We start from the raw sequence: 54,847 nt of genomic DNA, 5'->3' as shown, positions 1-54,847 counted from the left end.
GTCCTCACGAGAGCCTTTGGAAAGCCGTCGCTTTGCTCTCGTGGACCGTGCTTCTGATGCAGTGCCTCCATGTACCCCGAGATCGGCTCTAAGAGAGAAGACGGCGCGCGGCTTACGTCATACCCGTAATAAGTTTTGCGAGACGCCACATGGTCGAGCTGAACAAGCGTCAGCGTCATCGCACGATCGAGCTGAAGGGCTGGTACGGCATAATGCTCTGCGACCCAGTCCCGGAGGGTGTAAGCCGCAATGCGCGCACGGATGAAATCAGGCATAAGGCTAAAAATTACAGAATCAGTCATGGTCTGCCGAAGGTCTTGAGAAGGCTGGAGATCTGGGGTGTCGTCAGAGGGCGTCCGGCAAGGCACTCTGCTTTCCAGTGTGCCAGCGCTGCTGCCGCTTCCGGGCAGGAGGAAATCGCCATGACATAAGGTGGGAGTCCGTCACGCGGATAGGACGCTGCGGAGAGAACGAGCCAGAGGTCGCGGTCCAGAAACTGGATGGCCGCGAAAAGCCCTGGGTTGACGACGCCGGCTTTGAGGCGTGCCTCCTGGAGAAGCGACAGGAGTGCTGGTCGCGTAAAGGCATGTTGCTCAGCGATCTTCAGCGTCGAGCGGAAGCTCTCCTTCTTCAGCTGCTTATCAAGGGTAGCCACAAAGGATTTCGACACTTTCGCGAAGTTTGATGGCGCTCCGTCTTTCAAAGTGCCTTTCATCTGCACAGAGAGGTTCTCCAGGACACTCTGTGCCTCATCTTTTCGGCGTTGGATGAAGAACGAGAAAGCGACGAACAGGCATTTTTCAGCGACCGACGCCTCCAGGGGCCCGCGCCAGGGACGACCAAGTTGCGCCTCCAGCGCCTGAAGAGTGGCCTCGCGCAGCTCGGCGGGTGAGTCGCCTCGCACATATCGTGCGCGCCACTCATCGAGATTAAGCGCCGGATCGAGAGGCGCTAAGGGCACTTCGGGAGGCGAGGGTCGCACCAGCTTTAACCCCTTGCCAAGCCACGCTGCGCCCAATGGATGGATCTCCGCGAGTGCTTTCTGCAGTCCTTCAAGGCCGAACCGCTTGCGATGACGCTCCAAAGGCGCGCGGGTCAGGCACAGACCCGCAAGAATGACGAGCAGGACAAGAGCCGGCCACCGGAGAACCGACCCCGTCAGCGTGCAAAGCGCCCAGAGGGTCGATGCAGAGACACGCTCAGGGATGGCCTCCCCAAGATTGACGAGGACCGCGTCATAACGGTGCGTGAAGAGTCCAATCAGCCGCAGCTCGTAGCCCTGCACGAACAGGACGACTTCGACGATCTGGGTGTGGAACTTCAACCAGAGCAGGAACGAAAACAGAGCAATTCCAACGCAGACGCCGATCAGCAGACTGGCAATGCGCTCGGGATCGTGGGATCGCGTGTTGGGAGCCGGGTTAACTGGCATTACTGGCCTCCCTCTGAAACGTGCCAATGGGCGCGGTTCGCATCGAGACCGGGTTGACTGCGGATGCGAAGTTCCCGGTCATCGAGACGCATCAGATCGGCGCCACCCTGAACGTCGCGGTGCAGCTGAGAGACCTCCGGGGCTGCCACTTTTCCGGCTCTTAACAGAACCCTGTAACGGCCCATGCCCATGACATCGCGTTCCATGCGCGACAGGTCATCGAGAAAGATCTCGACCGCCTGCCGTTGTCCGGCTGCCCAGCCATAAGCCACCCCGGTTCTCCAGACCTCAACTTCATGTGGCGTGCGTGGGCGGACCGCGTCGGCTGGTGGGGAAGGGGGTGAAACAGTGCGTACAAGCCATGTGCGCCATTGCGGCACGGCCGTTACAAGCTGAGCGCGTCGTGTAATCTGGTAGATCGTACCTGTCTCCCGGGCAGTCTGGCCACTTGGATCGAGAGCGACTGCCATTTGCGCTTCTGTGACCACGGGTGGTCGGATAAGGGTCTGACCGTTCCCGGCTGGGAGCACCAGAGTGCGGAAATCCACTTTCTGGTCCAGAACATGGGAATATCGGCGCAGGAGCTCATTGATTGCGTAGGATTCTGCGGCCCGCCCGCCTTGGGCGCCATAGGCCCAAGCCGCACTGCGGACAGCACTGTCGCGCCCGTTCCCGCTTTCCTGTTTCGGGGAATAGCCGGGGCGCACGGCCATCATCGCTTCGAGCGACGACGGCCTGTCCACGTCAGGAATATCCGGGGCTTCCGCTGCCCCGGTGATAGGCGTGTCGATTGCATTGCCTGCTTCCGGGTTGCCGTCGGGTATCTCCGGGACAGGAAGATCCTGAGGGGGTTCTGCGCGTGCATGGGCGGTGAACCCACAGAGCGATGCCGCAAGAAGGGCCGTCCGAAAGGTAGAATGCCGAGGCTTACGCATTCCAGGTAATCCTTATGACGTGGTGGGGGATATCAACCCAGATGTCGGCATGACCCGCTGACGCGGCCGCCATTTCGTCCAGCAGGCGCCCGAACGTGGTCGTCTTCTGATCCACTTCTATGATCGGCGGCGCGGCGCGCGGCGGGATGTCGGTCTGATAGCCGATCCGTGTGGCGATCAGCCGGACACCCTCATCGAGAGGTCCTTGCCAATTCCAGCTGACAGGTCGGTTCATCTCGGCCGGAAGAACAGAGCCCGCCCGTACCAGAGGAAAACGGACGGCACCAATCTGGTCGAGTGCGGACAGAATATGATTCATGTCCTGATCGTAGGGATGCACAGGCGGCGGGGTCTGTTCGCTGCAGGCACAGAGGCCTGACAGCAGCAGAAAGGGAAGGCCGAAGGGTCGGCGAAGAGGGACGTGCCACATGTCGTCTATGATGGAGGAGACGTTTGTGAGTGCGCAGCAAGCTGCACGTTTTTCCAGACCTTACGTTGATAAGCCACGTTGTACTTGGGCGTACTGGAGTTGTAATTGCCGACCCGCCTCCAGAATTCTGCGGCGTTGTCAGGGGTGTGCCCCCCAAGTGCGCCGGCCAGAACCCAGGCACCGATGTGGATGTTCAGGCAGCCATCATTAATGATCTGGTCTCGTGTGATCCCCATGCGGGCGAGTTCTGGCAGGTGCATCGAGTTCACCTGGGCAGGCCCCATGTCATAACTTCCGTTCAGGTTCCGGCTGATATGTCCGACCCGACCACCCTCAGTGAGTAAAATAGCCCGGTAGAGGAGTTCGGGCAGATGATACTGTCTGGCTGCATGGGTGATGCAGGCCCCGAGAGACCCCGTAAAACCCGTGGCAGGAGGTGACGCCGGCTGGTCCCGTTCTCGAACTTCAGGCAACGAACGGGCTGTGCCGGCCCATGCAAGGATCCATGCTCCGGCCGCAATATTCATGCAGGCGTCGGATCGGACCTCTTCAGGATCAAATCCGGCGCGCTGGAGGATTGGCAACCAGCGAGGGTCAATTTTCATGACACCAAGGCCGGGTCCCGACGCATGATCTACGACCCGCTCAATGGAGGCGATAGGCACGCTATAGGCGTGGGCGGCCAGTGCGGCACAGGGCGGAAGCGCTGTCATGGGAGAGCGACCGGATGCAGGTGATACTGGTAAATCAGCCGCAGGATCATGAGTTCGTCGAGAACGTCAGGGAAATAGCCAAGAGCGCTCTCGTCGGACACGGGCCTGAAGTCATACAGGCGTGATCCATTCTGTTCCTGAGACAGTTCAAGTCCCACGCTTTCACCATTATCGCGCTGCGGGAGAAGCTGAATTGCCAGAAGCTCGGCGTTGGGCGTGAGGCGGCTGATCAGGTCAACCAGCTCCCTGAAATGCCAGCCAATGGGATTGGAAGGCCGGGAGACCATGACAAAGAGCTTGCCGCTCCTGGATTTCATCAAACGCCGGTGCCGGTCAATGCACCGCGTATAGTATCTGCGATCTTCAGGGGTCTGCGGATCCTTATGCGGGAACATGTCCTTCACCCCGAAGCGATCACGGAAGGCAGCATGACCGTTTTCGCCCGGTTTTGGGAGAAAGTCCGCAAAATCGGTTTCAAGACAGTGCCGGATCATTCCGGGGGTTGCATGGACCCAGTCGAAGGGCAGTGCGCCCGTGCGCAGGTCGGCGTTCCGGAGAATGGTTGCTGGCAGACAGTGTGTTCCAAGAGGAATCACATGCTTGACTCGATGCCCCCCAATCGTTCTGACGCCATAATTAGGCATCTTGGAGGAACGTCGATGCTTGTATCGACGCAGGGTTGTGCGCAAGGACATGAAGAGTTCCGGCGTAAAGTCATACGTTCCGCTCTTCACGCCCGAAACGTCGGGCGTGATCACGGTCTTGGGCAGCGTGAGGGCGTCGCTCATTGGGCGCTGCACAGATGAAGGGTTGAGTATCCATAATTGCCGTACCAGATGGTCTCGATCCCGAGGTCTTCTGTGCCGGCAGGGCAGCTGTAACCGCCCGTGATGCTGTTCGTCCGGTTGTAGCCGGCAAAACCATTTGTTGTGGTCGGCACATAACCTGAGATCTGGGCCTGTGGTGCACGCCAGACACCGCTTTGACACACCAGAAGCAGTCCAGAGTTATCATTTTTGGTCGCTAACGCGCCGTTCGGACTGCACCCGTTTCCTGGCCACGCATTGCCATTATCGGTTCCCAGCCGAACAGTGGTGGCTGAAACATTCCCCGCTCCAAGATCGGCCGCGCTGCCGTCGGCATGCTGCACATAGGCTGCTCCAGGTGCCCGGATGGCCAGATTGTCATTGTCGCCATAGAAACACGCATTGCCGACGTTGAAGGCACAGCCGTTCTGCATCACACGCACCGAGTTCTGAACTTCGAGGCGGTCGCCGATGCTGACATATCCCTGATTGTTCACATAGGTGCTGACATTTCCGCCTGTCCCAACGCCGAGGCCACCTTCACCCCGCCATAGCCGCCGTTCGGATTGCCTCCTGCGAACACGCCGCGCGTTGCGTTGACATCATTGGCGTTATTGATGCTGTTGCCGCCCATATCCAGCGGGGTTCGCATCGTGTTGAGCTCTGGGTGCCCAGCCACGGCGGTGCGATACAGGTAGTCGTTCGTCGTCACGCCAGCGTCCGATGACCCCGCACCGGCAGAGACCAGACCGACAAGATGCCCGGGGCCAGGGTTGGGGAGGCCCGCCATATTGAAACGCCAGGTTCCGCTTGCGCCGTAAGCCGTGTCGGCCGTCAGTCCACCAAGCATGCCATCATAGGGAACAAAGCCACCCTGATGCCCCGTCATAGACGCGACAGAGACTTCGTCCTTTGGAATATAGGACGTACCGCCACTGCTTTCGATGACGGCACTCAGCACACCAGAGGTCGGCTGCTGGATGTAAACACTCCAGATCTGTCCGTCCGGGTTTGTCGCCGTGAACGCAGGCGGAAGGTCGTGTTCGCTGATGAGCGTTGACAGTGCAATCTGCGTGGTTCCGCCAACCGGAACAGCAGCCGTCAGCTCGCTGGTGTGCGCGTTTTCATATTGTCCGGCTGCCCGGATGAGATCCTGAAACTGTCCGGCGGTCACGGCAAGACTACCCTGACGCGTGCCATTCTCGACCATGGCGTAATAGCGCGGCAGGATCATGATACCGATCACCGTAGCGATCATCAGTGCGACGATTGTGTTCATTGATATCCCGTGCCGCTCAGGCTGATGTAGGAAACGGCGTCGCCATCTGGCACTGCGACCGGAAGGGCTCCCATGTCACCCGAGGCTGGGGTGAACCAGTGCCCGCTTCGCGCTGTTCCAAGGGAAAGATCGCCATTCGCGAGCAGGATTGCCCGCGATATATCTGCGGCTTCCATCGGCATCCACGCGATGACCGATACTGACTGGCCCGTCCCCATAATGCTGTTCTGTGCGGCTGCAACCAGGGCGGCGTTACTGCCAAGCGTCAAGGCGCTCAGAGGCACGGAGGATCGGGTTGCCGGATGGTTTTCGAGGTAGAGAAGCAGGGCCGCTTTGTAGGCAAGCCAGGCCTGCGCAGTCTCGGTCGTTGACACCAGGGGGGACGGCAGATTCTGTCGTTGGATGACCCGAAGGCCATCCATTGAACTTGCGGCCATGATCACCAGAGCCAATGCCAGAAAGACGTAGGCCATACGGGCTCAGTTCGAGTATTCGAAGGTGACAGTGACCTGCGAGACCCCAGACGTTGCATTGCAGTTGTTTGCGATATTCACTGCGGCCTGGGGATCGGACATTGCGACTTCGGAGCCGTTAATGGCTACGCGATCAGCGTTCTGGCTTCGCGCAAAGGTCGCACACGCATCACCATCGACATTGGTCCAAGTTTCGGAATGACCCTGATCCCAGGGCGCAATGGTCACCTTCGAACTGCCCCACGGACCCAGAATTGTGTCGCCATCGCCGTTCTGCATCGATTTGGGCACAAGTCCCGCCTTGATGGCTACGGAGTTATTGAGACCGGTATAACTACGGGTCGTCATGCCGCCATTGATGTAGCTGCTGATGTTGGTCGCAAGCTGGCTCTGTTGTGACGCGGCGGTACTGCCGTTGTTTTTCGCAAACACGGAGTAGCCCCCGACAAGGACGGCAATCAGTGCAAGAAGCACCGCTCCGGCCTTGATAAGGAGTGAGACAATCTGATCCATGATAATTCTCCCTGATGTGGTCCTGGAAGCATTATCGAACGGGTCTTTGTGAGTGCGGACACAGCCGGGATATCAGTTACATCGGCCCGATATCGCTCATGCCGGAACCGATGTTGTTCGAGGCGACGATCAACGCACCGGCAATCAGCATCATCATTGCGTTCGCGAAGCCTTTCGCCGCGGCCGCCTGCTCCAGCGTCGTGAACTCGATCTCATCAGCCCAGGCCCGACTTGACTGCAGAAGACGGTCATAAGCTCCTGTGCCGCCCCAGCTTGCCTCGATGTCGTCAATGACTTCGGGGGACGGGAAGGCGAACCCGGAATCTTCCATGGCTTCGGGCAGGGACATGCCCCGTGGACCCAGACGGTCAAGAATGGCTTCGAGGCGTTCACGAAGCCAGGGTGTGGCAACCTGCATCTGATGGGTGAGGGCTTCGGTATCTGTCATCCCGGCCCGAACCAGCGCAATAAAACTCGAGATCCAGATGTAACCCTGAATATTGCGATAGATGGACCAGGGTGCTGCGCGCTCGAGGAAAACCCGAAGAGGCCCTGTCAGCTTTGTGAGACTGAGCCAGAGCAGTATCAATGCCCCAACCAGGCCACTGAGGATCAGGACACCATTCAGGCCGGTCGCGAGACTACTGGCGAAAACAAGCATATCCTGTGACGTACTCGCTTTCATCTTCATGCCGCCGTTCATGAGTAACGAGGGAATGACCATTTTCGCGATCGTATAAAGGAACGCGAAGATGATCCCGACATACATCAGGGGCTGGCCAATCGCACTCCTCGCCGCCCGCATGATGCGACCTACGCGGGTTTTGATATCGCACAACAGATCCATCGCGGAGGCGATGTCGTCTCCTTTCTCGCCGGAGAGGATCATCATGTATTCGTCATGCGGGATGAAAGGCCTCAGCGCCTCGGCAAAGCTCATGCCCTGGGCGGCCATCCGATGCAGCACCTTGTTCAGAATCCTCGGCACGGAGGTCTTTTTTCTGCGCTCCTGCTGACGGATATACAGGAGCATGATGCGTTCCAGCTCTGACTTCTGCCTGAGCCTGATGGCTATCATCCGATACAGCCGTGCCCGTGTCCGCCATGTAAAAGCGACGTGGATATCCATCCACTGTGCAAGGTCCTGCGTAAGCCGCGGTTTTTCAGCCGCCGCAGAGGTGTAGACAATTCGAAGGCTCATGACAGTTTTGCCCCTGACAGTCGTTCGCTCATGACGGCGTCACGTGTTCGGATCCGATCAACGGTTGCCGTCACGGCAAATGGATCGACAAGCCCCTGGAAGACACGGCCCATTGCTGTCTCGACCATCGACGGATCGGCATCGGGCCGTGCTCTGAACCGATGCCGGGCGATGGCTACGCCATGATTGACGAAGTCAGACATCAACTGTTCGTCCGTTTCGACAACCTCTGCAACCGTGGTTCGACCGGAGATGCCAGTACCGAAGCAATGAGGGCATCCTGGCCCTTTTCTGCGGACCGCGCTGAGATCCTCGCCCCATGTCGGGACAGCTTCGCAGGTCCTGCGTGGCAGTCTTTCGTCAGCGACGGTCCATGGAAGCGAACAGTGTTTGCAGAGGACAGGAAGCAGACGTTGTGCGACGACGCCCCGGACGATGGAGGCATTGCAGGTCGTGCGGAAACTCAGGCGTTCGAAATCCATGTTCTGAAACCGCAGAGGGTAATCGAACGGATCGTCCACATGGAGCGTACTCATCACGAAATGGCCTGTCTGCGCGGAATCAAACGTGGTCAGCGCGACTTCGCTATCGCGCATTTCTGCGATGGACAGGTCATCCGGATCCATACGTAGCGCGGTCCGTAGGCGTGCACGGAACTCACGACCCGCTTCTTCGGACGTCAGGGCATTCGAAATATCAAGCTGGATACCCCAGTGCATGGGATACTCAGCAGGCTGGGCGATCTCGACCAGGCGCCGCTCCGGCTGGGTCCGGGCTTTGTGCAATGCGATCTCGTAGAGCAGGGTCGTCTTCCCGGATCCGGTGGGGCCGGTACAAATGAGGACGCCTGAAGGCGAGACGGCGATGTTCAGGATGCGGTCGACCTGGCTTTGCGTGAAGCCGTATTCGAGCAGTTTGAGCTTACCTTCAGGTCTGCGCGGAGTTCGGAAGGTAGTCTGCTGCTGCGGCTGACTACGGCGATTGCCTCCGGATTTCACGTACTGAAGGCGGATGACCATGAACTTTCCACCTTCCGAAACCGGAAGGCACGGGCCTTTGACAATACGGACGTTGGCGAGCCCTGTTCCCTTGAGAATATCGCCAGCAATGGCTGCGTCCTGAAACGACAGGTCGCTGTATGCGCTGTCACGGGAGGTCGCCATCGTGTACATCGCCCGCAAAAGACGATCCGCATGCTCGTTCGTCAGCTCATGGGCAACCACGAGTGAACCGTTGATTCGAAACTGGACTTCGGTGTGGCGCTCTTTGCGGTGGAGGTGGATATCAGACACACCGCTTTCGGCTCCTTCGCGAAGAAGAGCCAGCGCTTCATCCCGGACTTCGGCGTCTTCACCTTCTTCTGTGTCCGAAAGGCTTCCTGTTTCATGGGCGTTCTGAATGCGGGCCGTGACGTCACTGATCGGCTCCCAGATAACCTTCAGGCAATCCAGCTGGGGATGCCTGCGCGTATTGGCAATCCAGTCGAGAGCGTCGGCTGAACGCTGCAATCTCTGGTTGACATAGACAGCCTGATTCACCGGATCGAGATGGATCTGGCTTCGCAACCCTGTTGGAATTGTCAGAACATTCGACGATGTCCCGACTTTCTTTGGCTTTGTCTTTTTCAGAAAAGCGAGCATTTCAATGGTCTTTCAGGTCTGGCGCTGCGCTAGGTGCGGGCCGGGCGATAGTCGGCCCCGCTCCTGTGACCTAGTTCGAGGTCCGAAGGGATGGCTTTGGCGTGGCAGTGACAGGCGCAAGCGTGTGCGTAAAAGAAACCTGCATCTGCCAGGAACCCGTCTGCGACCCCGACTGGGCGGGCAAGACAGTCCGTGAAAGTGATGTGACCCTAAGGTTCTCAAAGGCGTCCCAAGGAATGTCCCGCGGATCAGTCTGAAGGCTGAAGGACATTCGGGTGGTCTCTGTTGGCACCTGTCTTCCGTTCACCAGAAGATTGAGCTTTGACGAGTTAAGCGCCGGAATGACCCCGCTGCGCTGCAGGATGCCGATAAGCGTTCGTTCATTATAGCCCGCTATCGTGTCCTGCCGTTTTTTGAAGCTGTAGGACAGGGGACGGTGCGTCACGATGGCGTTTCCGTTGTCCATAAGCTCACCCTCTGGGGCATCAGCCATACTGCCGCCAGTTCGGTACCAGTGCAGATCGATCACGTCGCCTTTGCAGGACGCATGGTCCAGGGTCCAGCCGGACGCATACGGAGAGGCGGGGATCATCGACACGCATCCGTCGATCCATTCCGATGGAGGGGGCTCACGCTTCGCGACGACTTTGGGAAGCCGTTTCGCGCTCTCTATCAAAGCCTTGCGGGCGAGTTCCCGACGTTGGTCCAGAACGTGCAGATGGTAGAAATACGATGCTACGCCGGTAAGAAAGAGAAGGCCGATGACAACGGCCGCAGACGTATAAATGGGGGCGAGCGAGGTTGGCCGGACCTTGAGAGGAGCGTCTGGTAGATCTTCTAAAAGCGCTTCAAATTCGCGGGACGAGAGAAGATCTCTCTGGTCGAACGGATAGCCCGAGAAGGTCGAGCGAACAGCTTCGATCGCCTCTTCACGATAGACGCCGTCTGACCCCGGCAGAGGTAGCCCTTCTTCGTCGGTGGCAATGATCCAGAACTGGTCAATCCCGACCTCGTATTCGCCGTAGTATCTCCCCCCGAATTTCTCGCTGATGGCCAGCGCGAGGCTGTGAAATGGCTCTTTGGTATCGACGGTCTCAGCGGACAGGAACCCAACGTGCTGAGGGTAAGTCCGGCTTTGCACATAGTAATTGCTGCTGAATTCGGCAGCCACCTTGTGGACAGTCAGCAGGGACGGGGCGCGCTCGAAGCTGCGCCATCTCAGATCGCCGACCCAGACCCGTCTCTCGTTGCGGATGAAGAATGCCATCGGACCCTCAGCGCGAGTAGGTCGGTGGAGGGAGCGTGTTCGACCCGCCCGGAATGGCAATGATCTGCGTGCCGCTCGGCTGACTTCCGGTTGCGTTCAGGCGGCTTCTGGACCCGTTGGAAGAGATCTGGACGCCCGAAGATGTCACCGCGAGCACGACGCTTCCGTCCGGAAGTGTAACCCCCTTTGACACCTCGGAGGTGCTTCCGTCTGCAAACCTGAGAATGGCAGACGCCGTGTGATTGTAAGGATCAACCAGCAGGGCGTCATAGGTGGGAGGCTTGGGCAGGCTCTTTGGGAGAGGATGGTCGTCGTTCGATCCTTCACGCGGAGGTGGCGAGAGGGGCGGTGCCAGCTGCGTATCAGGCGCCGCCCGGGGTGCTTGTCCCTGCACCTGTTTCTCATTCTGCTTGCGCTCGTTCGCAGCGATAGCCGTTGTCAGGTCAGAGGCTGCCTTTGCCTGTTGAAGATACGTCAGACAGGCATTGTTCTGATCAATCTGAGCCATGCTCAGAACCTCACCAGCGGCCGGCTCATTGAGGTGCTTTGCGCAATCCAGTGTCGCCGCCTGCGCTAGGCCGGGCAGAGTAAAAGCGACCGCTGCTGCGATGAGGTGTTTCATAGGGTGCGAGCCTCGACTGTTACGACAACATGTGTTTTGGAAACCTGGGCGTCGCCTCCGCCACCTGTGACCCAGTTCAGGGCTGAACCGACACCGTTGCGTGTTCGGGACGTTGCATCGTCGACATAACCGCTCAGGACGAGGGTTGAGCCGTTCTGTAGAGCCACTGTGTCATCAAGCGACGTGTTCGAGCTCTTGGGCGCCTGAAGGCTGGAACCATTGGACGTAATGGTCTGAATCGACAGAAGCGTCTGGAGGAGGAAATTCACCCTCAGAAGAATGCGGTTATCGACGATCTTTGGCGTCACCGACCCCATGAAGCCGGACATGATGACCCCAGGAGACAGCGAGTTGGCAGATCCGGCATTAGTCGCGAGTGTCGTCGTCGTATTCGCAAGATATGTCGTGTTGATACCGTTCTGGAACGGAGCTGTAACGCCGTTGGTCGTCACCACGCCCCGATCATACTGTTCGGTGACGTTTCCGAGCTGCTGAAGCGCCTGGACGACAAACTTGGTCCCTGAGAACTGTCCTGTTGCTCCCGTCGCCGTATCGAGAATGGACGCACCAAAGCTGAACGGTGTGTCCGCACTCTGCAGGGCCGGAATTGCGGCAGGCATCGCCGCCATTCCGAACGCCTTGCCGTAATTCTTGAGGGCAAGCTGCGGACTCCAGCCGTAGTTGCTCTCATGCGACACTTTGACAGTGTAGACATGGACCTCTACGGCGACCTGCTTCATCAGGCCATCGTTCAGGTTCTTCATCCAGTCGTCGACACGCGCGATCTGGTCGGGCGTGCCAGTGGCGGACAGCGTGCCCAGGCCTTCATCCGCGACGACGCTTGCCCCTCCTGACACGATCTGCGCGGTGTGTTCGATGGTCTTCCAGCGGTTGGTCTTACTGGTACTCGATACCGAGGCGATACCAGAAGACTGTCCTGAAGACTGACCCGACGAGCTTCCAGAGCCGGTAGATGCCCCGCCGCCACCCGAGCTTCCCGACGATGACCCTGACGATCCCGAGCCACCACCCGTGTAAGCTATGATGGACGTGTTCGCCTGTGTGTCGCCCGCAAAGGCAGGCACGGTGAAGGTCTTGGTAAGCGTGCGGTAAAACTCGACATGACCGTCGACGAAGCGCTGCCACACCCCAAAGCGCGTGGCGAGAGCCTGGAATACGCCTTCCCGTGTGCCGTCATACTTCAGCCAGTCGCCGCTACCGTTCCAGCTCTGCCTGGCACTCTTTCCCTTGTTTCCCAAAGCGGCTGACATGGCAGACATCACCGGGGGAGGGGGAAGATTGGTTCCATTGAAACTGACGGATTGTGGTGTCGCCGTACCGATCTCGCTACCATCGTCGGCATCCTCCGCATCCGGCATGATTCTGACAGGAACGCTTGTCAGGCGGCTGGCCAGAATGGCCGCGTCCCGAAGCGACGTGGGGCGCGCGATCGTTATGGCGGCGGGATGTTTCAGGAGGTCTGGAATGGGATCGACATCCTTAATCGCGTCACCAAGAAGCCAGGGCTTGTCGCTCTCTGAAATGACCGGGATGTTCGGGACGTGCTGACGCTCGGCCGTGTTCATGACATCGGCTTCGCGATGCTGGGCGTCCTGGAAGTCCTGGCATCCGGAGAGAAGTGTGCCGGCTGCCAGTGTTGCCAGGAATGTGGTGCGTAGTTTCATCGGCCGCCTCCTGGCGAGGTTACAACGAGGTATCTGTTAGGGGTGTGGAACTCTGCCCGAATGGACTTCCCTTCGTCCGATACTGTCTGGATGACGGACGACATGACGGTTTTGAAATCACCGTTGAAGGTCGTCATGGCCGGCACCATCCAGTTCAGGGAGGCTGGCCAGCTGATCTTCCAGCCAGCGCGGTCAGCCCAGGCCATCATCTGGTCCCGGATGGGTTGCCCTTCCACAAGCGTCCAGACTTCCGCAGGGGGCTGAAGCTTCACCAGCGCCGGATGCTCCGGATCCACGGGTGCCTGGACAGGGAGTGGCTTGGCTTCGACCGCATCCGGATGGGGTTGAATGACGGGGTTTTGTGGGGCCAGCTGGACTGGACCGGGTGGTGGTGTCTGCTGAGGTTTTTCAGGGGCAGGCAGCCCCGAAACCAGAACGTCCTGTTCAGGGATCTGGAGCGTCAGGGACGCACCGCTCCGAAGGCTGCAGCTGCCCTTGCGCCTCAAAGCTCCGGCGTTGTCATGTCCGTAAAGACAGGTGGCAACAGCATCTTCGACATCCAGTTCCACCAGAAGATCCGCCCCCAGGGGAGAGACGGCATAGCGCACGGTCTGCGCCCCCGGATATGGCATGCCCTGTGGTGAGAGAGCGAAGCCCCGCTCGCGCAGGGTGTCCGTCAGCAGGGTCTGGGCGTGAGCGTCATCCGGGCCGATATAGGGCGCGAGGCGCAGGACTGTTCGCCCTGCATCCAGACTATGTGCAAGGATGTCCGCAATGAAGACGGTAAGGGCGGACGTGTCTCGAAAGCCCGCTCCGCTGATGTGGGACGTTTGTGACGGCGGAACTTCGGTGCAAGCGCTCAGGAAAGCGAGCAGCGACGCCACTGTGAGAGCATAAGGACGGCGCGTCATGCCTTTCCTCCATGAGAGATGCGAATTGTAGGAGAGCCGGGGTCGTTACCGATCAACAGGGCATCAGTGACGGGTAGATCGACGACGTAAGAGTCACCGACCGTTCGATACGGCTGGGTTGCGGTGGTGGAGGGTGACAGCACAACCAGACGAGGGGCACTGTTGATCCCACCGGGCGGAAACTGAATGTAGGTATGATCGCCCTCGCGGTAGATCCGCAGAGGCTTCCATGCCGGGCTGTTGCCCGTCATGTGAAAGTCAAAATCTGGCGTATTCCGCCTGGCCAGCGCCTCTGGCGACGGCGGCGGCTCGGGCTGCGTCTGCGGATCGCCCGAAGCATAGCTGTAGGCAATGCTTCGCATTGAAGGGCCGACGGGATCAAGAATGACGATATAAGAGCGTCGACTGGTCGAGAAGCGCAGGATGGACTGCCTGGCGGCCGGGTCAGGCGTGAGTGCGACGGCCCATGCAGCGTGAATGCCGCGCGTTCCACGCACAAGATCTGTCCGCCATCCGGCTTTTGGCTCTACAGCAAGGGCCTCACTCGCGACCGTCTCACCCGGCTGAAGACGAAGAATGCAGAGGGTGCCTGGCGCGCAGCGCACCCGGGCATAGCCATCGCCGTAAGCGAACCACGTCAGGCCCGCCTTGCCAGCAAGCGGGCTGGCTTCATGCGATGCAGCCGGTGGGGATGTCACCGGCAGTGGAGATGCCTGGGCTTGTGGCGCAAGATTGATCGGGTGGGAGGGCGTGACAGCAAGCGCGGTTGTTTGTCGAACCGGCGTATCGATCCTCTGATTCAGGCTCCCCAAAAAGCCGTTAATGCGATCAAGGCTTTTTTGCAGGGCCAGCTCGGGTGACGGCATCCCCGGAACATCGACTGTCACCGGGATCTCGGTATTCTCACCCGCACACCCGCTGAGCGCTGCAAGGCCGACGAGGGGAAGCATGAAAAGAGCGTTCTTCATGCTGTTAGTGTGGCGGACTCCTTTGTGAGTGCGGACAGTTCGTCTTCAGAGGGCATCCGGATGACCGTACCCAGCCCGACGCCATCCCGGAGTTCTCTGGCAATATCCTCGATCACGCCGCCGAGGGCGGTGCTTGAATCCTGACCGGCTTTCATCCGGACGTCTTCGCGACGCTCGATTTCCTGCTCGGCCGACCCCCGTGGGAAAACCCTTGCGAGGCGTCGACGTGCTTCCGTCGTTCCTAACGCGTCATAAAGGCGGCGGCGCAGCGCCGTGTCCTTTGGACTGGTGGAGAGAGCCCAGAGTTCAATCGGCCCCATGAGATTGAGAACGAACAGCTCGTAGAGCTCGTGATTTACGCGCGTCTGCCAGATGAGTGGGGCACCGCTTCCATCGGCGCGAGGGCCGTTCAGTCCATTGCGTACGATGGCCTGCGCAGCTGAACTCAGGCGGAACCGTTTGCAGATCTCATTGGCTTCGTCTTCGTCGCCTGCCCCCAGGATGAAGCGACCGGTCGAGTGAGAGATGAGATAGTCCCCGAAGTCGGCGAGCTTCTGGCTGGCAAGGCCGATTTTTACGTTGAGCTTCGCGCCGCGCCGTGCCGCTTCTTCGAACTGCTTTTGCACGAACGGGGCACCTGCGGTTCTCTGGAACTCGTCGCACTCAATCCGCTTGAAGCTTTCCCGAAACTCCTCGAAACGCTTGCGATGATACGGACGCACATGGAGAGGGACGTATTGGGCATCCTCTGGATGCAGGAAGAAGTTGCGCGAAGCGATCTGAAACCCCAAAAGATACATAAGATCAGTCTGACGTTGCGCCTCTCCCTGACCTTCCGGCGCGACCCGGTCAATGTCGATGACCACAATCCGCGCCTCTCCAAGATCCAGACGTGTGGGTTTTGTCAGACTTGGAAATTTTGCGACGAAGTGATTGAGGTATCGTCGGAAGACATCGATGGAGGACTCTGCGCCGCCTGTCGGGTTCGTCTTGTCGAACTCCATGCGGATGCGCTCTTCACGCACGACCTCGACGAGATCGCTGATAACCGGCACGGCAAACTGTGTTGCGCGGTGCGCCATACGCATGTCGCCAGCGCTTGCCAGCAGGTCTGCAACTTCCCACCAGGACGTATTCCGCGTCGCCACAAGACGATGATGCGCAAGAGCCGCGTCGATGCCCGAGCGATCAACGCCCTCACGGTACATCTTTGGCCGCACGGAGGGCCCCGTGTCCGAGAAGTATTCATACGCGGCCGTAATGAGGGCGTCGATCAGCTGGTTCATGCCTTCGAAGTCAGAACCATCGAGCGGCTTACAGATCTGCGCGATGAAATTGGTCAGAAACGTGCGATGATAGGGCAGCGGTGCCCGGCAGCACGTTTCGGTATCGAAAATATTGTAAGCGTGTTCGTCAATCAGCTGAAATGGAATATGGATTGCAAGGTGCCGGTCTTCCTGTCGCAAGCCGGCCTTGACCATATCGATAAACCCTGAAGACGAATCCCCAACATCCATTTTCCCGATCAGGGGCAGTTTGGCGCCTTGAGCTGTCATTGCAGCAGGGCTTAAAACCGTTGCGAGAAGCAGGGCGTTGGCAAGCATGGACTTACCGCGACGGGAAGGCGCTACGAACAGGTCAAGTACCGCCTCGCGCCCTGAACCAGCGGGGTCATAAGGAACCACGGTGCCGTCGTTCGCACGAAACAGCATTGCGCCGTCGGCCCAGGGCATCCCTGGCCTGGCCCATGGCATCATCGTCAGAATCTGGGACATCGGGCCAGGGGTCGGGGGTGCGGTCGAGGCAAGGGCGATCCCGGGGACGGAAGACAGCACACCCGCAAGCGGATCTCCACACACGCGGCTGGCCTGAGCACTGTCCCAGGACTGGATGGCCTGCTCCAGCCTTGAGGCGCGGGTGCGGAGTGCCTCGGTGTCACCGGCGTTCGAGCGGGTGGCGAAGGCCATGCGCAGCTTGACGATGCTGTCACTCTGGCTGTTACGCATGGCCTTCAGCTCTTCGAACCCCGAATTAATGGGGGTGTTGGAGCCAAACTTCAGGAACTGTGCGATCGTATCCTTCCACACCATGTAACCCGGCCGCACGCCTTCTATCAAAGCTGTCGCACGCCAGGGCATGCGACGACCCGACAGACGCGCTGCAAGCTCGGTAAATGTGGGAACAGGTTTGTTGCTCACGCCTGGTACCGGCATTTCGGGAACCCGCGTCAGTTCAATCGGGCTCCAGTCGAAGACACCCATGCGGGCCGTGGAGAAGTCAGGCGTACTGGCATCGTCCCGGAAGAGTTGTTCACGCAACGGGGCCCAGAGGGCAGCCGACGCATCAGGAGGAGCGTCGGTCTCAGGAATGGTTCCGCCTGGTTTGCGAAGCGGCGTTGAGGGGGTCCACGAAGACCCTATCGTATCGGGATAGAGTTCGTGACGAATGGCCTGAAGACCCTCCTCGGGGCTGAGAATGTCCACCTGTACAGCTTCTGCGCTCAGAGCATCGCAGGTGCCCTGCACGAAGGTCTGATGGATGGTCCCGAGTTCGAGACTTCCCAGAAGTGGGTTCTGTGCGTCACCAAGTGGCGGCAGACCCTTGAGGCGGTTGGCCCGTTCGCGCTTTGCCTGTGACACCTCCTGCGATGACAGGCATGCAGGTCTCGTCCAAAGCACGAGGTACGTGCGTTCCTGACGCATGAAGGGCGGAAGCACCTTCTGTCGTTCCGTGAAGATGTCTTCGAAATCGGCGTTCAGCGCACCTGCAACGGTCCGGCGTTCATCGAGGTTTCGCCGGATGCTCTCACCGACACCCTCAGGATCGGCGACATAGCAGAACTGCAACGCATGCCCGGGTCGGCTGAACTGACTTCCTAAAGCCAGACGAAGTCGCGAGGATGCCGCAGCGATTTCAGCCCCGTTGGCAATCCGCCGCATCCCCCGCAGGCGGATGACGGTGGCGTAATCGCCCTGGAACGTGATCAGGCCGCGCTCATCGCAGGTTGCCAGATCGCAGAACGATGTCAGGTCTCGGTGCAGTAAGGTGGAAGTCGCGGCAATCCACCGCAGGACACCATCGAGGAGGGAAGCTTTGGATCGGGGAAGACGCGGATTTTCCTGCTCATCTGAGGGCGCAGATTTTTTACGTAACATCAGCGTGCCACTGCCCATTCTTGAGCCGCGTCGAGATAGCGGCGCGGATTATCTGGAAACCACGTGCCCCTCATGAGGACCCGCAGTCCTGTTTCATGGGCTTCCGGAAGAGGATTACGAGAGAGGCTCTTCAGAGCGGATCGGTACAGAGACGGGCGGTCCGTACCGATTTTCTCTATTGCCCCGAGGCGGCAGGAGAGAAGCGCCTCGAAGGCGCGCTTTGCGTTGAGCGCCTGGCCTGAAAGTGCCTGATCATAAACGGTGTGTCCCGCTGCTCTTGCAGCCACATGAAGTGCTGTAACACAACGACCCAGAGCGCCTTGATCCAGATGCGGGAGCCAGATCAGCGTCGCGACATCGTCTATACCGGGCTCGTCAAGCGCGTATGCGGGCGCACAGGTCAGGCAGAGGGGTCTGCCCGCCACGCTGACTGCTGCGAGCATGTGCTCGCAGCAGGTGCAGTGCCCGCTAGATGGCGCCTTCAGGTCCTGGACCGTCAACCTTTCAGGGGCTGCCGAAGCTGATGGGCGTGACGACGGCATCTTACTTGTCGAACTTCATCTGCTGCTGTTCGCCTGTGACGCTAGGCGCTGTGCCGAAAACCGTGAAGGAAGCGGTCTTGGCAAGGAACGGAAACGCCAGAAGAATGCCGCCGCAAATGAAGCCTGCGATGATCATGCCAGGCTTTGATCCTGCATTGGGATTCCGCTGATGCTGCCACCAGCCGAAGATTGCCATAGCGAGAAAGGCGCCACCGACGATGTAGCAGAACGCGTTCAGTCCTGTGCCGAAGCCGGTCATGATCTTCTGAGTGGAATCCCGCATGATATCATCGACAGCCTGGGCGTGAGCAGCCGGGGCTAGAAGAACCGTCGAAATTGCTGAGACACCAAGAGCCGCAACCATAAGGGTGGGCTTCGGATAACGACGCGAAATATCTGTCATAATGACTCCGGAACGGGCTTTTTGGCGCCCGCACTTGGGTTGAGGTTTCGGGTCACTGCACGAGCTTCAGTTCTTTAAGGAGTGCAGGACCGAGGACGTCTGCGTTCATCACGAGGAATCCCGCTATTCCCATGACCATGTTCAGGCCGGTGGAACTGTTGTTCGTGCCTTTCGCCCGGCCCATCTGACGCACGATCGCGAAATAGACGATCAGCGCGCCATAAGCTGCGAAATAGACATGAAAGACATTGAGGATGGCTGTCAGGGCAGCCAGCGGACCACGTTGTGCCGCTGTCATCAGGGCATCTGACGAAAAGCTCATCTTGGCCGGCGTGCCGATGCCGGCATTGCCTTCGAAACCGAGGGTTCGGTTTCCCATATTGAGGAACTCGGGAAACGACAGGAAAGTCGCACCGACAAGGATCATCATCTCCGGAACCATGCCTTTGGAGAGTAATCCGTTACTGATGGATGAGCGCTGAAAGATGCCCATAACGCCGCTCAGGAGAAAGCAGCCTCCGCCGACGTAACAGAGTAACGGAAGCAGCCAGGACAGTGCGGCACCAAGATCCTGAGCGAAGTCGAAAAGCCCTTCCATCTTAGTGGATCAGGCCTTTTGGGGTGCGCACGACCCATCGCGATCCTGAGGAGGTAATCGTGATGACCGGCCCCCATCCGGGAATTACGGACCCGGCTTCGACGCGGCTTGCATTGCCCTGCTCGTCCTGAAGAATCGCAATTCCGGGCGCTCCGGCCTGTACTGTGTACTGGGGCAGATGGACGGGAGCGGCCTTCGGCGTGACGGGTTCCACGGCCGGGTGAGACTGCGCGACACTTACGGCCCGGGGGGCGACAGGTGCGGCGTTGCTGTGGTCACGAGCAAAATGGGCGGGTGCGGACTGACTCGCCTGGAGGGCACGATCTGTCTGGTCTTCGTGATGCTGAAGTTCGTCAAGACGCCCCTTGAACTCGCCAAGACCGCGGTTCAGCGTCGCCGTCAGGTTGTCCTGCATGGCGTCGACGTTTTTCTGCAAGGCCGCCACATGATCATCCAGCGCTTTCAGTTGTTTGGCCATCTCCAGTTCGAGAGCTGCGTCCGGGGACGGGGATGCGACGGAAGGCACGGGGGCCGCAGCCGGAGCGGCAGACACAGCCGACTGAGCCTGAGGCGCGGAGATCGCCTGGCTCGTCGGGACCGCTGCGGCGTTCGGCACACCCTCTGCGATAGCGGGCGGCGCAGGGATGGCTGGAGCCGATTTGGCCTCAGCCGGCTTCGTGGCGGCCGGGGGTACGACGGGGGCTGTGATACCCTCACCACTGAAAGGGTCGTCGTTCTGAGCGACAGAGGGTTCCTGGACCCGTTTCTCCGCCTCGGGCGTGCCAAGTGCTGGGGGTGCCAGCGCAAAGGCCGCTTTCTGAGCCGCAGGGGCCGCGGGAGTATTTGGTGTGCCGGTGACCAGTACGCGGGGCCTGTCATTTACAAACGGGATCGGCACGCCAAAATGTGCACCGACTGCCACAGCGCCGCCAAGCAGACCACCTGTTCCAAGCAGCGCTAAAGCGGTACCGACCAAAAGTCTGCTTCTTGGCGCGCGAGTAGCACCGGCTTCGTTGCCATTGTGTGCATTCAGAGGCTTGCGGCCGTTCTCTGCCGTATCCTCTGGCGCATCCGCCCGGTTGCCCGGCAGATCTGCCTCCGTTGGCGTCCGGCCGTTCTCGTCCTGTTTGCCGTGCCGTTCTGTGGAGCGCTTCTGGGGTCGCAGCATCTCCACAACCTCCCCTGTATCCTCACGGCGCATTGCGTTTCCTCGCATGCTGATGGTCCCTCCTGTGTCGTAATTGCAGGATGCCAGAAGCCGTTGTGAGTGCAGTTAGGGGACGTCGACGGGATCTGTGAAAATCACCCCGATCGGGTCATCCTTATGAAGCAGGACCGTTGGGTTCTGAGGCGTTTGCTTTTGCAGGATCTGGCCCATTTCCTGTCCAGCCCGTCCGGCGGCAACACCAAGCTGTTGGGGCAAGGTCAGATGCGTGAACGAACTCACGCCCAGCCCGCTGGTCACACTGTTTGTGTTTGAGTTCTGCATCGCGTTACCGAGACCCTCGACAAAAGCCGCGGCGGCCGGAAGAAAGACGCGTGTCGGGAGGTGTTCATGCACTTCGGAGGCGAGGCCGGTTTCCATGGTGTCGGGTGCTACCGCATAAGCCGAGACCGGCTGCGGATCGCTGTCACCGATCATGAGTTTATCGAACTTGATGACCAGCCGTTCGTCTTTGCGCTCGAAGGAGCCTGACAGCCTGTCGTGGGCCAGTGGTCCTGAATCAATCTCGACGAGAACCGGGGTGCCGGGATAGTCGCTGTTAATACCAAGAAGGGAATGGCCATAGACGCCTCTCCCTGCAGCAAGGAGCCTGTGGGTCGCCGGCTTCACGGTTGCCACATTCTGCTGTGCTGCACTCGCGCCTGATGGAGCCGCCTGAGGTTCCTGCGTGAAAGACGCCCTGTCCTGTCTACCACCACCTGCCGCTGTGGTTTCCGCTGGAAGTTCCATGTCCAGCGAGGCCGGCCTGCCGCTCCATGCAGCCAGTAGCTCCACTTCCTGTGCCTCGGAAAGTTCCCCTGGGCGCCGCTCCCGGCTCGCGGGCGGTTCGGAGGCTGCCTTTGTTCCTTCCGGAACGCGCGTAAACTGATTCACAGCAGGAGGCGGCGGTGTCCGAGGCGTCCCCGGGGGTGTCACGCCAGCATTTGTTGCAGAACCAGTGCCGGGCATCCGACCCAGCAGGGGGGCTTTATCATCCCCAAGCGGCCTGTCTGTCGTCAGCGCGCTTGCAAAAGATCGTCCATTGGCCTTGGCGGCGTCGGCGTCAGCCTTTTCCTTCATAACGGTTGCGCTGTCGAGCTTGTCGGAGTGATTGTTTCCTCCGGCTGGCGGCGCAAGGGTTGGGGTTTGCAGGGCCGCTGACTTCGGTTTTGGCGCTGAGCCGTGGCTCATCATGTACCACCCACCTGCAGCCACCACGAGAAGGCCTGCGGCCGCGAAGGCCGGGCGACGAGACGCCTTGAGACTGGTGGCTAGGCCGCTGGCAGATGCGGCCGGTCCTGGATGCGCCTCGCTCACGGGCCGTCCTCCGATAATGTCGCAGAGATGATCCGGGCACCTGAAGACAGGAGCACGTTCGATGTCTCGGGGATTTCAAAAATGCCAATGCCGTATTCAGTCTCATGGGCGCTTGGAGCAGGAGAAATCGGCGTGTAATCCGTGCGAAGGTACATCTTGTCGCCCAACTTCCACGCTCTGATCCGATCCGGGCTGACCCCAGAAACAACGAGGGGAACGGCATCGGCGGGTGGCGCGCCATCGAGCATGGCTTCGAGATTTCGGTCACCCGTAGCCGGCGCGTCAGGCTCGGAATTGGGTGCGTCTTTCGCGTTTGGACCGCGTGCGGCAACGCGTACGGTCAGATCCGCATCATAGGCGCCCGTGCCACTGATGATCATGAAGGAGATCGGCTTTGGCGCGCCCTTGAGATTGACCAGGACACCACCATGAGCATACCGGGAGACGGGCGTCAGCTGCAGGACGTTCGAGCCGGCCTCCGGAACGCAGGCATTGATTCCGACACTGCGCACGGCCGAGTTCTGACCCTGACCATGAGCGTCGCAGCCGCCGCTTTTATTGGTGGCGATATCCCAGGCAATCGGCCATGCCTGACCCGTTTCATCGAGAAACGTGATCGCTGCGGGATAATCCTGCGCAATCCTGATGATATTGGTCTGAGCACCCGGGGCAAGGGTGATGCGCACTGACCGCGACACAGGAGTGGCCAGGCGGTGAGGATCTTCCGCTGCGTCGAGGTTTTTCTGTCCCTGATCGACCCGGTCATAAAAGTGTTGCATCACGCTGGGAGGTGGCGGCAAGCCTTCGTAAATCGGATCGACCCGTGGCTCCCCATTGCTGTCACGCGTGGTCTGGGCGCAAACCACCGCTTCGGGAACTGCTAGCAGCAGAAGCCCGATGGCCGCTCTAACTGCGATGTGCATTCAGCCTCCGTTATCGGCGGCGCGAGGCGCATTGAGTTCTGTGATGACAAGTCCGTCAGGATGCTCGGGACTATTGGTGCGCCTGATCGTCACGTCTACCGCCAACAAATTGGTGGTCGATCCTGAGGCGTTCTCCCACTTGAGCAACATTGGAAATGACACATGCCACTCGTAGTCACCGCTTCTCGTTTTTCCTTCGGAACGTATCGATGGTGCACTTTTCGGTGTGGCGGTCAGAAAGACACGTTTGGCCTTGATGAAATCAATATTACCCGGCCCCGAGAAAGACTGGCCCCAGGCGTTCCATGCGGCAAGATCGAAATCTTTCGCAGAGGCGTCCAAGTGCTTGGCGTAAGTTACGAAATCCATCGTATAGAGATTGGTGACCTTCTTCGCGGCCCAGTTGTTCACCTCGGAGTCAGAAAAATACGGTTGATCCGTGACGATCAGCTCCCGCGGTTTTCCAAGCGAGTCATGATAAATGTATCGGACGTGCGGTGTCTTCATCACCGATACGGTGAGCGCCAGTGCCAGAATAACGTTGAGGATCAGACTGCTCGAAAAGGCAATGAGTCCACGCTTGATGACGCGTTGAAGGAACTCCGGATCAAGAAGTCTCCGGCTGATAGCAGCGGACGCATTACGCATCGAAGGGCATCTCTAGCGCGTAGTCCGACATGCACCGCGCGCGGTTTTCCAAAAGTCGTCTTCCAAGAGAGCTGTAGTGCTGAGTGCGGCGATCTTTGAAGCTTACAAAAAAAACTGTGTTTGTTATGCCACAGGTCCTTGTGATTATCTGAGCGGCAAGGGTGGCGTTTTCGGCAACAGAAAAAGGGTCTTCTGTTGGAGAAGTGCGTAACAGAGTGAAACCAGCCCGGCTCGGGAGGCCCGCTCGCTTAGCGGCCATGCAAACAGTATTATACTTCAAACCAAAGTATTCCGCGATAAAGGCTGGCGAATAGAGCCGTTTCCATAGGCCGGCCAGAAGATGCAGAGACTGGGTGTTCCAGATTGCTCTTCCCGAGGCCGTCTTAGGAAAGATGTCGAGGGATGCTGTTGGTAGGTTGTTCTGTGCCTCCGTCGTGCACAGGAAATTTTGTCGTTCTTGTGCAATGCGTTGCCGCTTCAGCGTTAACGGACGGCGCAATCCTAAGCGCTTTGCCTTGTTCGTGACCGCCTGCGGACTCCTTCCAAGACGTTCAGCAATGACCTTGACTGCCGTGTCCGTCGGATAAGATTTCGCAAGCTGCGTCGTTTCGTCCTGTGACCATAACCTTCTGGTCATTGGTCGCTTTAACGATATTTCTTTACTTGTTATTAGCTGTTTCTGTTCGGCCGTCGGATAAAATAACCTTCTTGCAGGCATGCTGACCCATGGTGGAACCAGTCCGCTATGAAACTTCATTTCTTGAATGCTTGCCTGCATGATATTCTTTACATCCGTCGAAGCGTTAATCTATCGTCAAAAAGCCTAACCGCTCGCGTCGCAAAATGTTACCGAGAAAACGGCGTTTTCAGGGAACTGTGTATTTTTGCAACAGTGCGTGGAAGACGCGGCGGAGTCCGGAAATTGGCCGCGTCCGCGTTTTAGGAATACCCCCATTCCTTTTTTGCATGGCTCGCATCAAAGGTTTTTCGCTTCCCGTTCCGGCTTTGCAACGTATCGGAGAGACGTTTTCCGGTTGCCGGCTCTTCCCTTCTGGTGGGACAGATCGGGCACGCACTCACATCTCCCTCCCTTATTGTTTCTCAGAATGGAAACCGCTTTGGAGGGTCAGGTGTCTGGCGAGACGAGAGCGCAGGAAAAGCCTAAGGACGAATGGCTGACAGCAGAGGGTGCGGGGCAGGTTCTTGGGCCTCTCGTAAAGGCTGTCTCACCGCAGAACAGTCGTCCTTCGAGAGCGCCTCAAGGTGCCACACAATGAAAGGGTGCCGAGAGAGCGCACGTTTGACAGTCGTACCGCTGATAGCCGCGTTAGGACTCACTCTGTTTACACCTGCTTTTGGGGAGGACTCTTCCTCCGGGTGCCAGACGCTCGTACAGGCTGGAGCAACCGGGCTTGCTGCAGACCTGAAGGCTGACGACGCAACAATCCATCAGCCTAAATCCGTAACGAAGTTCACCTGCCTGGGTAACTTCTTCAACGGCGTTGGCCTGGATGTTGTGGCGAGTAAATTGAATGTCGCTTCGCTCGCTGAGGCGGCGATGGGCAAGATCTGCTCCCAGCTCACATCAGAATGGGACAGCCTCCAGAGCGCGGCCCACTGCGGTCTTTCTGTGACAGGGCTGGATACGAACTTCAATCTTGGCCTGGGTGCCGGCAGCTTTTGTCCAAACCTGAGTTTTGGCGGTGGCGGCGACAGCCTGATCAATGCCGGGACCAATACGACCGGCAAACAGAGCTGGGACGTCTCCGGGCAAAGTCAGCTTCCGTCCGGCTACAGTTTTGAAGCGATTGGCTCAAGCACTGGCATTTCCCGGGTGACGCAATGAAGCGCCTTCTTGAAAGAGCCGGGCGCCTGGGTGGTGCGAGCCTTCTTGTTCTGACGCTAGCGACGGTCGCGGCCCCAAAACCGGCTTATGCCTTTTTTGATTCAGCCGCGATCGTGGGCGCGATCAGTACGCTCCAGGGCGCCATGAACAGCGTGATCACGACGGCCCAGAAAGTCCTGAACAGCACGCTCGGCCTCATTAACGGCAGTCTTGGAGACGGCTTCACCCAGCTAAGCAATTACATGAAGGCGCAGGTGGGGGCACAGGAACAGATCGCAGACGCCAACAACATGGTGCAGGCCGAGCTTGCCCGGGACGTGCGGGCGGCTCAGCAGCGCGACAACCATGCGACCAACCGGCAGGATTGTCTTAATCTTGAAGGAGGTCAGGCTGCCGTTGTTGCCGCGCGAAACGGTGCCGCCGTTGCGACGGCTCTTGATAGCGGCAAGGACAAGCGAACACAGGCCGGTAAAGGAACGCCGTCCTGGGAAGGTGCAGGGCAGGGCGCACAGGCCAATAATAACCGCCATTTCACGCTCTACTGCTCGGATGCAGAAGCGGACGCTGGTGTTTGTTCGCTCGCATCCGCTGACCAGCAGAATGCAGATCAGGACGCCACCAGCCTGTTAACGCCTCCGGCTTATCAGGATCAGGCCTCGATCGACCGGGCCAATGATTATGTTACGACACTGATCCAGCCGGTTGCGCCTGCTGCGCTGCGCGGAAGCGCCCTGACCTCTGTGGATGGGCAGTCCGCCCTTCCGGGTCGCCGTGCCTATAATGCTGCCATTTCGCTCGCCCATCACGTCGGAGACGACATTATCGGGTGGCACGCGAACACCGTGACCCTGAGTGCTGCCCAAAAGGCAGAGGCAGTCCGTGAGGGTTACACCAACACTTCAGTCGGCTCTGAAAGCGAAGCCACTGAACTGGAAATCAACCGGAAATACAGTGGCACTGACTGGCAGGCCGATCTGCAGGCGATGCCCTCCGAAAAATCGGTCCTTGTCCAGATCGCGCTGCTGGACGCGCAGCGTAACTGGATTGCCTGGCAGCAGTTCAAACTGGACCAGACCCGGGCGCTGATGGAGGCCAACAGGCTCGCGACCTCCGCTGAGCAAAGGCTTCGGGCGGTTTCGCCTCTGCCAGTTCCCACCACAACACTCCCCTGAACATCTCGAATAGGAATGACCATGTCGGGTACTCTCACTCAGCAAGGGCCGTTAGGCTACGTCCTGCACGCCCTTGATGCTCAGCAGTCGACCATCCCAGAAGCAGAGCGCGGGCTTGCACAAGATGTCTCTGACCTGACCGCGCGGCTGCGCGAAAACCCGGGGCTGGAAAGCGATCCAAAGTTCACGGTTCAGGTGGCCTGGCTTGTCCAGGACTGGAAGGCTCTGAGCGGAACCGGCGTAGAGCCGCAGATCCCGCCCATTCTTGCGGCTGGCCTGAAGGCCCATGACACAGATCTGCCGGGGCTGGAGAACGAAGAAATCAAAGCCCTGCTGGCGCAGGCTGGCTCGCTTGAAGATCGAGATCTCGTCCGTGATCTCCGTAAAACAGCGCTGGAGATGTCCGAAATGTCTCCGGAAGAACAGGCTTCCGTTGCGGCTGCACGGCTGGCTGCCGTCCTGGACTATCGCATCACCATGGCACTGTCCGGCACTCCTGCCCGCGCGCAACAGAGCGAACCAGAGTTGTCACCTCGACCAGATGTACAGCCGCCCGAACCAGCGGGGACATTGACGCCGGAGCCCGCGCCTGAGGGGGCAGTCTCTCCTGAAGTGCAGCCACCATCTTCCGCTGAAATACCTCAGCCGACTGTGACGGAGCCTGAGCCTGCACCTGAGCGTCCTGGTGCCCAAAGCGAGAGCGAGTCACAAGAGCCTCAGCAAGCGCCCCAGAGGCAGCGCGAGATCCTGGAGCCTGGCCTTCCTCCGAATGACCCGTTTGAGGACGAAGGATATCTACAGTCTCTTGAGGAAGAGGCCGGTCCTTTTCGGGAAAATGATGAATTCGAGGGCGACCGTTCCCCTTCTGGGCCGCAGGGAGAAATGGAAGCGCCACGGTCACAAGGTGCTGCAGAAGAAGATCGTACGGTACATCGTGACGATCAGAGTAAGGCCGATCAGGCGGAAAAAGAAGAGCCTCAGGAGACCAAGAAGCCAGCCCCAAGCGCTAATGCAAGCAATAGGACGTCCCAACCCGATGCGGATCAGGCAGCCGTGGAACACAAGCCGAAGGCAGAGAGTAAGCTAAATCAGCCTGACGAAAAAGTTGCGGCAACCGCTGCCACGGCGGCCAATCGACGCGGCTTGGCCGACTTTATGAGTGATCTGGTGGGTAAGAGTGACGACCGCCAGATCCAGAACCGAACGCGAAAGGTCAAGGAAGCGGCCCGTGAAGTTGAGGAGGATCTCGGGGCTCTCAAGCGTATCGGCCGAGAGTTTTTTGAAGCCTTTGCCAAAGCCGCGTCAGAGCCTGGACAATCAGAAAGTTCTGTCATTGCGGGCATGACCGACGATGGGAGTCATAAGGCGCTTCGCGCACAGCTCACTGCGTCTCTGGAGAAGACGCCCGGCTTCGCAGAGTCCTGGGAAAAGCTTCGCAAGTCGTCTCAGCGATTGGGCAAAGAGGTCGAAGTTTTAGGCGATGAAGCGTCAAAGCGCGACGCTTTGAGTGACCCCACGGTGCAGAGCACAGAAGAAACCGCCGCAAGTGTCGCAAAGAAGCTGGAATCTCTTCCGGGCCAGGAACCGGGCAAGGACTTCCTGAAGGAAGTTGGCGCGGCTCTGCAGCGTCTGGTGGACCGTTTCCATGATTTTTTTACCAAAGATCGAAAACAGGGTCAGGAGCAAAGTCACGATAACAGCCCGAGCCCTGAGGTCTAAAAACAATGCACCAGTTCATGCGGCTCCTTCGAGTGTCCCGGTGCTTCCGGGCGGCTACCATGACAGTCGTTGCCCTCGTGGTAAATATGGGATCCGCCCATGCCGGAACCACGGCAGACAGCGTGAGCTGGAGCAACCTGAGTGCGGGCGATGACTGGTCCGCCCGCGTGCTCGACAGTCTCTTCCCGATGTCAGGCGGTACAGAGACAGCCACAGGCACAATGCTGCAGTATATTTCTGCTTATGCGATGCTGATTGCAGCGTTCTGGATCAGCTATGCCTCCATCCTGCAGGTTCATAAGACAGCAGAGAGCGGGAAGATTTTCTCTGCAAGTTTCTCGGGGTGGGTGCCGCTGCGCGTTGTTGTAGCACTCGGCCTGATGGTGCCGATCCCTGCAAATGGAGGCTTCTCGGTCGGGCAGGCGCTCGTTGTGCAGGGTGCTAAGACAGCGATCGGAATGGCCCGTAACCTCACGGATGTTGTGGCCAAATCCATCGGCCCGGATGCTTTGCCGCTTGCAGAACCGATCATCCCGGGGACCCGACAGGTCGTTATGGCGGTGATGGAAAGCGAACTGTGCCGCGCGCTGGTCAACAAAGCTTCGAACAATCCTGACCTCATGCCCGAGCCCAAGATTTCCAATCCCGGGAACGGTTCGCCCGTGACCGTCGATTACAGCCTCGCGGTCGGCGAAGCGACAGCTGCGGCAACCTGCGGCAGTATCTCGGTGACAATCCCGCAACAGGTCGAGCAGCAGATGCTCGGGTCAAACCTCGATCTGACAGATGTCGGCACCAGGCAGGTCCAAGCGCTGCAGGATCTGATCAGCGCGGTGCGCACGCCCATGTCCTCTCTCGCGGATACGATCTGGCAGACCCGGGATGTGACCGCCCTTCGCTCCATGGATGGTGTTCTGACCGCACAGAATACAGCCTATTCAAGCGCGCTGAGTGAAGCGGCTACTGCCATGATCAGTAAGATCCGTGCGCAGTATTCCTCAGATGGTAACGGCTCGAATGATGCCGGTTATGTGGCTATGAAAAATCTCGGCTGGAGCGGGCTGGGGGCTTACTACCTTGAGATCTCGCGCCTCAATGCAGAGGTGCTGTCGATGTCCTCTATCGTCCCCTCGGTCACGCTGCCCAGCTGGCAGGGACTAGGGTCATTCCTCTCCAAAGACCTTGCAGGTCCCATCACGGCAATCGAACAGTATCAGGCCGCCGAAGAGCAGAAGCTCGCAACGTCAGATAGTGCCAGTGCGCCGAACGGGGCGACGAGGCTCTTCAGTAATGCGGCTTTGCCCAGCTCCGGGCAATCCGCTCTCGACCGTGTTCTTCAGGCGCTTGGCATCACGAACGGGGTCATGACGCTGATCGTCAATCATCTCCTGTCGCCAACATCCGGGAGCGACTGGACCGACCCTCTCGGGGCAATGATCGGGCTTGGCCATCTTCTGATTCACACGGCACTGGCCATTATTGGTGGCGCGGCGGTACTCAGTAGCAAGACCGGGACAGGGCTCGCGACAGCGGCCAACCTTGTCACCGGGGATGTCCCGGCTGCCATCGCATCTGCGGGCAGCTTCGCACTAAGCGGTCTGATCAAAGCCCTGCTCACGCCCGTCTTTGCGGCGGCTTTCTTTCTGCTTGCGCCCGGTATTACGCTTGCTTACGTCCTCCCGATGACCCCGTTTGCGTATTGGATGGCAGGCGTCGCGGGATGGTACATCGTCGTGGTCGAAGCCGTGGTAGGCGTGCCGTTGTGGATGCTGGCGCATCTGGTGTTTCAGGGAGAGGGCCTTCATGGCCGCGGAAACCGTGGCTACGAAGTGCTGTTCACAATTCTCTTTCGCCCGGTGATGATGATTGCGGGTCTTGTGCTCAGTTACACGATTTTTGCCTCGATCTCCTGGCTGGTCATGAAGGCTTTTTCGATCGCAACAGGCTTTGTTTTCGAGCGTGGTTGGCTTCTGGACAATTTCATTGGTCTGATTGTCCTGCTCTGCATGTTCGTCACAATGGAGATGAGCATCGCCGTCATGTGCTTCAGGCTGATTTCAACCCTGCCCCACCACATCCCTGCGATGGCGGGCATGACGAGTATCGGTCGTGTGGACAGCGATGACTTTAATGACAAGTCAACCGGCCGGGGGATCGCTGCTCCCACAGATAAAGTAGCAAATATTGCCCAACAGACGGTGTCGGATGTGAGTGCAATCGGAAATGCCCAGAATACCGTCGACAAGGGCGCGGCAGAGCCAGTAGACTCTACCACCAGAGCTCTCATGCAGATCTCTGGCCGCGCCGAGGATTGAGGAAAACGGATAATGGCAGACATTCTGGAGTTTGGTCAGCTCTGCCGCATCACGCGGGCTACCGAAAGAATGGCGAAGGTTGCCGGTCAGTCTGTTCCCCTGGCCGCCTATAATCAGGTTGTGGATCTTCACAACGATCTTGTCAGGCGGTATGATGCACTAGCCGAAGAACTCAGGGTAGCTAATCGTGGCCTTGATGAAATGGAACAGAACCGTAACGAGTGGCGGACTTGGGGACGCGAAACTCGCGACTTGTGGCGAGGTCGCGCCGAGAAGGCCGAAGCGCGTGTTGCCGTACTCGAAGCCAAACTAAAAGCAAAGGGTAACGGCTCTTGAGCGTTGTCACTCTGAAGCAGAGTCTCGCTGGCCTGGCTTTATTGTGCAGCCTGTCAGCCTGCGCTCACGGCAACATCCGTTCGCTCTCGTCTTACAATGTGCCACCACCACCCAAGGTGAAGCAGCCGCTTTACGATCCTTATGCGCCCTATGGCTCTGCGCCCGTGACCTGGCGTCCTGCGCTGGCCACCCGCGCCGGCACCATTGTCAAACCCAATGATCCGGTCGATCAGGGTGATCGCCCTGATTATGAAAAGGCCGCCTGGTCGATTGACCGCAAAGCCGCCCAGGCCGGGACGTTCTGAGACGTCCCGGAGACTGGCCTCACCGAGGCCAGAGCAGTCGCCCGTCCGAAAGATACTCCGAGAGTTTTCCGGCGCGTCCTGTCCGGGCCTGCCAGTTTGAGAAACCCTGAATAACAAACTGGCTTCCCAGAACAATCGCACAGGCGAGCGCTTCCACACAGGATGCGCTGAAAGCGGCCCCACCGCTCCACATGAGGATCATCACCCACCAGAGGCTCGCCAGCAGACAGAGCGAGCCATACAGTCGCCCCAGGGTCCGGGTTCGCTTACGGATTGCAGCCATTTGCGGCGACATGGGAGGCTGATCCTCGAACGTCGTCTGGTCCACGGGCTGGATCACAGGAACGTCCTGAAGGATCCGAAGACCCTGCTGCGCCGTGCGCAGACCCGGCCTCAGCGCAAAGATAAACGGAAAGACGAGCCATAACGCGGCTCGTCCGGCCCGCTGCTTCACTGTCGCACGAAGGCTCATGCGTGAAGGCTCGCGAGAAACGCATCAAGATCGTCTGGCAGGCCTGCCTCAACATGCGGGGTGCCGGTGCGATCCTTCCACACGAAGGTTGGCGTTCCTCTCAGGCCAATCGCATGAGCGGCAGAGAGATTCAGCATCAGGCTGGCGCCCGCCGTGTCTGAGGTGGCGTGGCCTGGAACAGCGTGACCAAGAGCATCGATCTGGTTCCACAGTGCAGCCATGTCATGCGGTTTTGCAGAGAGCATCTGTTGCGCAGCCGGCGTACTGGCCCCCTTGTTCTCATGATCGTTGATCGAGACCGGGACGATCGCAAGCTGTAGCCGGCCGGAAGCAACAGCAGGCTTCAGGGCCGCGTAGGCACGGGTTGAGAACGGACACAGCGGATCGATAAACATATAGACGCGGGGTGCCGTGTCCTGTCCTTGAAGCCCGAAGGCAACCGCTTTCACGCGCTCAACAGGATCCACTGCAGGAGGTGCAGACGTCGTTGAGGGCGCGCCCGGTCTTGAGCCCGGGCCGGAGCCAGAAGGATTCCATTGCACGGTCGGGATCGCACCCGGGATCGATGAGACCTGGTCGCGCGTGATGTTATGACCGGTCGCATCCCACATGACCCCTCCGATTTCGGCCAGATGATCGGGTGTGAGGTAAAAGACACGGAACTGCGTGCCGCTCCGTGCGAAGACCGCCTCAAGACCGTGCTCGGATTTCAGCCGATAGAGTTGCGCGCCCTGGCTCGCAAGGCGGCTCAAGGCAGGCGAGGCTGCAATATCGGCGGCGGCCATCGTTGGCCCTATCTCCGGCATAACAGGTGCAGGCAGTGCAGGGGGCGGCCCACCAACAGCACGGATTGGCTCTGCGGCGGGGCAGGTCGAGGCTCCGAGAGCCACAGCGGGGAGCCCGAGCATCAGCATCGGGATGAAAGAGCGCATGGGTTTGATCCTCCTGCGGACATCATGCCGGGCGCACATGTGAGTGCGATCCGGGCGCGTCAATCAGGGTCGTGTTCGCACTCACATTCGGATCGGTCAGACTATGGGGAGGTACTTTCTAAAGGATTCTACACCATGCGCTTTCGCTTCTGGCTCGCCGTCTGTGTCTCGCTGGCGGCCCCTCTGGTGTCCCAGGCCTCAGCGCAGCATCTGACGCCGGAGCAGCTGGACAGGCTGTCGCAGGAGCGTCAGTCGGAACTCGGTTCTCGCAACTGGGGTCCGCCCCCGACAGTCACGCAGGCCCCGCAGACGCTGCACGCCACGCCGGTTCCCGTGACCTGTCGCAGTCCCGCCCACGACTTCGAGCCGCTTTTTGCCGAGCCGCGTCGTGGTGCGGTCCATGTTGGAACAGCCGCTCCGCAGATCGCCGTGACGGACACGGTCTTTCAGGGCTGGCGGCAGGTTCTGCGCTCGGGAACGACCTTTGCCTGGATTCCGGAGGCCGATGTCGTGGCCTATCGTCCGCTCGTGGACGGCGCGCCCCGAAACTGCGTTGTCACGGGTGAGAATGCGGCCGGCATGGTCCTGTTCGATTATCCGGCCAAGTAAGTGAACGCCGCACGCCCCTTAATTCTCCTGGCAGTCGCAACCGCGGGCACCGTCAGTCTGGCTCGCGGGGCGGTTCCTGAGCAGATCGTCCCAGTCAATCCGGAACCTGGATCGCCCGTCTTCACGCGGCCATCGACCGCGACGACTGGCGGGACCACCGCCACATCCTCGTATCAGGGCGCCTGGGGCACGGCGGATGCGTATGGGACGCTGATGGCACAGACCTATGGTGCGGACGCGGTGGCTGCGGCGCAGGCGGCCGGGATTAATCCGGACACGCTGGCGGCGTTCGGGCAGATCGAGAGCCATTTCCAGAATGTCGGGAATACGTCCTCTAGCGCACAGGGGGTGTGGCAGGTCACAGACGGCACCTGGAACCAGTATGCCTCCAGACTTGGGCTGAGTACGGCAGACCGGTCCGATCCTGTCGCCCAGGCGAAAGTCGCGAGCGCCATCATCAGCGACTATGCCTCTACGGTGAGTCGGGCAACGGGGGCGCCTGCGACAGGGACACAGGTGTATGGGGCCTACATGTTCGGCACCAAAGCAGGATCGGCCATTGCGACGGCTTCGAATCCCAACGCGCCTCTCAGCCAGTTCGTGTCGGCCAAGGCTTTGGCAGCCAACAACATGAGCGGCTGGACGGTGGGGCAGTACCAGCAAACGGTGGCCAGCCGGATGGGCAGCGGGGCTTCGGAGGCGGTGACGAGTTGAAAAGAGCGCGTCAAAATGGACACACTAAACGCCCGTTTTTACTCATGTTTTTCGCTGTCACAGCGTTTTCGAGGTTGTTGCAGCGCCCGAACGGAGGCACGATGCCCGGATGTCTGGAGACGTCCCTGTGGGCGGCGCCAGCGAGTCGATCCAGAGGACCCCCGATGACGTAGCGCCCACATACCAAAAACCCCGCCTCCTCCGATCGCCAAATCGGAAGAGCCAGGGCTCCAGGCAAAACACGCGTTAGGTGATGAAAAACCGTTAAAATCATCTAGCGTCAGCTCTTTTCGAAACGCAAGCACTAAATTGCGAACGGGAGTGTTTTGTCTGGTGTCCGGCCGTGAGGTGGTCCCTTCACCCCCAGACCGGACCGATCAATGGAGCATTCTGCACACACGCAGAGGGCGCAGGCCCCGTGCACGCGGCGCGGCCGACGCCGGATCAGTGAGGCCATGCTGGCCGCACGCGACGAACTGACCACCCCCGTCCCGGCCGAACCCGGCAAACGGGATATGCTGAACATGCTGAAATCCCTCCGCGGTGTCCTGCCCGTCAGCCGGGGAGCCGCCTCGACGCTGATCATTATGGTAGAGAAGACCTCTCCGGACGCCTGGACGGCGCTTGAGACGCCCTTCATCTATGCGCACAACAGCACGCTCATGGCCTGGACAGGTCTGTCGCGCAGCACGCTGCAGCGGCACATCCGGGAGCTGGCGGACGCGCGGCTTCTGGTGCCGCAGGACGGACGCAACGGACAGCGTGGCCGACGATGGCAGGCGGAGGAAGGCCAGACACAGGTTGGCTTCAATCTGGCGTCCCTGCGCTATCGCTGGCCGGATCTGCTGGCCCTGAGCGCGGAACAGCGGCGACTGCGCCAGCGCGTGTCCTTTCTGCGCGACAACATTGCCAGCCTGAACGACACGGTCCGTGCCCAGGCCGAAACCCTCGGACTGGAGGCCATCCTTGAGCAGGCAGTGGGGATCATGCGCAGCCGTCTGAGGACGGTTCAGCTCGGTACTCTGGAGGGGCTGTACCGGGAGATGCTGGCCCTTTCTGCGGCTCTGGCCGGGCAGTGCGCCGAGCCTGAATCCGGCCCGGATAACGAGCCTGTGGAAAACGCGGTTTTTTCAACGTCGTATCCAGCAGAAATGAGGCCCATGGGTCCTCAAAACGGGGCCCACTATACAGATACTAAAAACATTCAATCTTCTAAAAAAGTAGGTCACGTAGCCGCCGATAGCGGCATTCGCATTGAAGAAATGCGGTGTGAAGGGCCGGGTTCCGGAACCGACCGTTCGAGCGTGTATGACCGGACAGCGCTACGCGGATTCAAGGGGACAGCGACGTTCTATCTCGAGATCTGTAGCAATCTGCGGGATCTCTGTTCCTCCGGTCGACCGACTGCCGAGCAGCTGATCGAGGCGGCCGAGTATCTGTCGGGGCAGGTGGGTGTGTCCTGTCATGCCTGGTCCCAGGCCTGCGTCGTCCTTGGGAGACTGCAGGCGGCCGTCGCCGTGATCGTCATGGCGTCACGACTGGAGCGGGGCGCGGTCATCCGGTTTCGGGATGCCTATTTCCGCTCCCTGATCGAGCGGGGGGCGCGAAACACCCTGTTCCTTGATCGCAGCCTGTATGCATTGCGGGATCATCGCACCCGGGAAGTGGGGATGCTCGCCGAGGCCGGTGTCTCAATGGCCGCAGTAAGCGTGCAGGGACCGAAAACGCGAGAGAGCTGGATCTGACAGGATGATGTTTGAAAAGCCCGTTCTTCTGCGACTGCTGGATCGTCTCGGCGCACTCGCCACCCTGCTTCTGCCGCTGTTTCTGGTGCATTGGCGCGGTATCGCCGAGGGCTGTCTGGATGGGCTGGCGGTCGGATTTCTGGTTCGGAGCGCCTTGACCCGCGATTGGTCCTGGTGTCGGCAGGGCTTCGTCTGGCCGGCCCTTGTCTGGTGGGGGTGGCTGGTTCTCTGCTCCCTGCCACGGCAGATGCCAGTTCCGGCCGAGGCGACGGCCAGCCTCACCCAGGCGCTGCTGGCCATCCGGTTTCCGCTGGCGGCGTTCGCTCTGGCGTTCTGGACGTTGCAGGAATCTTGGACCCGGACATGGTGTCGCCGTCTGGTTATCACCTGCGTGCTGTATCTGGGGGGGCAGATGCTGCTTCAGGCGGTCACGGGCCATAACCTGTTTGGCAATCCGCGTTTTGGGGATGGGACACTCACTGGCCCCTACGACAAGCCGCGTGTGTCCGCGCCTTTTGCACTGCTGGGTCTTCCGGCAGCTCTGTATGTCGGGGCGTTGTTGGGGGGACGAATGACACGGTCCTGGCAAAAAACGCTTCTGACGGGCGCGGTTCTTCTGCCGGTTCTCGGTTTGCTCGTTCTGGCTGGCCAGCGGATGTCCCTGGCGACATTTCTTCTCGGCACCGGCGTCTGTGCCCTGGTGCTCCCGTCACTGCGGCGTCCTTCGCTCGCACTTCTGGTCGCCAGTCCGGCTCTCATTGGACTGCTGATGTTCGTGTCCCCGGAGGCTTTCGGGCATCTGGTGACAAAGACCCAGACGCAGCTTCTCCACTTCGCCAGTTCACCGTATGGGCAGATCTACAATCGGGCGGCCGTGATGATCGAAGCACACCCGGCTCTGGGGTTAGGGGACGATGCATTCCGGCATTATTGTCGATCTGAAGCGTTTCTGAGGCCCGGTCCGAGCCATCTGCAACCGGACGGAGGCGGGGTGTCTGTGTGTGTTCAGCACACTCATAATCATGTGCTCGAAGCCGCCACCAACAGCGGGCTTCCAGGAGCCGCTCTGTTTGTTGCGATGATCGGAAGCTGGTGGCTTGTTCTGGGACGAACTGCCAGGAGGCAGGTTGGGCTTTCCGCAGAGGAGACTGGCTGGCGTGTCGGTCTCTTCGGGGCCGCTGTCCTGCATGAGTGGCCTCTGTCGTCGCAGAGCGCTTTCCTGAACATGCCGCTTGGCGGGATTGCTTTTCTGCTTCTGGGGGCAGGGCTGGCGGAAGCCGTCAGGGATCTGAAGGCGGATCGCCCTGACGACGGAGAGACTGCTCGCGGCGCTTTAACTCTTTCTCAACGGCCTCGCGGATAAACTGCGCCATACCCCTGTCGCCCACAAGCGCGATAATACGATCGCGCTCCTCAGGACTCAGGCGAACGGACGTCATTTTGAAGTTGAGTGGCGGTCTTCCCATACGCCTCCGCTACACGGCTCATGCTGCGCCTGTCAAACATAAATAAAAGATATCGTCTATTGACGGATAAACGATAGCGTTTAATATGATTTGTAACGCAACATACTGTGTCCCTGCCGGTCAGGCGGGGACCGTTATCGACAGGTCCGTCATGACACTGAAAGCCATTTCAAAAACACTTTTCTCCAGCTCTGCCCTTCTGCTTCTGGCGGCCTGCAGCAGCGGGATGCCTGCGCCTGAGCCCGTACTGCTCAGTCAGTTCAACCAGAACACGGACCGTTTCGGCGTCGTCAGCACGGTCGGTAAGGCGGAAGGCACGATCCAGAAGAACGGTCGCTCCTGCGATATCTACAAGATCTACACCACCGGTCTGACAGCTGGTGGCCGCGCGGCCATGAAGGCGGGTGAAGTTGTCACCAGCGTTGCAACACTTGGTCTGGCGCAGGTGATCTGGGCACCGGTGAAGGCTGGAACCCGTCCGCAGCTCCATACGGTACTGTTCTGTTTTGGCAGTAATGACAAGCTTGTCGACATCTATGACAAGGATCCGACGGATTCCACCGGACCCGATCATCTGATCATTAACCGCACGGCTTACAGCACGCCGGTTATCGCGGTACCGGCCACCCCGTCTCTGCAGGCAGAGGTGACAGCACAGCCTGGTCAGCCTGTGAGCGTCACACCGGTGGCTGTAACGTCCGCGCCTGTGGAAGCTACTGCGCCAGCTCCAGGTGCCCCGACCACAACGGCCGATGGTGCACCAATCATCTACGAAAAGGCCATTGCGCCGAAGGCGGCGGAAGCAGCCGGTGCGATCAGCCTGGATAATATGGCGCAGGAAGCGACGACCGGGTTGCAGCAGGTTCAGACAGGCAAGGCCAAGGTTCAGGCGGGCGCAACGGCAGATGATCTGAACTCGATCAGCTCGCAGAAGGCTGTCGCCGCCAATCAGGCAGTGCTGTCTGGTAAGGGGGAGTAAGCGTACCCATCAGTTAGTACTATGTTCCGCATCATTCGAGGCAACTTACGAGGTGTCTACTGTCTCAGATGCGTCGCACTATCGCGCTGAATAGCCGTTTTCTGATCACAATATCTGGCTGCCTGTCTGGTCTCATGCGGGCGGCTTTGGGGGGAATTCGGAATGTCAGTTATCGGGAAGCGATAGTCGAAAGTAGCCATTCGCAACACTCAAATTCATGACGCCTGCCGACCCAACTCATGCCGTTGACCCTTACCGGGATCACCGGCCGGCATCCAGGAAAAGCCAACGTTCAATGCCATCCGAACTGCGGGCCGGAAGAATCAATCCTCCAGTCCCCAGTGCCGATGAGATCAGTCGCACAATGTCGAACGCTCCTTCGCGCTTCGCATCTGCGCCGTCACGGTGTTTTCTACACTCCAGCGAAAACGCTCAGATCACCATTTCGCCAGGCATTGTCGACGGTCACCCGCTAGATAACCCAGACCTCGCCATTGCGAGACAGGTCGACGTCGTAGCGATTTTTCATCATGTAATGCCGCGAGTGATCGTCCTGCAGCACATCCTGCGCCTCGACGAGTGCCTCGATTCTTGCGGTATCGCCCTCCAGCCACACGCGCGGATTGCTGACCGTATGGGTCGTGTCGATACCGGCGAGCGAAGCGGACAACACCGAGACCAGCGTGTCGCGCCCTTGCAGCACGGAATACTCGAAGGCCGCCTTCGCCGCTACCGGCCTGAAATCGGAGATCGCGTCTTCCGCCAGGGACGACGCCAGCAGATCCTGGTCGCGTAAATCGATACCCGCAGCATAGCGATAAAGCGCATCGACCACGGCGAGAGTCTCGGAAATGGGTGAATTAGAGGTTATTGTCATATCCTTGAAACTTGGGGAGATGGGGCGTAGGTCAGTTAGGGATCCTTGAGAGGGTCGTATCCGCGATCGTCTCTGCGAAACCGCTGCCGAACAGGCCAGCAGGTGTCTGGAAGCCAGGTCGAGTTTCGCCCGCGAGCACCCGCCGCGCAGCCTCGGATGCCGCCATCGGCGTGAAGGTGTAGCCATTGACCGTTTCGAGACGATGCAGGCTCACCGTGCCGTCGGCAGCGGTCACTTCCGCCACGGCGGCGTAACGATTGGCCGCGCGCTCGGCTTCCGTGGGGCCGTCGGGAAGCGCCGAAAGATCGCCACCGGGAAACGCATTACCGACAACGTGCACGAAAGTTGCGATATTGGGCACTTTCGTCTCTCGCCAGATCGTGATCAGGTCGGGCAAGGTCAGCGGAAAGGAAGCGGCCAGGCCGCTGCCGAAGTCGAACTCGTGCAGTGCCGTGGTATTGCTCGGGACGAGAGCCCCGTCTGCCCGCACAAGGAGATCCACGGCCACATTCTCAGCAGCGCTGATCGCCGAACCGCGCGACATCGCGCCGGAGACCATGAGCGCGATGCGGATGCGTGCCGGCTCTGACACAGTCTCGATCGCCCGCGCCGCCAGGCAGCCGAGCATTGCGACGCTGCCGCCGCTCCCCGGCAAGAGCATGACGCCACGCTCGTCGGCTTCTTCGTCGAGCTTCTCGGCGAGCCGATAACTGTTCAGTTCGGCTGCGATGTCGAGATAATGAACGCCATTGCGGATCGCCGCACGCATCAATGGCTCGGCAGTGCGCAGGAAGGGGCCGGCGCAATTGAGCAGGACCGTTACGCCCGAAAGCGCTGCGTCCATAGCCCCCTGGTCGTCGAGGGTAAAGGCTCGCGTCTCGCCGTTCAGCCCAGCCAACGCCGCGGCATCACGACCGGCAAGGAGCGGATCGAGCTCGGCGGCCTTCGCATAGCCGGTTGCGAGGCGCGCGGTGTAACCGGTAGCGCCGTAGATCATGAGCCGGCTCATGACGCATGCTGCCAGCTCTTGAACACGAATTCGAGGCTGTAGCCATCGGGATCGAGCACGTTCGCGGCATAATAACGGAGATCGTAATGCAGCCGCACACCGGGCGCTCCCATGCCTCCGCCTGTAGCTTCGGTGGCACCGGCGGCGATCGCTGCGGCATAGGCGGCATCAACCTGTTCCCGCGAATTCGCGACGAAGCCGATATGGGCAGCCCGTCTTTCGACCACGCCCGGTCGCAGCCAGAAGAAGATGCGCCCCTTGCAGCCAAATCCCTTGAGATCGGGGTGGCCGGGAGGAGCGTCCTTGCTATCGTAATCGACACGATCAGTGATGCCGAGCGGCGCGAGTGCCCGCGTGTAGAAGGCGATGGAGCGGTCAAGATCGGCAACAGATAGGAAGACGTGATCGAGCATTTCTGATCTCCTGTTCAGACGACGTAACCGCCGGCGACTTTGATCCTTTGCACTACCTTGACCGCCTGCTCCGGATTGCGGTTATAGGTGAAGATGACGCGGCTACCGCCGGTGATGATCGTGATTTTCATAGGGTGTTCTCCGCTACTTTTCGAGTGACTTGGAGATAGCTGTTGAGCCCATTCGCGGCAGCGCCCGATCCTCCCTCGATTTTGCCTATTCCTGCTTTGCGTTTGCCGCGACCACACGAGAGGCGCACAAGAGGCACATGGAAAACCAGCTTGTAGAACTGCGTCACCTTGCTTCAATCGCCCGGAACAGGCGTACCGAGACCGGTATCCCGCGCGTGGCGATGGTGCAGGGAGCGATACCAGAGCACGAATTGGCAGCGGTCTATGATCCAATGATCAACATCATCCTGACCGGCAGCAAGGCAATGACGATCGGCGAACGGACAATGCGATACGATCCGGCTAGCTATTTCGTGATGTCGCTGGATCTGCCCGCTGTTGGCGAGGTGTGTCCGGATGCTGTCGGCAATCCCTATCTGGCCGTCAGCCTCACGATCGACCCGCAGATGGTGGGCATGTTGCTTGCCGATCTCGGCCATGTCGCCCCACCGCCGTGTTCGAGTGGGTTCTCGGTAGCGACGGTGACGCCCGAGTTGCTTGATGCGTGGCTGCGGATGCTGCGACTGATCGATAATCCAACCGATATTGCTGCGCTGGCTCCGGCCTACGAACGCGAGATCCTGTACCGGGTGTTGCAGGGACCGCACGGCGCAATGCTGCGCGACATCGCCATGCCCGACACCGCCATATCGCGCGTCCGGCTCGCCATCCACTGGATCCGCACGAACTTCAAGTTGCCGTTGCGGGTAGAGGCCCTTGCCGAGATTGCCGCAATGAGTGCCTCAGCCTTCCATCGCCACTTCAAGGCTGCGACGGCGATGAGCCCGCTGCAGTTTCAGAAACGTATTCGCCTGCTTCAGGCGCGAATGCTGCTGATCGCCAGCGCCCAAAGCATCGCTGCAGTGGCTTATGAGGTGGGGTATGAAAGCCAGTCCCAGTTTACTCGGGAATATACACGCTTCTTCGGTCAGCCTCCCGCAAGGGACGTGCGCCGGGTTCAGCGCGAGCTGCGCGACGGCCTAGCCTGACGATCACCTGTGACCGTTACAATGTCTGCTTTCGGGCAACCACTATAAACGCTCCAATGACCGAGATGAAGGCGACTGCTGCCTGTCTGCTCCTGTATCGCTGAGCAGACAGGCAGATCGGGGGGGTAAACGGAATGTCTGGTCTGAGCGGAAAAATTGAGGAAGCCGACAGTCGTGATCTCCGTTTCCTCACATAGGATAGCTTGACTTACGACGATATATCCATAATACCGGATATATGGATACAGAATCTACCCTCGCAGCCCTGAGCGCCCTGTCGCAGTCCACACGGCTGGAGATTTTTCGCCTGCTGGTGCGCTACGAGCCGGACGGATTACCCGCCGGAGATGTCGCGCGGCATCTCAATGTCCCGCAGAACACCATCTCGGCCCATCTCGCCACCCTGGCCCGTTCCGGGCTGCTGACCTCGGAGCGCCATAGCCGGCTGATCGTCTATCGCGCTTGTCTTCCGCGCCTGCGGGACCTGATGCTCTTCCTCGTCAGGGACTGCTGCGCGGGCAGTCCCGAACTCTGCGCGCCCCTGGTCGCAACCCTGTCCTCCTGCTGTCCCTCCCCGGAAGCCCGCTCATGACCATCACGATCTACCACAACCCGGCCTGCGGCACGTCGCGCAATGTGCTGGCACTGATCCGCAACAGCGGCGAGGAGCCCCGGATCATCGAATATCTGAAAACCCCGCCCAGCCGTGCGGAACTGGTCAGTCTGATCGCCCGTATGGGCGTTCCGGTGCGCTCGATCCTGCGGGAAAAGGGTACGCCCTTTCACGAACTCGGCCTCGATAATCCGGCCCGGAGCGATGATGCGCTGATCGACGCCATGATCGCGCATCCGATCCTGATGAACCGGCCCATCGTCGTCACCCCGCTGGGTGCGGCACTCTGCCGTCCGTCTGAGGCGGTTCTGGACATCCTGCCCAACCCGCAGAGAGGCGCTTTCGTCAAAGAGGACGGGGAGAAGATCGTCGATGAATCCGGCAAGCGGATCATCTGATGCTGGCGCTTCTGATTTTCGTTGTCACGCTGGTTTTTGTCATATGGCAGCCTCGGGGGCTGGGTATCGGCTGGAGCGCAATGGCCGGTGCCGCCGTGGCCCTGGCGGCTGGTGTGATCCACTGGCACGACATTCCTGTCGTCTGGCACATCGTCTGGGACGCGACTTTCACCTTCATCGCGCTGATCGTCATCTCGCTGTTGCTGGATGAGGCCGGATTCTTCCATTGGGCCGCCCTGCACGTCGTGCGCTGGGGCAAAGGGCGAGGCCGGACGCTATTCCCGCTGATCGTGGTGCTGGGAGCGGCCATTGCGGCGGTTTTCGCCAATGATGGTGCGGCCCTGCTGCTCACGCCCATTGTCATCGTCATCCTCACTCAACTGCGCCTGAGCCATACCGCAGCCCTGGCCTTCATCATTGCGACCGGCTTCGTCGCAGACACCACAAGCCTGCCGCTGGTCATCTCCAATCTGGTGAACATCGTCAGCGCCAATTTCTTTGGCATTGCGTTCGATCGCTATGCCGCGATCATGGTCCCTGTCGATCTGGTAGCACTTGGCGCAACGCTTGCCGTTCTGTGGTTGTGGTATCGGCGGCAGGTGCCTGCGACCTATCCCGTCGCCGAACTGCCAGCACCCGCCACGGCCATTCGTGACCACCATGTATTCCGGGCGGCCTTTCCGCTGTTGGCCCTGGTTCTGGCGGCCTATTTCCTGACCGCACAGTTTCATATCCCGGTCTGTGTCGTAGCCTGCCTGGCCGCCGGAATCCTCTTACTCGTCGCCGGATATGGTCGGGTTATCCCTGTTCGCAAGGTGCTGCGGGGCGCACCGTGGCAGATCGTGATCTTCTCGCTGGGTATGTATCTGGTGGTGTATGGCCTGCGCAATGCCGGGCTGACCGACTACCTTGCAACCGCACTGATCTGGCTCGGCCATCAGGGACCGTTCACCGCTACGATCGGCACCGGCTTTCTGGCGGCTGTTTTGTCGTCCATCATGAACAATATGCCGAGTGTGCTGGTCGGGGCGCTGGCGATCCAGCAGGCTCACGACATCACGCCGCTGACCCGTGAACTGATGGTCTATGCCAATGTCATCGGTTGTGACCTCGGCCCCAAATTCACCCCGATCGGCAGTCTCGCCACGTTGCTGTGGTTGCATGTGCTGGCATCCAAGAAGCATCGGGTCACATGGGGGCAGTATATGAAAGTGGGGCTGGCGATCACCCCGCCTGTCCTGCTGGTCACGCTCGCAGTGCTGGCCCTGTGGTTGCCTGCCATCAGCCGCCCGTAACGTGCAAAGGAAGCAAGACCGCGATGACCGAACCTGACGACACGCTCCGCCCGCACCCGGATTATCGCCACGGGATCAATGGCGCACGGCAGCCCAAAGTAGCGCTGCCAGCGATCGTCATCGTCGCGACTGGTCTCCCGCAGGTTCGGGCCACATAGAACAAGAGGCAACGAGACATGTCCGTTCCGAGTATCCGCCAGGTACGTGCTGCTGACGCCCCCGCCATCGCAGCGATTTATGCCCATCATGTCGAACATGGCACAGCAAGTTTTGATTACGAACCACGCTCACTTACCGAGACTGAGGAGAAGATCGAAAGTGTGCGGGCACGAAATTGGCCCTTTCTCGTCGCAGTGCAAGACGAACAGGTGGTGGGCTATGCCTATGCCACGCAATTCAGGGACAGGCCCGCCTACAGCTTCACATGCGAGAATTCGATTTACGTCCACCCCGACCACATCAGGCAAGGTGTCGGTTCAGCCCTATTATCCGATCTGTTAGGTCACGCCGAAGCATCGGGCTTTCGCCAGATGATTGCGGTGATCGGTGGCGGTGAACCCGGATCGATTGCACTGCATGCGCGCCATGGGTTTGCCCATGCTGGGCAGATGCGTTCGGTGGGCCGCAAATTCGGCCGCTGGCTCGACACGTTCTACATGCAGGCCTCGTTGGGCGCGGGCGATGGTGACGACCCGCTGAAGGAACCACAAACATGACTGACACGCTCTCGCCCCTAAACTCGGAGTCTCTTGATCCACTCGATCTTGCAAAGCTCGAACCAGCACAGCGCACCACGCACGCACCGCGTATCCTTCTGCTCTATGGCTCTTTGCGACCCCGATCCTTCAGCCGCCTATTGGTGCTTGAGGCGGAACGCATCCTGAAAGTGCTGGGGGCCGAAACACGGGTGTTCGACCCGACCGGCCTGCCGGTAGCGGATTCTGTGCCCGCGACCCATCCGAAAGTGCAGGAACTGCGGGAACTCTCGATCTGGTCGGAAGGTCAGGTCTGGTGCAGCCCTGAACGGCACGGCAACATGACGGCAGTATTCAAAAACCAGATCGACTGGCTACCTCTGACCGAAGGCTCGATCCGCCCGACGCAGGGCCGCACGCTGGCGGTCATGCAGGTTTCGGGTGGGTCGCAGAGCTTCAATTCCGTCAATGCCCTGCGGGTGCTGGGTCGGTGGATGCGGATGTTCACCATCCCCAACCAGTCCAGCGTACCAATGGCCTATACGCAGTTCGGTGACGATGACCGCATGAAGCCGTCCCCCCTTTATGACCGGATGGTAGATGTCATGGAGGAACTGATGAAATTCACATGGCTGCTGCGCGACCGGGCCGACTATCTAGTGGACCGCTATAGTGAACGCAACTCGGAACGCCGCTTGCCTGAAAAGCTATGAGCCGGGCTGGCGCGTATTTCTGGCACACGACGTCTGCTTACCAAAACCCTAAGCGACCCACCTTACGACCGAGATGAGGCGGAAGCGGACCTACTGCTAGACCGCTCCGGATGGAAAGCTCTCACTCCGAACCCGTATAATGGTCTGCCGACTTGTGGAGAATTTTCTGGCAAGCGCGGAAACGCTCATACCCTCCGCCAGGTCCTTGAGGACGCCTTGCTTCTCACCGTCTGACAGTGTGGAAGGCCGCCCCAGGGTCTTCCCTTCTGACTTTGCCCGCCTGAGACCAGACTGCGTGCGCTCAATCAGTAGATCCCGCTCGAACTGTGCGACAGCATTCAGAACCTGCATCGTCATTGTACCGGAAGAACTGGTCAAATCAGCACCGCCAAGAGCGAGGCAGTAAACCTTCACTCCCATGGCTCCCAGCATTTTAACCGTGGTGCTGACGTCCATCGCATCGCGACCAAGACGATCAAGCTTGGTCACGATCAGAACATCTCCAGCTTCCAGTCGATCCATGAGGCGGGCAAAGCCACGCCGTTGCGCGATGGAGGTACTCCCGGAAATTGTTTCGGTAACGACGCGACGCGGCTCAACCCGAAAACCGGCTGCTTCAATTTCCTGAATTTGGTTTTCGGTCGTCTGCCCGACTGTTGAGACGCGAACATAGGCAAAGGTGCGTGGCATAGGGCTCATTTCGTCCGAATAGGATGTCCGAAATATGAGCTATGTCCGAAACACTGTAAAGGTAATTTACGGACAGATCGCTTCGCCCCTGTCCGAAAACGATCGTTTTCGGACACCCGAATTTTATGGCCCCAGCAATAAAAATGACCTAAAACCGGAAAATGACCCAAACCAAGATTGCAACCTTTTCGAACAGGAGATCAGTTACATGATCCGTGTCAACGTTATGCCGAATGGTCGACTTGTTCTGCCGGTTGGCTTGCGTAAGTCGCTCGGCGTCGAAAAAGGCGGCCAGCTCATGGCGGAGATCGTAGATGGGCAGGTTCGCTTAATGACACCTGATGCCTCGCTTGATCGGGCCAGGGCACTGTTCCGAAAATATGTCCCGGCTGGCACCTCGATTGCTGACGAAGTCATTGCTGAGCGACGCGCTGAAAATGCGCTTGATAACCATGACGATGGGGCGAAGCGCTGATGCCAATTTGCGTCATCGACACATCCGCTGTCTTTGCGGACCTGAACGAAGAAACAGGAGCTGAAAAAGCTCGTTACTGGCTGCGCGATGCAGCCATCTCCGCGATCAACCTGCAGGAGATCGTTTCTAAAGCTGTTGATAAAGGCGTCCCGGCCGAAGGAATATCCGAACTGATCGCGGCTCTACGCCTCGACGTGCAGCCTCTTGATCACAACCTGGCTTTAACGGCCGGATTGATGCGTGACGCGACCAGGCGGGTTGGTCTCAGTCACGGAGACCGCGCCTGTCTGGCGCTAGCCAAAAAAATGGGTCTTCCCGCGGTCACGGCCGATCGGGCATGGGCTGAAATTGCGGACGCAATCGGAGTTAAGGTCGTTCTCATTCGATAGACTTGCGTCGTGCAAATCCTAGTGGGTTCTCTCTATTCCGTTGCTACTTGCCTCCTTGTATGCGGAAGCGTGCCGACATGAGAGGTCCTACCGGCTTTCGTCCGGGAGCGAAATGTTGCAGGCCGACCGGCTGATCCATCGCGACATATACGGCCTCAACACCTCCACGGGCATGGTAGGTTTCATGCCAGAATCCTGCACCTGCCGACATCTCACGCATACGACGCCACCAGTCCGCATGTGGCTCACTGCGAGTAAAGCGCTCCAGCGCATCCATATCCTGCCAGTACTGGCGAAAGCCGATATGCGTCAGACCAAACATCAGCCCCTCATCGGCGAGCAGGCCATCGGGGCGATTACGTCTAATCTGTGCCAATCCTTGCCCGATCCGTCGCATGGCAAGCAGGCCGCGCCAGCCCCGCACCTGAAAGCCGAGCATGATCATCACAAGATCAGGGTATGCAGAAAGGTCAACAGATTGGCGGTTGATTGCGGCTTGCATGACGCAGCTCCATAGAGTTTACAATGTAAGCATAGCTAGGCAAGTGTACACTGTAAACATGATTGACTCCATTTCCACCGATTTGCGCGCGCGCCTTGTTGCCGCAGCTCTGGCAACTCTTGAACGAGGTGAAGCCATCGGCCTACGAGCAGTAGCCCGCGATGCCGGCGTTTCAGCGATGGCGCCCTACAGACATTTCCGGGACAAGGACGCCCTTTTGGCTGCCGTGGCTCTGCAAGGGTTTGAGACTCTCCGCAGAGAGTTGCTGGCGGCAGACCAGCAGCCAAGTGCGACGGAAGCCCTGATCGCACAGGGCGAGGCCTATATTGCTTTTGCGCGACGTCACCCCAAGCTTTTCCGTCTGATGTTCGCTGGCCATGATGGAGGGCCACCGCCTGCGGAAGACAACGCGTACGGCGTTATGGTCCGACGGGTTCAGCAAATCGCTCCCGACAATCTGGAGGCAGCAACACTCGCTTGCTGGTCCGCTGTTCACGGCATCGCCACCTTGGCGCTTGATGGTGGTTTGCCGACCGTCGGATCACCTCACGAACGTGCAGCCCTTGTGCTGGTAGTCAGAGGGCTGTCGAAGGACAGGGCCATCAAGTGAGGAGCGTTAAAACTGACTGCTTACGCCTTCGTCATCGCCGTTCCTCGAATTGTTTGGCTTTTCCAATAGCGGCCATCGCCGGTTTTTCTTGACGTAGGAAGTGGGAGCGGCCAGCGGTGAGGGCATGCATACCATCAGCCTCCTCGCCCTGCTTCTGACTCTCTCGGCAGGGTTCAGTATTCTCAATCACCACACGTTTCGCCTTCCTGTGACGATCGGCGTTCTGGTCTTCTCACTGCTGGCTTCCCTGCTGGTCATGATCCTGAATCCATTGATACCGGGCTATGACCTTCAGGCTCTCCCGCGATCTGTTGTCGGAGCGATCAATCTTCCCACGGCCCTTCTGAATGGTGCGCTGTCCCTGCTTCTGTTTGCCGGGGCCACGCAGGTAAACGTCGGACATCTGCGCGCAAAGCTTGCCTCTGTGCCGCCCTCTCTGTTCTGGGAACCGTTCTGGCTGTTGTTTTTCTGACGATCGCGACATGGTACGTCTTCCCCCTGTTGGGCCACGCCATTCCGTTTGCATGGTGCATCGTCCTTGGCGCCATTTTCGCACCAACCGACCCGGTTTCGGTCGTCAGCATGCTGAAACGTCTCGGATTGCCAGGACCGCTTCAAGCCGTTTTTGCAGGTGAGAGTCTGTTTAATGATGGCGTGGGCGTGGTAATTTTCGGCGTCACGATCGGACTGGCGACCGGGGACAGTCAGGGAGTGACCGCCTCCGAGATTGCTCTGAGTTTTTGCAGAGAGGCCATCGGTGGAGGCCTATTGGGCGCACTGACCGGATGGATCGCACTCCGTGTGCTTAAGGGACAGCGGGATCCGCATATCGATCTGCTGACGTCGCTGGCTCTGGCGACCGGAACCTTCAGCATTGTCAACCAGCTTGGCATGTCGGGTGCGATTGCCGTCGTGGTGGCGGGACTGTGCTTTGGAACAAGCTATAGCCATTCCGTTTTCGATGACGCATCCCGAAAGGAACTCGACGTCGCATGGACACTCATTGACGAGGTGCTGAACGTCCTGCTGTTTATGCTGATCGGCTTTGAAATCCTTGAGGTCGCGCCACATCTGTTTACGGTGCTGGCGACCCTTGCCGTGATCCCACTGTCCGTTGCCGTGCGAGCATCGAACGTACTGTTTTCAACGCTTCCGGTTCATCTCAGGCAATGAGAACGGGGCCGTTTTCTTGGGATCCTGACCTGGGGTGGTCTGCGTGGCGGCATCTCGGTTTCGCTGGCACTTGGATTACCGCCCGGAGAGTTACGGGAGCTGCTACTGCCTGTCTGTTACGGCGTGGTGGTGTTTACGATCATTGTCCAGGGGCTAACCATGGAGCGGGTTGCCCGTAGACTTTATCCGTACTCTACGCTTGGACCTCAATAATACAGCCCTTATTATTTGAAGGGCAGCACCGCATGGAGGACAGTAATGCCCGAGTTATCATGTTTTTCAACAGATAGCCGATATTCCGCTTAGCCCTCGTCTTTCGGTGTCCGCAAGTGTCCAGTGGTCTACAGCTCCAAAGAATTATTATCAGCGCCGATCGTACTTTGTCACAGGCTCCCGAACCGGACGCGGGCGGCTTCGGTTACAGGTGTGAACAAGCTAATGATAGTCCCCTCGGGGTCGCGGAACTGGAGCGTGCGGTTACCCCAAGGCAGCGTCTTGGGTTCAATCACAAATTCCACCTTGCCTTTCAGACGCGTGAATTCAGCGTCCACGTCCTCGACCCTGAATTCAAGGATGGCCGTGCGATTGGCGCCTGGCTCAGCACTTCCTTCCATGAACAACGCCACTGTTTCGGTACTACCGATCGCAATTCTCGCACCAGAGGTTACGATTTCGGCAAACTGAGGCGCAAGCCATTCGGCAGAATGCCCGGTCACCAGCTCATAAAAAGCAACCATCGTAGTGATGTTGGCGGCAATGAGACGGATAGAGGCGAATGTCATCGGTAAGTTCCTATGCAGGTTGTGTTCCCCGCTTTTTGGCACAATCATGCTGACAGCATCCTGTCAGCATGATTGCAGAACCTTTGCGTAGCACCGATCGCCTTTTTCAGATCATCCAGATCCTGCGCCGGTCGTCTCGACCCGTTACGGCGAGAATGCTGTCCGAGGAACTGGAAGTCTCCATCCGCACGATTTATCGCGACGTCGCACATTTGATCGGGCAACGCGTACCCATTTCAGGGGAAGCCGGCGTTGGGTACATTTTGGGGGCCGGATATGACATGCCACCCCTTGCACTGCTCCCGGCTGAGCTTGAAGCAATCATTTTGGGAGTACAGTGGGTGGCGGCCCATGGCGAAAAGGAACTGTCACGCGCCGCATTGGACGTGCTCACCAAGGTTAAAACGGTTATCCCCCCCGCCTTGCAGCCGTTTATCAGCATTCCAAGCACAGCGACAAAGCTGCCGCTCGATGCATTACAAGGCAAAGACGACAGAGCGAGCCTTCGAGCGGCCATTCGTGCAGGAATAAAGTTACGCCTGCATTATCGGGATCAACAAGGCGAGGTCACCGAGCGTACAGTATGGCCAGTCGTTCTCGGTTATTCGGACATCACGTGCATGTTGATCGCCTGGTGCGAGTTGAGGCAGGGATTTCGTCACTTCCGTACGGACCGGATACACGCGGTAGAAATTTTGGATGAGAAGATAGGTGAGCCTCGCTCCCGTCTGCTTCAACGCTGGAAAGTACAACGCATAACGGCACTCGCTAAAATTACGACTGAAACCGGTTGATCGTTTCTCTAGTCCTGCAAGTTGAGGGCATTAACATCGCTCGACACATATTTTAGGCGAGTAGGGGCGTCTGCTATTTTAAGTTCGAGCACGAATAACGGACATTCCGCTTTCCCCCCCATAGCTGCCCATAGGTAGCCATATATCGCGATGAAAAACCGGCCATTTAGCGTGAACATTCACAGCTAGGAGGTCTCATGAACGCGATCGCAGATATAGGCCATGTCGGGAAACAGATGTTTTTCGTCACCGGTAGCCAAAGGACATAAACCGACATAAAAGTTCAGAAGTTGCCATAAAGACACACAAACACTTGAAAACCTTAATCACATACGCGGAAAACAAGAAAAAATATTGACAGTTGCATTTTAGGTACATGGGAAGTGTCTTCCGCAACGTATTGATACAATGCGGTTTGGTGTCCTAGCGGTCGGAGATCCTGACTCCTCCAACCGAGATACACCATCATCCATGACCGCATCGTCACCTGTTCACTTCATTTCTGGCCTCCCCCGGGCCGGTTCGACACTTTTGGCCGCGCTTCTAAGCCAAAATCCAAAAGTGCTCGCGCATGGCCGAATATCGCCTGTCGCTCCCATGATCATTCGACTGTCGGGTCTGATGGCCGAAGGGGAGTACACTTCTGATTTTTCTGAAGAGCAACGCGAGCGTCTGCTCCGAGGCATTTTAGAGGATTATTATCATCCAGAGCCCGATCAAATTGTCCTGGATACGAGCCGGGAATGGTGTACACGACTTGCCTTGATCGGCCGGCTCTACCCGAAAGCGCGCGTGATCTGCTACGTGCGCGATCCTGTCTGGATCCTTGATTCTCTTGAGCGCCTCATCGTGCGAGATCCGATTTTATCGTCACGACTTGTCCCTATCACTCAACGAAGCACGCAGCATGACCGTCTCGATCATCTGCTGTCTCGGGAAGGTGTTTTTGGCTACGCGTGGCGGGTTCTGACGGAAGCCTTTCACGGTCCTTTTGCCAATAAGCTTATTCTTGTGGATTACCAGACATTAGCTACCAATCCGCGTCAGGCCCTTGAAAAACTGACACGGTGTCTCGGTCTGCCCGCGTATCCATATGATCTGAACAACGTCACGAACAGAGATGCAGAAGCCTTCGACAATCTGCTTGGAACTCCGGATTTACACAGGATACGTCCGGTCGTAAGTCACGAAAGGCGACATTGTATTCTTCCGCCGGATGTTATCGCACGGATGCAAGGCGGCATGTTTTGGCGAGAGGCAACTATTCACCTCCAGTCAAAGGCACAGATCATTGTCTAGACTGTATTTACGATTTCAGGGCTTGCGAGGAATGGTCGTGACGTTATGGCTTGTTGAGCCAGCGATGTCATATGCCGACCCTACGCCTTACTTCATGCCTCCTAAAGCACAGCAAGTATTACCAATGCCCTCAGAATTAAGCAGTAAGGCCGGATTTCAGGGTTTTAGGGGAGTCATTGAGAAGAAAAGAAGCGACATTACACCAAAGACTCAATGGCTTCCTTCGGATTTGTCCCAACTTTCCAAAATTGGTCCGCTCGACATTGAGCGAGCGAGCCAATCCCCACTCCTTGAGGAAAAGGGGATCACAACAACCTTTTCGTATCCTGTGAAATCCCTTCCTGGCGTGGACCTCACGGCCAGCTTTTTCGGTGGCCATCGAGATACGATACAGGGAGCCGCAGGAGGGTCAGCAGCAGTGACAGGGGGCGTTCGTATTCGCTGGTGAATGAGGGGTTTCAAGAGAGCTTTCTTTCGCTGCATCTTGGGGGAGTGTAATTTCTACACTGCCTGATTAACCAAATTCTAGGATGAAACACAGTGTCATCTGAACAGCGTCGCCTTTTGGGCGAGCAGTATATGAGGCAACAGCCCGAACTTCGATCGCTGTTGAAATCGAGAGACCATGATCTGTTTTCTGGATCGTGGGCTATGCTCGCATATAGCTTTGAACGTGGCTTTGAAGAATTGTGGGATGCTGCTTACAGAAGCTTACCCGATACCATTTTGCTGACCCCGCTTTTAATGCTCTGGAGGCAAAGCATTGAACTTCACATTAAATCTGCGATTTCCTATACTAGCGGAGATCCAAGGAATATAGCAGGGCATGACCTGAAATCATTATTTGATCGTTTAATATATCTTAGGAGAAAAGAGGAATATGAAGAAGAAGAAAAATTGGTTATATATTTGAAAGGTATAATTAAAGAAGTACAAAGATTCGACAAAAGCGCGGATCGATTCCGTTATCCCAGGAATCGAAATGGTGATCCATATGCAGATACGGATGTTGATTTGGAACAACTTTACCAGACGCACTGGATCATCACAGGCTGGTGTCAAGGCGCAGAAATAGAGGTCGAACAGAGACGCGGAATTTTTTAGCTTTTCAGGTTCAGAGGTTTTTTTTGATATTATTTTGCAACGTAACGGCTTTATTTTGAGGATCAGCCTTTGTGCCAATAACAAAGCAGGAAAAAAGTTAGTATAGTCATGCAGATGATTGAGTTCGCCCGATTTGCCAAAATAGTTCGGCATGAGCCCAGAGTTATCCGAATTTTAGAATGCGCCATGCGCCATGCGCCATGCGCCATGCGCCATGCGATGTGCAAGGCGAACCTAAATATATGCATATAATCCAATTATAAAATAATATGTATTTAATAACGATTTTATTAAATACTTTCCTAAGTCGGATTTTTGTTGTATTCCAAGAAATAATCGTTGCAATTGTCACTTTTTGAATTATTACAATTCTTGTAAATACATAATTTGATTCAACGCATTCGCGCAGAAGAAAAATATTCTCCTATAACATATGGTTTTGTGGACAGCCGTTTCACGCCCGCTCGCGTCCTGATGGACAGCCCTGCAGGCTGACCACAGGCGCGGCTCTGCCCACAATTCCACAGGTTCAACACCAACAAGTTTCTCTCTATTTTTCAAATAAGATCGGTCGAACCGATTACCCTCCTACCGAAAGTCCCGAGCCTTCAGCAACTCCGATCCCTGAAGCAACGGCGTTCGGTCTTCCAGACTGAGCACAACGACATGGATCACATCGCCCTCTTTCTGAAGCCTGCCCTTGCAGGCCAAAAGACGGGACGCGAGAAGAGGACGGCGGTATTTCTCCTGCACATCCTTCCAGACAATCAGATTGGCTGTGCCGGTTTCGTCTTCGATCGTGACGAACATCGTGCCGTTCGCTGTCCCTGGCCGCTGCCGCATCAGGACAAGACCTGTAAGCTGGATCCGGCGCCCATCCCGCAGGTAAGGCAAATCCCCACAGCGCACGATCCCCTCTTTTCGCAAGCCCTCCCTCAGGAAGGCGACGGGATGCCCATTCAGACTGAGTCCGGTCGCCCGGTAATCTTCATGGACCGATGCCCGCTCTGACATCTGTGGCAGGGCAATTTCCGGCTCGATCACTTCCGGCAGCGGAAAGTTCCGTCCCCGATCCGCCGCTTCAAACAACGGCAAGACCGTGTCCGCTAACCCCTTGATCGACCAGAGCGCAGTACGGCGCATCTGTCCAAACACCCGGAAGGCGTCTGCTTCTGCCAGACATTCCAGGGCCGAGACCGGCACATCGGCACGGCGCCACACATCGTCAATACTCTCATAATCCGGCATCCGAGACGCGATCAGGGCGGCACCATGGGCGTTCGCCAACCCGCGCACCATCCTGAACCCCAGCCGGACCGCCGCGTGCCGTCCGTTCCGGTCGCGCTCCAGCGTGCAGTCCCATCGTGAGGCATTGATACAGATCGGCCGGACCTCGACGCCATGGCGTTGCGCGTCCTGAACAATCTGGGACGGCGCATAAAACCCCATGGGCTGACTGTTCAGCAGGGCGGCACAGAACACATCCGGGTAGTGATGTTTCATCCAGGCGGACGCATAGGCGATCAGGGCAAACGACGCGGCATGGCTTTCGGGAAAGCCATAGCTGCCGAAGCCTTCGAGC

At 58.6% G+C, this 54,847-nt stretch carries 61 protein-coding genes and 1 pseudogene (2 of these 62 running past the window's edge); 27 read left to right on the top strand and 35 right to left on the bottom strand.

Going from position 1 to position 54,847, the window contains the following annotated elements; genetic code table 11:
* The 26 genes from HKD32_RS12120 to HKD32_RS11995 form a co-directional block, all read right to left on the bottom strand.
* On the bottom strand, positions 1 to 302 hold the 5' portion of the coding sequence (locus HKD32_RS12120) for a hypothetical protein (RefSeq protein WP_228119007.1). 61 nt of this gene lie to the left of the window's left edge; the window shows 302 of its 363 coding nt (coding positions 1-302); it begins with the start codon at positions 300 to 302; its stop codon lies beyond the left edge, outside the window.
* A complete protein-coding gene (locus HKD32_RS12115; RefSeq protein ID WP_194258093.1) occupies positions 299 to 1,432 on the bottom strand; it encodes a secretion/conjugation apparatus DotM-related subunit in 1,134 nt (377 codons plus the stop codon). Before HKD32_RS12115 ends, HKD32_RS12120 begins: the two co-directional genes overlap by 4 nt.
* Positions 1,432 to 2,367 (bottom strand): type IV secretion system DotC family protein, encoded by a 936-nt coding sequence (locus HKD32_RS12110; protein ID WP_194258092.1) that lies wholly within the window; start codon positions 2,365 to 2,367, stop codon positions 1,432 to 1,434. Before HKD32_RS12110 ends, HKD32_RS12115 begins: the two co-directional genes overlap by 1 nt.
* Positions 2,360 to 2,797, bottom strand: coding sequence for a DotD/TraH family lipoprotein (locus HKD32_RS12105; RefSeq protein WP_194258091.1), 438 nt, complete (start codon positions 2,795 to 2,797; stop codon positions 2,360 to 2,362). Before HKD32_RS12105 ends, HKD32_RS12110 begins: the two co-directional genes overlap by 8 nt.
* 5 nt (positions 2,798 to 2,802) lie before the next feature.
* Positions 2,803 to 3,510 (bottom strand): transglycosylase SLT domain-containing protein, encoded by a 708-nt coding sequence (locus HKD32_RS12100; RefSeq protein WP_156474404.1) that lies wholly within the window; start codon positions 3,508 to 3,510, stop codon positions 2,803 to 2,805.
* Positions 3,507 to 4,298 (bottom strand): DUF1796 family putative cysteine peptidase, encoded by a 792-nt coding sequence (locus HKD32_RS12095; protein ID WP_194258090.1) that lies wholly within the window; start codon positions 4,296 to 4,298, stop codon positions 3,507 to 3,509. Before HKD32_RS12095 ends, HKD32_RS12100 begins: the two co-directional genes overlap by 4 nt.
* Positions 4,295 to 4,813: a hypothetical protein gene (locus HKD32_RS12090; protein ID WP_194258089.1), complete on the bottom strand. Its 519-nt coding sequence runs from the start codon at positions 4,811 to 4,813 to the stop codon at positions 4,295 to 4,297. The genes HKD32_RS12095 and HKD32_RS12090 overlap by 4 nt, the downstream gene beginning before the upstream one ends.
* The gene (pilV, locus tag HKD32_RS12085) at positions 4,810 to 5,595 is read right to left on the bottom strand and encodes a shufflon system plasmid conjugative transfer pilus tip adhesin PilV (RefSeq protein ID WP_194258088.1); all 786 of its coding nucleotides are present in this window, start codon (positions 5,593 to 5,595) and stop codon (positions 4,810 to 4,812) included. The genes HKD32_RS12090 and pilV overlap by 4 nt, the downstream gene beginning before the upstream one ends.
* On the bottom strand, positions 5,592 to 6,068 hold the full coding sequence (pilM, locus tag HKD32_RS12080) for a type IV pilus biogenesis protein PilM (protein ID WP_194258087.1): 477 nt from the start codon (positions 6,066 to 6,068) through the stop codon (positions 5,592 to 5,594). Before pilM ends, pilV begins: the two co-directional genes overlap by 4 nt.
* A gap of 6 nt (positions 6,069 to 6,074) precedes the next feature.
* Positions 6,075 to 6,581 (bottom strand): type 4 pilus major pilin, encoded by a 507-nt coding sequence (locus HKD32_RS12075; RefSeq protein WP_194258086.1) that lies wholly within the window; start codon positions 6,579 to 6,581, stop codon positions 6,075 to 6,077.
* Between the two features lie 76 nt (positions 6,582 to 6,657).
* Positions 6,658 to 7,782 carry a type II secretion system F family protein gene (locus HKD32_RS12070; protein ID WP_194258085.1) on the bottom strand — a complete coding sequence of 375 codons (1,125 nt, stop codon included), beginning with the start codon at positions 7,780 to 7,782 and terminating at the stop codon, positions 6,658 to 6,660.
* Positions 7,779 to 9,422: a GspE/PulE family protein gene (locus HKD32_RS12065; RefSeq protein ID WP_194258084.1), complete on the bottom strand. Its 1,644-nt coding sequence runs from the start codon at positions 9,420 to 9,422 to the stop codon at positions 7,779 to 7,781. Before HKD32_RS12065 ends, HKD32_RS12070 begins: the two co-directional genes overlap by 4 nt.
* Positions 9,423 to 9,492: 70 nt before the next feature.
* A complete protein-coding gene (gene pilO2, locus HKD32_RS12060) occupies positions 9,493 to 10,689 on the bottom strand; it encodes a type 4b pilus protein PilO2 (RefSeq protein WP_194258083.1) in 1,197 nt (398 codons plus the stop codon).
* 7 nt (positions 10,690 to 10,696) lie between these two features.
* On the bottom strand, positions 10,697 to 11,311 hold the full coding sequence (pilP, locus tag HKD32_RS12055; RefSeq protein ID WP_194258082.1) for a type IV pilus biogenesis protein PilP: 615 nt from the start codon (positions 11,309 to 11,311) through the stop codon (positions 10,697 to 10,699).
* Positions 11,308 to 12,996: a pilus assembly protein PilN gene (locus HKD32_RS12050; RefSeq protein WP_099287117.1), complete on the bottom strand. Its 1,689-nt coding sequence runs from the start codon at positions 12,994 to 12,996 to the stop codon at positions 11,308 to 11,310. Before HKD32_RS12050 ends, pilP begins: the two co-directional genes overlap by 4 nt.
* Positions 12,993 to 13,907 (bottom strand): toxin co-regulated pilus biosynthesis Q family protein, encoded by a 915-nt coding sequence (locus tag HKD32_RS12045; RefSeq protein ID WP_062106765.1) that lies wholly within the window; start codon positions 13,905 to 13,907, stop codon positions 12,993 to 12,995. Before HKD32_RS12045 ends, HKD32_RS12050 begins: the two co-directional genes overlap by 4 nt.
* Positions 13,904 to 14,875 carry a TrbG/VirB9 family P-type conjugative transfer protein gene (locus tag HKD32_RS12040; RefSeq protein ID WP_194258081.1) on the bottom strand — a complete coding sequence of 324 codons (972 nt, stop codon included), beginning with the start codon at positions 14,873 to 14,875 and terminating at the stop codon, positions 13,904 to 13,906. The genes HKD32_RS12045 and HKD32_RS12040 overlap by 4 nt, the downstream gene beginning before the upstream one ends.
* Complete coding sequence (locus HKD32_RS12035; RefSeq protein ID WP_228119006.1) at positions 14,872 to 18,030, bottom strand: type IV secretion protein DotO; 3,159 nt, start codon at positions 18,028 to 18,030, stop codon at positions 14,872 to 14,874. The genes HKD32_RS12040 and HKD32_RS12035 overlap by 4 nt, the downstream gene beginning before the upstream one ends.
* The gene (locus HKD32_RS12030) at positions 18,030 to 18,455 is read right to left on the bottom strand and encodes a hypothetical protein (protein ID WP_228119005.1); all 426 of its coding nucleotides are present in this window, start codon (positions 18,453 to 18,455) and stop codon (positions 18,030 to 18,032) included. Before HKD32_RS12030 ends, HKD32_RS12035 begins: the two co-directional genes overlap by 1 nt.
* A 118-nt stretch (positions 18,456 to 18,573) precedes the next feature.
* Positions 18,574 to 18,975, bottom strand: a complete 402-nt coding sequence (locus HKD32_RS12025; RefSeq protein WP_194258078.1) for a hypothetical protein — start codon at positions 18,973 to 18,975, stop codon at positions 18,574 to 18,576.
* Between the two features lie 52 nt (positions 18,976 to 19,027).
* Positions 19,028 to 19,573: a hypothetical protein gene (locus HKD32_RS12020; protein WP_228119004.1), complete on the bottom strand. Its 546-nt coding sequence runs from the start codon at positions 19,571 to 19,573 to the stop codon at positions 19,028 to 19,030.
* A gap of 1 nt (position 19,574) precedes the next feature.
* A complete protein-coding gene (locus tag HKD32_RS12015; RefSeq protein WP_228119003.1) occupies positions 19,575 to 20,789 on the bottom strand; it encodes a hypothetical protein in 1,215 nt (404 codons plus the stop codon).
* A gap of 57 nt (positions 20,790 to 20,846) precedes the next feature.
* Positions 20,847 to 22,094 carry a DotG/IcmE/VirB10 family protein gene (locus tag HKD32_RS15270; RefSeq protein WP_228119002.1) on the bottom strand — a complete coding sequence of 416 codons (1,248 nt, stop codon included), beginning with the start codon at positions 22,092 to 22,094 and terminating at the stop codon, positions 20,847 to 20,849.
* Positions 22,091 to 23,017 (bottom strand): DotH/IcmK family type IV secretion protein, encoded by a 927-nt coding sequence (locus tag HKD32_RS12005; protein WP_194258077.1) that lies wholly within the window; start codon positions 23,015 to 23,017, stop codon positions 22,091 to 22,093. The genes HKD32_RS15270 and HKD32_RS12005 overlap by 4 nt, the downstream gene beginning before the upstream one ends.
* On the bottom strand, positions 23,018 to 23,665 hold the full coding sequence (locus tag HKD32_RS12000) for a DotI/IcmL family type IV secretion protein (RefSeq protein WP_194258076.1): 648 nt from the start codon (positions 23,663 to 23,665) through the stop codon (positions 23,018 to 23,020).
* Positions 23,658 to 24,443 (bottom strand): hypothetical protein, encoded by a 786-nt coding sequence (locus tag HKD32_RS11995; RefSeq protein WP_194258075.1) that lies wholly within the window; start codon positions 24,441 to 24,443, stop codon positions 23,658 to 23,660. The genes HKD32_RS12000 and HKD32_RS11995 overlap by 8 nt, the downstream gene beginning before the upstream one ends.
* A 352-nt stretch (positions 24,444 to 24,795) precedes the next feature.
* Between HKD32_RS11995 and HKD32_RS15265 the strand changes: the two genes are divergently transcribed.
* From HKD32_RS15265 to HKD32_RS11965, 7 genes are read left to right on the top strand one after another with little or no spacing between them, the layout of a single operon-like run.
* Positions 24,796 to 24,942 (top strand): hypothetical protein, encoded by a 147-nt coding sequence (locus HKD32_RS15265; protein ID WP_228119001.1) that lies wholly within the window; start codon positions 24,796 to 24,798, stop codon positions 24,940 to 24,942.
* A gap of 23 nt (positions 24,943 to 24,965) precedes the next feature.
* Complete coding sequence (locus tag HKD32_RS11990; protein WP_197460353.1) at positions 24,966 to 25,511, top strand: hypothetical protein; 546 nt, start codon at positions 24,966 to 24,968, stop codon at positions 25,509 to 25,511.
* A complete protein-coding gene (locus HKD32_RS11985; protein WP_194258073.1) occupies positions 25,508 to 26,683 on the top strand; it encodes a hypothetical protein in 1,176 nt (391 codons plus the stop codon). Before HKD32_RS11990 ends, HKD32_RS11985 begins: the two co-directional genes overlap by 4 nt.
* 21 nt (positions 26,684 to 26,704) lie before the next feature.
* Positions 26,705 to 28,402, top strand: coding sequence for a hypothetical protein (locus HKD32_RS11980; protein ID WP_194258072.1), 1,698 nt, complete (start codon positions 26,705 to 26,707; stop codon positions 28,400 to 28,402).
* Positions 28,403 to 28,461: 59 nt separating this feature from the next.
* Entirely contained in the window at positions 28,462 to 30,717 is a 2,256-nt protein-coding gene (locus HKD32_RS11975; protein ID WP_228119000.1) for a DotA/TraY family protein, read from the top strand.
* A 12-nt stretch (positions 30,718 to 30,729) separates the two neighbouring features.
* The gene (locus tag HKD32_RS11970) at positions 30,730 to 31,053 is read left to right on the top strand and encodes a hypothetical protein (RefSeq protein ID WP_194258070.1); all 324 of its coding nucleotides are present in this window, start codon (positions 30,730 to 30,732) and stop codon (positions 31,051 to 31,053) included.
* A complete protein-coding gene (locus tag HKD32_RS11965; protein ID WP_194258069.1) occupies positions 31,050 to 31,358 on the top strand; it encodes a hypothetical protein in 309 nt (102 codons plus the stop codon). Before HKD32_RS11970 ends, HKD32_RS11965 begins: the two co-directional genes overlap by 4 nt.
* A 19-nt stretch (positions 31,359 to 31,377) precedes the next feature.
* Here HKD32_RS11965 and HKD32_RS11960 read toward each other — a convergent pair whose 3' ends face one another.
* Both HKD32_RS11960 and HKD32_RS11955 read right to left on the bottom strand, forming a co-directional pair.
* Positions 31,378 to 31,830: a hypothetical protein gene (locus tag HKD32_RS11960; RefSeq protein ID WP_194258068.1), complete on the bottom strand. Its 453-nt coding sequence runs from the start codon at positions 31,828 to 31,830 to the stop codon at positions 31,378 to 31,380.
* Positions 31,827 to 32,762, bottom strand: coding sequence for a DsbC family protein (locus tag HKD32_RS11955; RefSeq protein WP_194258067.1), 936 nt, complete (start codon positions 32,760 to 32,762; stop codon positions 31,827 to 31,829). The genes HKD32_RS11960 and HKD32_RS11955 overlap by 4 nt, the downstream gene beginning before the upstream one ends.
* 135 nt (positions 32,763 to 32,897) lie before the next feature.
* Here HKD32_RS11955 and HKD32_RS11950 point away from each other — a divergent pair, with 135 nt between their 5' ends.
* From HKD32_RS11950 to HKD32_RS11930, 5 genes are all read left to right on the top strand, one after another.
* On the top strand, positions 32,898 to 33,371 hold the full coding sequence (locus HKD32_RS11950) for a hypothetical protein (protein WP_194258066.1): 474 nt from the start codon (positions 32,898 to 32,900) through the stop codon (positions 33,369 to 33,371).
* Entirely contained in the window at positions 33,372 to 34,085 is a 714-nt protein-coding gene (locus HKD32_RS11945; protein ID WP_337905549.1) for a transglycosylase SLT domain-containing protein, read from the top strand.
* Between the two features lie 380 nt (positions 34,086 to 34,465).
* On the top strand, positions 34,466 to 35,830 hold the full coding sequence (repC, locus tag HKD32_RS11940; protein WP_194258065.1) for a replication initiation protein RepC: 1,365 nt from the start codon (positions 34,466 to 34,468) through the stop codon (positions 35,828 to 35,830).
* 4 nt (positions 35,831 to 35,834) lie between these two features.
* Entirely contained in the window at positions 35,835 to 37,193 is a 1,359-nt protein-coding gene (locus HKD32_RS15260; RefSeq protein WP_228118999.1) for an O-antigen ligase family protein, read from the top strand.
* Between the two features lie 254 nt (positions 37,194 to 37,447).
* A complete protein-coding gene (locus tag HKD32_RS11930) occupies positions 37,448 to 38,275 on the top strand; it encodes a hypothetical protein (RefSeq protein WP_194258064.1) in 828 nt (275 codons plus the stop codon).
* Between the two features lie 472 nt (positions 38,276 to 38,747).
* Here the strand turns inward: HKD32_RS11930 and HKD32_RS11925 are convergent, their stop codons facing one another.
* From HKD32_RS11925 to HKD32_RS11915, 3 genes are all read right to left on the bottom strand, one after another.
* Positions 38,748 to 39,110, bottom strand: coding sequence for a nuclear transport factor 2 family protein (locus HKD32_RS11925; protein WP_337905548.1), 363 nt, complete (start codon positions 39,108 to 39,110; stop codon positions 38,748 to 38,750).
* 73 nt (positions 39,111 to 39,183) lie between these two features.
* A complete protein-coding gene (locus HKD32_RS11920) occupies positions 39,184 to 40,149 on the bottom strand; it encodes a saccharopine dehydrogenase NADP-binding domain-containing protein (RefSeq protein ID WP_228118998.1) in 966 nt (321 codons plus the stop codon).
* An 8-nt stretch (positions 40,150 to 40,157) separates the two neighbouring features.
* Complete coding sequence (locus HKD32_RS11915; protein ID WP_194258061.1) at positions 40,158 to 40,574, bottom strand: VOC family protein; 417 nt, start codon at positions 40,572 to 40,574, stop codon at positions 40,158 to 40,160.
* Positions 40,575 to 40,842: 268 nt separating this feature from the next.
* Between HKD32_RS11915 and HKD32_RS11910 the strand changes: the two genes are divergently transcribed.
* From HKD32_RS11910 to arsH, 7 genes are all read left to right on the top strand, one after another.
* A complete protein-coding gene (locus HKD32_RS11910) occupies positions 40,843 to 41,733 on the top strand; it encodes an AraC family transcriptional regulator (protein WP_194258060.1) in 891 nt (296 codons plus the stop codon).
* 238 nt (positions 41,734 to 41,971) lie between these two features.
* Positions 41,972 to 42,325 carry an ArsR/SmtB family transcription factor gene (locus HKD32_RS11905; protein ID WP_062028250.1) on the top strand — a complete coding sequence of 118 codons (354 nt, stop codon included), beginning with the start codon at positions 41,972 to 41,974 and terminating at the stop codon, positions 42,323 to 42,325.
* Positions 42,322 to 42,744, top strand: coding sequence for an arsenate reductase (glutaredoxin) (gene arsC / locus HKD32_RS11900; protein WP_194258059.1), 423 nt, complete (start codon positions 42,322 to 42,324; stop codon positions 42,742 to 42,744). The genes HKD32_RS11905 and arsC overlap by 4 nt, the downstream gene beginning before the upstream one ends.
* Positions 42,744 to 44,039: an arsenic transporter gene (locus tag HKD32_RS11895; protein WP_273498528.1), complete on the top strand. Its 1,296-nt coding sequence runs from the start codon at positions 42,744 to 42,746 to the stop codon at positions 44,037 to 44,039. The genes arsC and HKD32_RS11895 overlap by 1 nt, the downstream gene beginning before the upstream one ends.
* Positions 44,040 to 44,062: 23 nt before the next feature.
* On the top strand, positions 44,063 to 44,197 hold the full coding sequence (locus HKD32_RS15450) for a hypothetical protein (protein WP_273498526.1): 135 nt from the start codon (positions 44,063 to 44,065) through the stop codon (positions 44,195 to 44,197).
* Between the two features lie 18 nt (positions 44,198 to 44,215).
* The gene (locus HKD32_RS11890; RefSeq protein ID WP_062020797.1) at positions 44,216 to 44,755 is read left to right on the top strand and encodes a GNAT family N-acetyltransferase; all 540 of its coding nucleotides are present in this window, start codon (positions 44,216 to 44,218) and stop codon (positions 44,753 to 44,755) included.
* On the top strand, positions 44,752 to 45,447 hold the full coding sequence (gene arsH, locus HKD32_RS11885; RefSeq protein ID WP_194258058.1) for an arsenical resistance protein ArsH: 696 nt from the start codon (positions 44,752 to 44,754) through the stop codon (positions 45,445 to 45,447). Before HKD32_RS11890 ends, arsH begins: the two co-directional genes overlap by 4 nt.
* A gap of 96 nt (positions 45,448 to 45,543) precedes the next feature.
* On the opposite strand, the gene HKD32_RS11880 is transcribed toward arsH, so the two are convergent.
* The gene (locus HKD32_RS11880; RefSeq protein ID WP_194258057.1) at positions 45,544 to 46,137 is read right to left on the bottom strand and encodes a recombinase family protein; all 594 of its coding nucleotides are present in this window, start codon (positions 46,135 to 46,137) and stop codon (positions 45,544 to 45,546) included.
* A 208-nt stretch (positions 46,138 to 46,345) separates the two neighbouring features.
* Between HKD32_RS11880 and HKD32_RS11875 the strand changes: the two genes are divergently transcribed.
* On the top strand, positions 46,346 to 46,612 hold the full coding sequence (locus tag HKD32_RS11875) for an AbrB/MazE/SpoVT family DNA-binding domain-containing protein (RefSeq protein ID WP_194258056.1): 267 nt from the start codon (positions 46,346 to 46,348) through the stop codon (positions 46,610 to 46,612).
* Positions 46,612 to 47,001 carry a PIN domain-containing protein gene (locus HKD32_RS11870; RefSeq protein ID WP_194258055.1) on the top strand — a complete coding sequence of 130 codons (390 nt, stop codon included), beginning with the start codon at positions 46,612 to 46,614 and terminating at the stop codon, positions 46,999 to 47,001. The genes HKD32_RS11875 and HKD32_RS11870 overlap by 1 nt, the downstream gene beginning before the upstream one ends.
* 43 nt (positions 47,002 to 47,044) lie before the next feature.
* On the opposite strand, the gene HKD32_RS11865 is transcribed toward HKD32_RS11870, so the two are convergent.
* Entirely contained in the window at positions 47,045 to 47,503 is a 459-nt protein-coding gene (locus HKD32_RS11865) for a phenylacetaldoxime dehydratase family protein (protein WP_194258054.1), read from the bottom strand.
* Between the two features lie 58 nt (positions 47,504 to 47,561).
* On the opposite strand from HKD32_RS11865, the gene HKD32_RS11860 reads away from it, so the two are divergent.
* Positions 47,562 to 48,113: a TetR/AcrR family transcriptional regulator gene (locus HKD32_RS11860; RefSeq protein WP_228118997.1), complete on the top strand. Its 552-nt coding sequence runs from the start codon at positions 47,562 to 47,564 to the stop codon at positions 48,111 to 48,113.
* A gap of 124 nt (positions 48,114 to 48,237) precedes the next feature.
* A pseudogene (locus HKD32_RS11855) lies at positions 48,238 to 49,499 on the top strand (cation:proton antiporter).
* Positions 49,500 to 49,669: 170 nt separating this feature from the next.
* On the opposite strand, the gene HKD32_RS11850 reads toward HKD32_RS11855, so the two are convergent.
* The gene (locus HKD32_RS11850) at positions 49,670 to 50,068 is read right to left on the bottom strand and encodes a VOC family protein (RefSeq protein WP_194258053.1); all 399 of its coding nucleotides are present in this window, start codon (positions 50,066 to 50,068) and stop codon (positions 49,670 to 49,672) included.
* Positions 50,069 to 50,151: 83 nt separating this feature from the next.
* On the opposite strand from HKD32_RS11850, the gene HKD32_RS11845 reads away from it, so the two are divergent.
* The 4 genes from HKD32_RS11845 to HKD32_RS11830 all read left to right on the top strand — a co-directional run bounded on the left by HKD32_RS11845 (position 50,152) and on the right by HKD32_RS11830 (position 53,265).
* Positions 50,152 to 50,862 carry a helix-turn-helix transcriptional regulator gene (locus HKD32_RS11845; RefSeq protein ID WP_228118996.1) on the top strand — a complete coding sequence of 237 codons (711 nt, stop codon included), beginning with the start codon at positions 50,152 to 50,154 and terminating at the stop codon, positions 50,860 to 50,862.
* Positions 50,863 to 51,333: 471 nt separating this feature from the next.
* Positions 51,334 to 52,161: a sulfotransferase family protein gene (locus HKD32_RS11840; RefSeq protein ID WP_194258051.1), complete on the top strand. Its 828-nt coding sequence runs from the start codon at positions 51,334 to 51,336 to the stop codon at positions 52,159 to 52,161.
* Positions 52,162 to 52,198: 37 nt separating this feature from the next.
* Positions 52,199 to 52,609, top strand: coding sequence for a hypothetical protein (locus tag HKD32_RS15255; protein ID WP_228118995.1), 411 nt, complete (start codon positions 52,199 to 52,201; stop codon positions 52,607 to 52,609).
* A gap of 92 nt (positions 52,610 to 52,701) precedes the next feature.
* Positions 52,702 to 53,265, top strand: coding sequence for a hypothetical protein (locus HKD32_RS11830; RefSeq protein ID WP_337905547.1), 564 nt, complete (start codon positions 52,702 to 52,704; stop codon positions 53,263 to 53,265).
* Between the two features lie 588 nt (positions 53,266 to 53,853).
* On the opposite strand, the gene HKD32_RS11825 is transcribed toward HKD32_RS11830, so the two are convergent.
* Positions 53,854 to 54,847 carry the 3' portion of an error-prone DNA polymerase gene (locus tag HKD32_RS11825; protein ID WP_194258050.1) on the bottom strand. It continues 2,147 nt past the right edge of the window, so the window shows 994 of its 3,141 coding nt (coding positions 2,148-3,141); the start codon falls outside the window, past its right edge; it ends in the stop codon at positions 53,854 to 53,856.

The organism is Gluconobacter japonicus, assembly GCF_015244665.1.
Taxonomy (GTDB): Bacteria; Pseudomonadota; Alphaproteobacteria; order Acetobacterales; family Acetobacteraceae; genus Gluconobacter; species Gluconobacter japonicus.
This window is presented reverse-complemented; position numbering and strand designations above follow the sequence as displayed.

Bases quoted from the DNA above. Each gene is read 5' to 3' on its own strand.
- HKD32_RS12115 (WP_194258093.1), bottom strand. From the start codon at position 1,432: ATGCCAGTTAACCCGGCTCCCAACACGCGATCCCACGATCCCGAGCGC.
- HKD32_RS12110 (WP_194258092.1), bottom strand. From the start codon at position 2,367: ATGCGTAAGCCTCGGCATTCTACCTTTCGGACGGCCCTTCTTGCGGCA.
- HKD32_RS12105 (WP_194258091.1), bottom strand. From the start codon at position 2,797: ATGTGGCACGTCCCTCTTCGCCGACCCTTCGGCCTTCCCTTTCTGCTG.
- HKD32_RS12100 (WP_156474404.1), bottom strand. From the start codon at position 3,510: ATGACAGCGCTTCCGCCCTGTGCCGCACTGGCCGCCCACGCCTATAGC.
- HKD32_RS12095 (WP_194258090.1), bottom strand. From the start codon at position 4,298: ATGAGCGACGCCCTCACGCTGCCCAAGACCGTGATCACGCCCGACGTT.
- pilV (WP_194258088.1), bottom strand. From the start codon at position 5,595: ATGAACACAATCGTCGCACTGATGATCGCTACGGTGATCGGTATCATG.
- pilM (WP_194258087.1), bottom strand. From the start codon at position 6,068: ATGGCCTACGTCTTTCTGGCATTGGCTCTGGTGATCATGGCCGCAAGT.
- HKD32_RS12075 (WP_194258086.1), bottom strand. From the start codon at position 6,581: ATGGATCAGATTGTCTCACTCCTTATCAAGGCCGGAGCGGTGCTTCTT.
- HKD32_RS12070 (WP_194258085.1), bottom strand. From the start codon at position 7,782: ATGAGCCTTCGAATTGTCTACACCTCTGCGGCGGCTGAAAAACCGCGG.
- HKD32_RS12065 (WP_194258084.1), bottom strand. From the start codon at position 9,422: ATGCTCGCTTTTCTGAAAAAGACAAAGCCAAAGAAAGTCGGGACATCG.
- pilO2 (WP_194258083.1), bottom strand. From the start codon at position 10,689: ATGGCATTCTTCATCCGCAACGAGAGACGGGTCTGGGTCGGCGATCTG.
- pilP (WP_194258082.1), bottom strand. From the start codon at position 11,311: ATGAAACACCTCATCGCAGCAGCGGTCGCTTTTACTCTGCCCGGCCTA.
- HKD32_RS12050 (WP_099287117.1), bottom strand. From the start codon at position 12,996: ATGAAACTACGCACCACATTCCTGGCAACACTGGCAGCCGGCACACTT.
- HKD32_RS12045 (WP_062106765.1), bottom strand. From the start codon at position 13,907: ATGACGCGCCGTCCTTATGCTCTCACAGTGGCGTCGCTGCTCGCTTTC.
- HKD32_RS12040 (WP_194258081.1), bottom strand. From the start codon at position 14,875: ATGAAGAACGCTCTTTTCATGCTTCCCCTCGTCGGCCTTGCAGCGCTC.
- HKD32_RS12035 (WP_228119006.1), bottom strand. From the start codon at position 18,030: ATGTTACGTAAAAAATCTGCGCCCTCAGATGAGCAGGAAAATCCGCGT.
- HKD32_RS12025 (WP_194258078.1), bottom strand. From the start codon at position 18,975: ATGACAGATATTTCGCGTCGTTATCCGAAGCCCACCCTTATGGTTGCG.
- HKD32_RS12020 (WP_228119004.1), bottom strand. From the start codon at position 19,573: ATGGAAGGGCTTTTCGACTTCGCTCAGGATCTTGGTGCCGCACTGTCC.
- HKD32_RS12015 (WP_228119003.1), bottom strand. From the start codon at position 20,789: ATGCGAGGAAACGCAATGCGCCGTGAGGATACAGGGGAGGTTGTGGAG.
- HKD32_RS12005 (WP_194258077.1), bottom strand. From the start codon at position 23,017: ATGCACATCGCAGTTAGAGCGGCCATCGGGCTTCTGCTGCTAGCAGTT.
- HKD32_RS12000 (WP_194258076.1), bottom strand. From the start codon at position 23,665: ATGCGTAATGCGTCCGCTGCTATCAGCCGGAGACTTCTTGATCCGGAG.
- HKD32_RS11995 (WP_194258075.1), bottom strand. From the start codon at position 24,443: ATGCAGGCAAGCATTCAAGAAATGAAGTTTCATAGCGGACTGGTTCCA.
- HKD32_RS11985 (WP_194258073.1), top strand. From the start codon at position 25,508: ATGAAGCGCCTTCTTGAAAGAGCCGGGCGCCTGGGTGGTGCGAGCCTT.
- HKD32_RS11980 (WP_194258072.1), top strand. From the start codon at position 26,705: ATGTCGGGTACTCTCACTCAGCAAGGGCCGTTAGGCTACGTCCTGCAC.
- HKD32_RS11975 (WP_228119000.1), top strand. From the start codon at position 28,462: ATGACAGTCGTTGCCCTCGTGGTAAATATGGGATCCGCCCATGCCGGA.
- HKD32_RS11970 (WP_194258070.1), top strand. From the start codon at position 30,730: ATGGCAGACATTCTGGAGTTTGGTCAGCTCTGCCGCATCACGCGGGCT.
- HKD32_RS11960 (WP_194258068.1), bottom strand. From the start codon at position 31,830: ATGAGCCTTCGTGCGACAGTGAAGCAGCGGGCCGGACGAGCCGCGTTA.
- HKD32_RS11955 (WP_194258067.1), bottom strand. From the start codon at position 32,762: ATGCGCTCTTTCATCCCGATGCTGATGCTCGGGCTCCCCGCTGTGGCT.
- HKD32_RS11950 (WP_194258066.1), top strand. From the start codon at position 32,898: ATGCGCTTTCGCTTCTGGCTCGCCGTCTGTGTCTCGCTGGCGGCCCCT.
- repC (WP_194258065.1), top strand. From the start codon at position 34,466: ATGGAGCATTCTGCACACACGCAGAGGGCGCAGGCCCCGTGCACGCGG.
- HKD32_RS15260 (WP_228118999.1), top strand. From the start codon at position 35,835: ATGATGTTTGAAAAGCCCGTTCTTCTGCGACTGCTGGATCGTCTCGGC.
- HKD32_RS11930 (WP_194258064.1), top strand. From the start codon at position 37,448: ATGACACTGAAAGCCATTTCAAAAACACTTTTCTCCAGCTCTGCCCTT.
- HKD32_RS11920 (WP_228118998.1), bottom strand. From the start codon at position 40,149: ATGATCTACGGCGCTACCGGTTACACCGCGCGCCTCGCAACCGGCTAT.
- HKD32_RS11915 (WP_194258061.1), bottom strand. From the start codon at position 40,574: ATGCTCGATCACGTCTTCCTATCTGTTGCCGATCTTGACCGCTCCATC.
- HKD32_RS11910 (WP_194258060.1), top strand. From the start codon at position 40,843: ATGGAAAACCAGCTTGTAGAACTGCGTCACCTTGCTTCAATCGCCCGG.
- HKD32_RS11905 (WP_062028250.1), top strand. From the start codon at position 41,972: ATGGATACAGAATCTACCCTCGCAGCCCTGAGCGCCCTGTCGCAGTCC.
- arsC (WP_194258059.1), top strand. From the start codon at position 42,322: ATGACCATCACGATCTACCACAACCCGGCCTGCGGCACGTCGCGCAAT.
- HKD32_RS11895 (WP_273498528.1), top strand. From the start codon at position 42,744: ATGCTGGCGCTTCTGATTTTCGTTGTCACGCTGGTTTTTGTCATATGG.
- HKD32_RS15450 (WP_273498526.1), top strand. From the start codon at position 44,063: ATGACCGAACCTGACGACACGCTCCGCCCGCACCCGGATTATCGCCAC.
- HKD32_RS11890 (WP_062020797.1), top strand. From the start codon at position 44,216: ATGTCCGTTCCGAGTATCCGCCAGGTACGTGCTGCTGACGCCCCCGCC.
- arsH (WP_194258058.1), top strand. From the start codon at position 44,752: ATGACTGACACGCTCTCGCCCCTAAACTCGGAGTCTCTTGATCCACTC.
- HKD32_RS11880 (WP_194258057.1), bottom strand. From the start codon at position 46,137: ATGCCACGCACCTTTGCCTATGTTCGCGTCTCAACAGTCGGGCAGACG.
- HKD32_RS11875 (WP_194258056.1), top strand. From the start codon at position 46,346: ATGATCCGTGTCAACGTTATGCCGAATGGTCGACTTGTTCTGCCGGTT.
- HKD32_RS11870 (WP_194258055.1), top strand. From the start codon at position 46,612: ATGCCAATTTGCGTCATCGACACATCCGCTGTCTTTGCGGACCTGAAC.
- HKD32_RS11865 (WP_194258054.1), bottom strand. From the start codon at position 47,503: ATGCAAGCCGCAATCAACCGCCAATCTGTTGACCTTTCTGCATACCCT.
- HKD32_RS11860 (WP_228118997.1), top strand. From the start codon at position 47,562: ATGATTGACTCCATTTCCACCGATTTGCGCGCGCGCCTTGTTGCCGCA.
- HKD32_RS11850 (WP_194258053.1), bottom strand. From the start codon at position 50,068: ATGACATTCGCCTCTATCCGTCTCATTGCCGCCAACATCACTACGATG.
- HKD32_RS11840 (WP_194258051.1), top strand. From the start codon at position 51,334: ATGACCGCATCGTCACCTGTTCACTTCATTTCTGGCCTCCCCCGGGCC.